Raw genomic sequence first — 57,671 nt, forward strand, 5'->3', positions numbered from 1 at the left:
CGGACTGGCTGTTGACGCGGATCACTGCATCGTAGCTGCGGCCGAGATCGGCTGGGTCGATCGGCAAATAGGGGATTTCCCAGATGGCGTCGGCCTTCTGTGCGGCGAAGCCTTTCTTGATCGCATCCTGGTGCGAGCCGGAGAAGGCGGTGAAGACCAGGTCGCCGACATATGGATGACGCGGATGGACCGGGATCTGATTGCAATCCTCGACGCATTGCCGCACTTCATCGATGTCGGAAAAATCGAGTCCCGGATTGACGCCCTGGGTGTACAAATTCAAGGCCAGTGTCACCAGGTCGACGTTGCCGGTGCGTTCGCCGTTGCCGAACAAACAGCCTTCGACGCGGTCGGCGCCGGCCATCACGGCCAGCTCGGCGGCGGCGACGCCGGTGCCGCGGTCGTTATGCGGATGAACGCTGATGATGGCGGCGTCGCGACGGGCCAGGTTGCGGTGCATCCATTCGATCTGGTCGGCGAACACGTTCGGCGTGCTGCATTCGACCGTGGTCGGCAAATTGAGGATCACTTTGCGGGTTGGCGTGGCTTGCCAGGCATCGACGACGGCGTCGCAGACTTCCTTGGAGAAATCCAATTCAGCCATGCTGAACGTTTCGGGCGAATACTCATAGCGCCATTGGGTTTCCGGACGGGCGTCGGTCAATTCCTTGATCAGGCGGGTGCCGGAGACGGCGATTTCCTTGACTTCATCGCGGCTCTTGTCGAACACGATGCGGCGCCAGGCAGGGGCGATCGGGTTGTACAGGTGGACGATAGCTTGCTTGGCGTTCTGGAGCGAATCGACAGTGCGACGGATCAAGTCTTCGCGCGATTGCGTCAATACGATGATGGTGACGTCGTCAGGAATATGCTTTTCTTCGATCAGCTTGCGCACGAAATCGAAGTCGGTTTGCGAACCGGATGGGAAGCCGACTTCGATTTCCTTGAGGCCGATTTTCACCAGCAATTTGAAGAAGCGCAACTTGCGGTCGGCATCCATCGGTTCGATCAGCGCTTGGTTACCGTCGCGTAAATCGGTACTCATCCAGATCGGCGGCGCGCTGATGACCTGGTTGGGCCAGGTGCGATCGCTCAATGGGATTGGCGGGAAAGGGCGGTACTTGGAAGCAGGGTTATGCAACATCATGATAGAGATCTCCTGAAGCTGTTGAAATGTACAGATGAACAAAAAGGGAAAACGGATTCGGCGGTGGCGCGAAGGTTGCTGGCGGCCACTCGGAAATCAACGCGAGGCCAGTCAACCGGTGGTTAGCGGTAGTAGCAGTAGTGCGGAAACGCGAACAGTCGCAGCAAGCGCGTTGCGGTTGCGGAATGTGACGAAGATGGTGCGGGAAAGCGGCTTGGTGTACATGGAATCCTGCTTTTAAACATCGGGATCCGTTGTCGGAATTCCAGTTTTACTACTGTTGATTTGTCTGGCTGGCAGTGTTGCTGTGAAGCTTTGCCAAGGTGCCCCGTCAGAACGGGGCCAGGATCATAGTGCGCGTAGTAGCGATAGCGCTAGTAGCGGCACTAGCAGCATCGCTGGCAGGGAGCCAGCAATGTGTAGTAGTGAGCAGGATTGGATGCGTGTGGAAAACATGCACTTAATGTATGGGATACAGTCCGGGCTTGTCAAGCACGAGTAACGGCATTGGCCAAAATAGTTGTAAATCGATGCAAATTGGCCGCAATCGTTATCTTGCGCCAAACAGACCGATCAGGCCGATGACAATCAGGTACAAGGCGATGATGTAGTTCAACAGCCGCGGAATAGCCAGGATCAGCACGCCGGCGATCAGTGAAACAATAGGGGTCAGGTGCAGGTAGGTCAACATGTGCGCTCCTTTGCTTGCTGTAGGGAATCTTGTACATCCAGTATCAATGATACGTCGTCGGATGTGTTGTGCGCTGTAGGACAAGTCCGTTTCCCATTGTAGGAGATGGGCGGATCGTGGGACTTGAGGGAAGAAAAAAACGGCTTGGCTACCAACCGCAGCAGGAGGAGATACTGCAACGGTGCTGGCTAATGCCGACAAGGACACACTATCCGACGGGCTTCAGAACTGGAAATACTGCGGTCAGCGTCAGCAACGGGCAGGTCGTTGGCGATGATCATTTCCAGGTCGTAAGCGAGGCGGATACACTCCCTTCCCGGGGAATTCAAATGCGGCTCTGGGAGTGCCCAAAGCGCGCCATAAAGGATGACTCGTGTTGCCGCTTAAAGCGTCAGCTAAATCGCGCGCGGACCGGCAAGCAGTCGCGTGATAAAGGCTGAACGCTCAGGTTTCGGCTTGGGCAGTGCCTGTTCGATCATCACGGTCCATTGATCGGACAACTGCTGGCAAGTGGCGCGCAACACCGGCGCCAATCCTGGCCAGTCCGACAGCGTGCGCAGATGGCGTTCGATGGTCGTGGCCGACTGTACGCAGGCGCCGCTTGCTAGGTGGTGACGATTGTATTGGGAGATCAGGTGCAACACCGCCGAGATCAATAGCTCAGGCGGGGTCTGGTATTCCTCTGCGCCGCCCGGAACCGGGGCTGCCGCGTGGTGCGAACCGTCCATCAGATGCTCCTTGCTCGATTGATTTAAATAGTAATGATTCTCATTTAAATTATTGATCATCGAGAACGCGAATGCAAGCACTTTGCGATTTTTTTACACAATGGCCAATCGGGGATGGCAGACCATCAGGTATTCGATGCCTTCCTGGCGCGCTTCCCTGAAGCCCAGTTTTTCATACAAGCGCCGCGCCGGATTGCCTTCCAATACCTTCAGTGCCGTCGGTAAACGGTCACGGCTGGCCTGCGCCAGTATGTGTTCGAGGATTTGCCGGCCCAATCCTTGCCCTTGGCACTCCGGCACGATCTGGATTTGCACGATGTACCACTGCGCTTCTTCCTTGCAGGCTTTCAACAGGCCGATCTTGCGGCCTTTGAGGGAAACGATCTGCGCGTGTTCAAAGCGATATCGAATACGCGCCAATTGAGAGGCTTCGTCAATTGCCGCGCCTGCCCGTACCAGGTGCGGGGTCATGGTGGCATCGCGCAGCGCCAGCAGGAATGGCAGGTCCTCCTCGGTAGCTGGCGTGAATGCGAGTGCGTTTGGCGCCATGCATTTCCCTTCCGATATCTATTTGTTCACCAGCCGTGGCGAAAGCGACAGCGTCAGCACAGCGCCGAGCAATAGCGACGCCGCCAGCACGAACATGCCGCTGTTGGTGCTGTGCGTCTGGTCCTTGAGCCAGCCGACCAGATAGGGACTGACGAAGCCGGCCAGGTTGCCCAACGAGTTGATCAACGCAATCCCAGCCGCCGCCGCCGCGCCGCCGAGAAACGCGGTTGGCAAGCTCCAGAACAGCGGAAGTACGGTAATGATGCCGATCGTAGCCAGTGTCAGGGCCGACATCGCCAGCAGCGTGTTGTGGTCATAGACGGTGCTCATGACCAGGCCGATGCTGCCCAGCAGCGCCGGGATCGCTACATGCCAGCGCCGTTCGCGCCGTTTGTCGGCGCTGTGGCCGATCAGGATCATGGCGATAGCCGCGGAGGCGTAAGGGATAGCGGTCAGCAGACCGATGTTGAAGGTGTCGGTGACGCCGGTGGTCTTGATAATGGTCGGTAGCCAGAAACTGACGCCGTACAATCCCATGACAAAGCAGAAATAGATCAGCGCCATCAGCCATACTTTGGGATTGGCAAACATCTGGCCGAGCGAAACTTCCTGCTTCTGGCTGGTTTCAGCCTGTACCTGCGTTTCCAGCAACACCTTTTCTTCTTCACTCAACCATTTGGCGCCGCGGATCCGGTCCTGCAAATAAAAGATCACCACCACACCGAGTATCAGCGAAGGGATAGCTTCCAGCACGAACATCCATTGCCAGCCCGCCAGTCCGTGGACGCCCGGCATGGCTTTCATGATCCAGCCCGACAGCGGGCCGCCGATGACGCCTGATAGCGGCACGCCGGTCATGAACAGGGCAGTCATCTTGCCGCGCCGATGGGCAGGGTACCAATAAGTCAGGTAGAGGATCACGCCAGGGAAGAAGCCGGCTTCGGCGACGCCGAGCAGGAAACGCATCACATAGAATGTGGTCGGGCTGTCGACGAAAATCATCGCGCCCGAGATGATGCCCCAGGTGATCATGATGCGTGCGATCCAGAGACGAGCGCCGACCCGGTGCAGGATCATGTTGCTGGGAATTTCAAAGATAAAGTAACCGATGAAGAAAATCCCGGCGCCGAGGCCGTAGACGGTCTCGCTGAACTTCAGGTCGTTGAGCATCTGCAGCTTGGCGAAGCCGACGTTGACGCGGTCCAGATAGGATGCGACGTAACACAGGAACAGCAGCGGCAGCAGGCGCCAGGTGACTTTGGCGTAGGTCGCGGCTTCGAAGCTGCTGGGTTTGGATGGGATTGAATTATCGGACATGTCTCTCTACCTTTTTGTGTAGTTATAAGAAACGACGGTGGAAATTTCAGCTGCCTTTTAATTGAAAAGCATTGTAGCCGCACACCCATCGGATGGCTACGTCGTTTACACTTGCCGGGCAGGCGCCGGGAAACGCGCCGTTCCACACTCATTGCCGGGGTTATTGCCATATGGAGTTGCGTCAGCTGCGTTATTTCGTCGCCATTGTCGATCATGGTTCGCTGTCGCGCGCAGCAAGGGTCTTGCATATTGCGCAGCCGGCCCTGACCCAGCAGATCAAGCAGCTGGAAGATGAACTCGGCGCACAACTGCTGCACCGGTCGGCGCAGGGCGTGTTGGCTACCGATGCTGGCAAGACCTTTTACGAACATGCGCAAGCCATCCTGAAACAGGTGATTGACGCCAGATCGGCAGTGGCACAATCGACCGACAAGCCAACCGGCACCGTCGCGCTGGGCATCCCGCAAAGCGCTTCCGGCATCCTGGCCTTGCCGTTGCTGACGGCGATGCGTGCCAGGTATCCGGATATATCGCTGCAATTGACGGAAGAACTGACCGGAAACCTGATCGAGCAATTGAAGACCGGTCGTATCAATCTGGCGATCCTGTTCGATGACGGCCAGTTGACGTCGTTTGCCACCACGCCGCTGGTGGAAGAGGAAATGATGTTCATCACGCGCGCCGGATCGCAATATGCGACAGCACGTCGTTCGATCACTTTCGCCCGTGCAGCCAAGGCCAAGCTGATATTGCCGGGTTTGCAGCACGGCGTGCGGCCGCGCATCGAAAGCGTCGCCAGGGCAGCGGGCATCGCGCTCGACAATGTGATCGAAATCAGTTCGGTGACCATCATGAAATCAGCCATCCTGGCAGACATCGGCGCCACCATCCTGCCGGTGGCGCCGTTGCTGCCGGAGATCAAGCGCGGGGAAATGACCGCCTATTCGATCAGCGGAGAAAAGCTGTCGCGCACGCTGACATTGTGCGCTTCGAAGAATATTCCTCTGACCACGGCGGCGGCAGCGGTGGAGCGGCTGGTGCTGGAAGTGACCGACGAGTTATGCCGCAGCGGGCAGTGGCTGCACGCCAAAATTCTGGCGCGGCCTTGAGCGCTCCGAGAGTGCCGGTTTGCCGGGCCGGCACTGTGCTTCCACGTGTTGACTTCAGGTCAGCAATCCTGCCGTCGCCTCATTGATTGCACTGATTGAAAAGGTGTTCCTGACAGGAGATCGCGCCAGGTTGTACCACTTTTTGTAGCCGTCGAAATCCATGGTGACAGCTTTCCTGAACTTCTCTTTGTCGCTGTCATTTTTCGCCACGTGTACTGTCATTGGTTCAGTATCGGTGGCGATCAGCATCAAGCGATTTTTGTCGCTGGTCTCCGCTTTCACCAGGATATCCTGGATGAGTTTTCCCGAAACGGTTTTAATCATCTCGCCATTTTGAAAACTGGTGTACCAGCCGGGTTGATAGGCGATGTAGCCGTTGATGCTCATGGCAAGACCGACTTCCAGCGCGGTATGGTGGTATCCGGAAACGATCGCTGCCAGCGGCAGCAACAAGATGTTCGGATCGAAGGATTTGCCCGTACCATGGAGGAAATTGCTGATAATTTCCGTTGCCCAGATGGTGTCCGAAGTGGTGCCGGAAATCGAGGCGCCTTCAGGCAATCCCAAAACGTGGTCGATGCAACGCACTACGTCGCCTGGCAGCAGAGGGTGGAAGAAGGAATTTCCGGCCTTGATGTTTTGGTCGTCGGGAAATCCCAGTACGTCGGTAATTTCCTTATCGACTCTTTTGCCAGGATTGAAATTCCAAGGCGTCCTTGCCCTGGCTTCGCGGGAGAAAGCCAATTCGCCATACGCAGTGGTCCGGTATGCCGGGCGTGTGCTGCATAAGAAATCCCAGCGTACCGATACATGCTGATTGTTCCCTGTCGGGACGGTTAACTGGATATCCGTTGCATTGATCTGATTTGCGACCGCTTTCAGAAAATGAAAATGGATCTGTTCCGCGACACCGCCAAACAGGCGGATAATTTCACCGATGGTTTTCGAGTCGCGTTTTTTCTTGTCGGCACACAGCGTTGCGATGTGTTGCGTCGCGCTGGCAAACACAAATGCCTTGTCCTTGCTTTCGAGCTGAACGCTGACCTCCGGCGTCCACATCTTCAATGGGCTATCGGCCGAATAGGCGGTGGCAACCGCGTCCCGGATTTCCACCGCACTCTTCAGATTATTGTCTTTTTCCTTGTTCTTGATATGAACGCTTACCTGTTCATTGAGAGAGTTCAGCAGGTTCAATGCGCAGCCGGCGATGTCGTTTGCCGCCGTGCTTAGGACGACGTCGGTGTCGAATAAATCGCACAATTTTTTTGCCATCGCGTATTCGTTGACAGCCTTGTCGAGCTTTAATTTGTTGATGTCCGGGGTGATGAGCTTTTCCATGAGCGACTCCTGTTGTCTGGTGGGGGATTGGTTGCGGCGGGTTACGCCGCATTGAAAGAACAGAGGCCTTGCGGCCTTCCTGTTCCCGATCCACCATACCGAGTCTCATGCCTGGATTTCTGACTGTTTCTGGCTTTGCACATGCAACCGAGCCTGTCACAACAGGCTTGGCGGCGACGCGAGAGTTGTATCGCCATGTCGGTGCAAATGCCTATAACAGATGTTTTCCTGCGGAAAGTAGGCTATCGTTTTTTCTTATATCCCTATCCCGAATCAGTATTTCCTGCGCGACGCGCAACTCACTTAGACTTCATTCACAGCAGGTTTCAGTGTGTTGCAAGGGCCGCCATCATGGCCTCATCGTCTGACAGTCGAAGACCTTATCGGGTATTCACATGGCAGGCGCATTTCAGGTTATCCGCCTGAGGCGATAGAAAAAATGCACATGCGATGATCTACTGCCGGACCATTCTCGAGGAATCTGTGCTGCGGCTCCGCCTTGATCAAGCGGAGCGAGCCGGAATCATTTAGCGAACACCGCCGGGAGGTCCCGGCACCCCATTAATTTGTTGCCATCTGCGATTGCGCAAGCCGATCATGTTCGGCAAATACTTCCTTCGCCGCAAACATGCCGTTCAGCGCTGCCGGAAAGCCGGCGTACAGCGCCATCTGCATGATGGTCTCAGTGATTTCCAGGCGTGACAGGCCAACATTCAGCGCAGCAGCAAGATGCACCTTCAACTGCGGCTGTGCGGTGCCCATTGCGGTCAACGCAGCTACCGTTGCCAGTTCGCGTTGCTGCAGCGTCAAGCCGGGGCGTGAATAGATTTCACCGAAACCGAACTCGATGACGTAACGCCCAAGATCGGGTGAAATGTCGGCCAAGCTGTCGATGACCTTTTCGCCGGCGATGTCGTCGACTTCCTTCAAGCGTTTCAAGCCTTTTTCGTATGTGGTAGTTGTGCTTTGTTCCATGCGATTCTCCGGTTATGCGTTGAGGGTCGCTTTCAGTTTTTCTTCCATGCCGGCGTACAGTGCGACTTTGTCGCGCAGCATCGCCAGCGTGTCCTGAAGTACCAAAAGCTCTGCTTCGAGCGTTTCGGCGTGCTGTTCCAGCAACACCTTGCGCTCAGACACACTGCCAAGTTGCTCTCCCATCCTGCGCAGTTCGGCATAGCGCAACATCTGCTGGATCGACATGCCGGTAGCGCGCAATCTGAGCAAGAATTCAATCCAGCGCAAATCTTCCTGGCGATACAGGCGATGCTGATTACTTTGGCGCGGCACCGGATCGATCAACCCGATCCTTTCGTAGTAACGCAAAGTATGGATGCTCAGTCCGGTGGCTGCGGAAGCTTGTTGAATTGATATGGAAGTGGTCATGGAATCAAGCTTAAAAGTTAGAGTGCGCTCTAGGTCAAGCATTAATTATGCGGTAGAACTCGGGAGAGCTGCTGCGATCCTGAACGGACAAGAAAATGCGCCACAATTGGCGCCGTCCGACGATGGGCGAGGGATTTGGATTTTGGAGAGTGGCCAGCTGGAGCAACTGGCGGGAGAAGTTCAGCGGCCCCTGCGGTACAAGACAGGGGCCGTTGTGGGCGGAGGGATTAGTGATTCAGTGTTTTGACTGTACAGTTTTGCGCCAGGACTGCAACCTTGACAGCAGGAAGGTCAGGACTGCTTCCCAGTCGAATCAACTGGCAACTCACAGCTCCAGCCAACTTGCCTTGAAACTCGGCGAGCCCCATCAATCGGGACTCAGGTACGGATTGATTAAATACGATGTAGGCGGGAAATTCTTGTCCTTTGAAGTCCTTGGTTGTACCAATGATGCCGTTCAGTGTTTGCGGATTGCCAAGGGCCGCAACCATACCGTTGTCGATATTCACCACTGCATTTTTTCTCTCTTCGATGGCGTTTACCCGGAATGAAGTTTGTTGAGCGGCTGCAAGGTTAACGGCGCATGCACTGAAAATGCCGAGGCAGAAAAAGGTCGATTTTTTAAATGTGAGTATCATTTTTAATAGTAGCGGAGTCGCAATAAAGGTGTTGTTAGAAGCGGGCGCAGGCAATCCTGCGATCCAGGTCAGTTGATACTTTCAAGCGGCAACCGGTGAGCAGCGATGTTTTCGGCAATCGCTGCAGACCGGCATGCGTTTTACTGTTTTACTAATTCCACGCGGCGGTTTTTTGCACGTCCTTCTTCGTTTCCATTGTCTGCAATCGGGTTGTCCGCGCCCATGCCTTTTGCACTGAGGCGAGCTTTGTCTATCCCTTTCGTGACAAGAGTCGCTACGACCACATCGGCGCGTTGTTGCGAGAGCGCCTTGTTGTGTTGCGCATCGCCGCTGTTGTCGGTATGCCCCTCGACTGACAATTTAAGGGCGGGGTCCTTATTCAACAATTTCCCGATTTCGTCTACTGCCGCCATGCCGTCCTGCTTGATCAAGGCCTTGTCGGTATCGAAGTTGATGTACAGCGCAATATGTCCCTTGGTGTTGAGTTCGCTTTGCATCGCGTCGGCTGTCACGAAGGCGACTTGCTGCTTCATCGCCTGTTCTTCGATAGTGGAAATTTGCGTTGAAGTGGAGCTAGTTGTGACCGCAATCCAGATATTTTTCTCTGGTGTGCGAATCAGGTAAGCGTCGTACGCATCGACGTAATCCTTGAGGTGCAATTTATTGACGATGAGGTCGCCAAGATCGCCGCCATTCGCCTTGACGAAAGCAGGATCGCCTGGCAGCACGGTATTCACTTTTACGCCGCCGAGTGCCTTGATTGCCGCTTCATAGTTGCGTTGCGAAGCGAGCTGCGTCAGCTGCGCATCCGCATCCCGGAAGCGGCGATTTTCGATACGTCCTTCCACCGCGTGCAATTCATTTCCAGCGACTACGTAGGCGCGATCGAAAGCCGATTTGTCGCTGAACCGATCGCCATCTGCCAGGCCTTGTGGCCAATCGAGATAAGGAAAGGGCGGTAGCGGAATAGTCGAAACCGGGACGCTATTCAGGTCAAATCCTGTCTTTGGATTTGGAGGGTTATTTGCGGACTCCGCATTTGCCGGTTTGCTAGGCGCAACGGCGGCTGCAACTGCAACATCGGGTTGTGGTACGTCACTTTTTCGCTTGCACCCAAATAATGGAATGGCGATGCAAAGGGCAACGGTAAACGCTAGCTTTGAATTGGATGACATGTTCAGGCTTGGGTATGGGAAATGGGTTTAAGAAGAGGTGTTGCAAAATTTCCACGCGGGAATAAATTTTTTTGATTAGAAAAGTTGTCAGATTTCTTGAGGATTTACTTCAATGTATAGAGCGAAATATAGCGGATTTTGAGCCATCAACTCGTAAAAAAGTTTCCGCACAACATGTTATTTTCTGTATTCAAATGTAAACAAATGTAATGACGCGGTAAAAATTGGTTGCTAAAATGCATTTGTTGTCGATGGGTAACTTTATTGTAATTCAAAATTCGAGGAAATCATGCAACAAATTAAATTGCAATCGCGTCAATTGGGCCAGGGTATGACGGAGTACATCATCATCGTTGCGCTGATCGCTATCGCGGCTATCGGCGTGTATCAAGCGTTTGGTGGCGTGGTACGTGGTCAGACCGCTGCTGCTGCACAAACGCTGGCCGGCGGTTCCGCAGCCGGTGTTCGTAGCAACGTTACAACAACGGGCACCACTGCTCAAAATGAAGGCACCAAGACAAAAGACTTGAAGTCTTTTGAGCAATAACAGCATGAAGCAAAGCCGATGCGACCTGTGGTTAGGGTCGCATCGGCTTGTCTGGACTCACCTTTCCATTAATTGAAAAAAAGGCATTGAATCATGCGCGTCAGGACTTTTTTGCAAAGCGGGCAGACGCTGGTGCTGTTTCTTGGCTTTGCTGCAGCCCTGGTCGGCGCGCTCCTGATCGCCTTTAATTCGGGCCAAACAACTAACGCCAAAATGCGCGCGATGAATGCCGCCGATGCCGCCGCTTACAGTGGCGCAGTCTGGCAGGCACGTACCTTGAATTTTCAGGCCTACACGAATCGGGCCATGGTCGCCAATGAAGTGGCGATTGCACAATCTGTCAGCCTCCGTTCTTGGGTTTCTTACGTCGATAGTTTTGTGAATAACGGCCCAATGGCTTTGCTAAAAATTGTGCCTTACCTGGGAGAAGCGCTGATCGAAGTTGGCAGCGTGATTAAGGAAGTCGACCAGGCCGTACAAAGCGCGTTGCCTATCGCCGAAATTGCCTTGCGCGGCATTAACCAGCTCTATTATCCGGCGCAAGAAATTATGAATTTGTCTGGGACCGTGGTCGCGCAGGATCTGGCGAAAAATGTGGCGCAACAGAACGGCGCGCAATTGAGTAACGCGGCGGTAGAGCTTTTTGCCAAAAATGAATTGGCATGGATTGGATTCACAGATTCCTATATCGGCACCAGAGGCGGGAAAGTCGGTAGCGACAGGCGTACCAGATTGCGTGAAGTGACATTGTTGTCGCGGGACGGGTTTACCTATTCACGCAACTGGAGTATTGGCGTTCCTTTTGTCTTTAAGTTTCGCAAGCAGGGCGGCACAGATCTGATTGACTTCGATGCATGGAAGGGGCTCGATTCGTCGCAAGTCCAAACTGGATGGACGCCTAAAGGCTGGCTCGCGACTGTCCCGACCGGGTGGGGCGGCGCTCAAGCATATAACCCGAATAAGGTTAGCAAAGCTATTTCGCAAACAGGTGATTGGAATTCGATCGACGGGCGGCTCGCCCAAGGTCTTGCTAATGGTCAGAACGCAAAAAATATTGAAACGCCTTTTCCAAATTATCGGGACATCAAAAATCCCACAGTGAAAGACGCCGATCTACACCTGCCGTTCGTGGTTGAAGTGGTGATCAACAGGGCGCAAATCAAAACTTCCGATGACCCCAACATTCAGGGCAAGGCCATTCTTCACGATGGCACGATTGTTGATCCTGCCCCCAATTTTGCCAGCGGAAATGCCGGGGTTTTTGCGCTTTCTTCCGCCTGCGTGCGTTTCTCTCGTCCATACGGCAGCGATCGTGCCGGAGGTATCGAATATCCAAGTTTGTTCAACCCATACTGGCGCGCCTCGCTGGCGACCAACAGCGCGATATCGCGCGGGATTGTCGACGCTGTCAAAGGCCTGGCGCCAGTTGCAGCAATTATTGATGGGAGCGGTTCATGCAATTGAAGGCGATGAGGGAAATGCTTAATTCAAAGTTGATTCTAATGATGTCGATGGCGGGTCTGGTTTTGGCAGGGTGCGGACAAAGTGCGTCGTCGGCCGGAGAACCGACTGCCGCCGCCGGGAATACTTACGAACTGGTTCAACTGGTGCGCCCGGAGCCAGCGGATGGCCCGTTTCAGGTAGTCAAAGAGACTGCCTACAAGATGTGCTCGATGATGGCGGAGTTGAAACACCTGCCGGTGAAACCTTTTCCCAATCCACCGGCCGGTTATGCGACCGAGCGCATTACCGTCGTCACGGACGGCAAGTCTTTTGTGAGGAAGAGCGAATCCCTTTACTCGACGGATACCTCTACCATCACTCCTGAAAACGGTTGCGAATACAAGATTTCTCCGAGCAAAGCCTATAGCGTCACGCTTCTGCACGGCGGCAAGCAAATCGATATCTCCGCTGCTGATGATGGCAAGGCGACGGTCGATACAACCGATGCCGGCACGTACACCGCATCTTCGACATCGGGGAAAGCATCAGACTTCAGCGAGCAGCGAACGGTAAATGGTGTCAATTTGCGCTGCTGGCCAAAATCGCATCCCATGCTGGCTAACGGCTTGCTGCTCGATATGTGCATCTATGAAAAAGATGGCGTCCTGGTGGAGTCCAACCAGCAACCCATTACGCTTTACTCCAAGGCTCGCCCGGCTGGCAAGGATCCGCGCTTTCCGTATGTGGTGATCACCGAGCCGGTGTCATTGCGTCAAGTGACGGATGGCGCTGCGAAACGCTTCCAGGCAGAAAGCTACAGCCAATGAAAACATCGCGCTATCGGCGCCAATGCGGCCAGGCGATGGTTGAGCTGATCGTCGTATCGGGCGTGATGGTCGCCTTGTTCCTGGGCATTTGGTACCTGGGGAAATTCCACGATATCCAGGCGGCGACGATCCAGGCCGCACGTTATGCAGCTTGGGAGCGCACGGTGCATCCTGCAGGCTACGCAGACAGCCAGATAGAGCAACAGACGCGGGCGCGTATCTTCAGCTGGAATCGCGATGCGTTTCGGTCGACAGATGGCATTGCCAGCAACGCTGCCTGGAATACACAAACTTCGATGTGGCTTGATCACAGGAATCAGGACGCGTTGATTGCCAAACCTAGCGACGTTACGGTTGGTACTACTTCGGGCCCTTTGCCGGGCAGCGCAGCGGGGACAGTGGATAGCGTGTTGAACGGTCTCACTGGAGCAATCGGCGCCCTGACAGGCGGCGAGAAATTGAATACCGGCGGATTTTACAAGAGCCAGGTTAGCGTCAAGATCGCCAACGTTGGATCACTGCCTGAGCCTCTGGATAACTTGAATTTGACATTGACGGAGTCAAATGCCTTGGTCACTGATAGCTGGGATGCCGATAGCCCACGCCAGGCGGCAATGCGCACTCGCAGTTTTGCACCGACCGCCATTTTTGAAAAGATTCAACCGATCCTTACTCCGTTGGAATGGGCATTGTCCATTATCGAACCCAGCTTCAAGAATTTCAAGCCGGGCGAAATTTGTCCGGACATTGTGCCCGCCGACAGGTTGGGAACGGGTGCGCGGAATATCCCAATGTACCAGTCCGCTTCCGGATGCTATTGAACATAACGAGATCATGAAAAAGCATGTACTTGGCCTTGCCTTGTCGCTGGTTTCAATGCTGGCTTGTTCCTGTGCTTATGCCGGGTGGCTCGATTCGCCGGACAACCTGCAATTGCAAAATGTTGGCCCGGAGATGCGGCTAAACGGAATTCCGATGGATATCCGTTACTTCGTAACTGATCAACCGGCCGATCAATTGCTCAAGCAATTTCAGGACGCCTGGGAACGAAGCAGTTATCGCACAAGCGTGAAGAAGAACAAGTTAGGGGATTGGACCGTGCTGAATCAGAGCTTCGGCGATGAACACCGCAGTGTGCAGATACGCGAAGCCGGGCCTGGAAAGATTGAGGGATTTGTTGCATTGACATCGCCGAAAAGAATGCGTGAACCCGTCTTGCAGTTGCGCCTGCCTACCGGCTTGCAATCGATGTCGGTGGTTGAGTCTTCCGATTCGGACCGGAGTTCACAACAGGTCACCGCCGTTTCCAGGCGATCTGTTGATGCGACTGCCAGCTCACTGGAAACGGCCTTGCGTGCCAATGGCTGGAAAGTGCAGGAGCGTCGCAAAACGGCGGCCGGAACGAGATTGGCGGCGGACAAGGGAACGCGCGACTTTGACGCGGTGCTCACCCCGGACGATGGCGGTGGTGCGGTCGTCATGATGAACACCGTGACGATGTCATCGCGATGACCGCAGCGACTCTGATGAAATCCTATTTCCGTGATCTGGAAAATCCGTTTTGTGGCGTTGTCGCTGCATTGTTTTTATTGGGTGAAAAATGAAACGTCACGCATATCACCGAGCGTATGCGCAAAGCGGACAGGCGCTGATGGAGTATGTCGTGATTGTGACAATGGTCGCGATCGTCATGTTCATTCCGATCCCATCGGTGGTCGGTGTGCCCGAATTTGTCGGGAAGACGCCGGCAGAGGTTTTAGCTTTTGCATTTAGAAATTTTTTTCGCGGTTTCAGTTTTCTGACTTCCGTCCTCTAATTTTTTTACTTAAAAGAAGTCGCTTCCTTGAAGATATCAAAAAACACTCTGCTACTCGGCGGTGCTGTTGCTCTCGGAATATTATGTTTCGTTGGTGCTCAGTACTATTTACGAAACTATCTTGCGCAGGCAGAAAAAAAACTGGCAGGTCAGTATGAAACCAAACAAGTGATTGTTGCTGCTGTCGACATCGCTCCTGGCAGCGTGCTGTCGACGGACAATCTGGCCGTACGCAAGATCCCAGTGCGTTATCTATCCAGCAATGTGCTGCAACCGGACGATCTGGAGACGGTCAGTGGCCAGCGCGTGGTTACCGGATTGAAGCCGGGAGATCCGATTGACCGGGGTGTGCTGGAGCGTTCAGACAGGCCGCCACTATCGACTACTGTTGCCAAAGGCGAGCGTGCCATTACCTTCCCGGTGGACGAGATCAGTTCGATCTCCGGCTTGCTGGTGCCGGGTGACATCATCGACTTGATCTTTACTGGTAAAGGTCTGACTGAAAACTCCTATCTGCCACGTACTTCTTCTGCGGGCGGCGGCGGAGCTGCTGCTTCGGGTACCGAATCGGGACCTAAAGAATTGACGCATGTCAGGCCACTGCTGCAGGCCGTGCCGGTTCTTGCGACAGGAAAAATGACGAAAAAGCGCATTGTGAAAACCGAGGACGGCAAGGAGCGCGAGGAGAACCAGGATTTCACGACCGTGACATTGAAGGTTTCACCCGATCAGGCGGAGAAAGTCCTGATTGCACAAAAGCTCGGTAGTCTCACTGCCGTCTTGCGTAACACGGAAGATACCGCTTCATTCGCTTCCACTCCGCTGGATGAAGTGACGTTTAAAAAGGTGGCGGATGCACCGGTTGCCGGTCGTGGAAATTTCATTGAAATCATCACCGGCGGAACCGGCAACGGTTTGCAGAAGACCCAGGCAGACGCATTCGGGCAAAGCTTGCTCTCGGCGATCACAGCCAAAGGAGGCGCCAATGCAAGCAGCTCTGGCGGATACGACGTCAAGAGTCGGCTTGGTATCGCCTCGTCTTCCGACAAGACCGATACAAAATCCAACAAAATATTCCCTAGATAAGAACGAAAGACAGACGTGATTAGATTTCTTGTATGTTTTTTATGCGCGCTTGCGCCTGTATTTGCCAACGCCAAAGCGGCGTTGCCGACGGATCTTGAAATGTTTGCGGGGGAGGCCCGGGTATTTCCAGTGGAAGTGACGCGCATTGCGATTGGCAATGGCAGTGTCATTTCCGTGACGACCATGGACAACAAGCAGTTGTTGGTGATCGCTGAGAAAGAAGGATCGTCCACTTTGCATCTTTGGCTGAAGGACGGCACTGAACAAGTGAGCACGTTCAACGTGATCGATTCCAGCATGAAAAAGAAACTGGAGGACATCAATAAGCTGTTGGTGAATGTCGACAATGTCACGGCGCGGATTGCCGGCAACAAGATTGTCCTCGAAGGTGACATGGTCAGTGACGCCAACCAGGACCGGGTCAAGGCGATCGCCGACATGTACAAAGATGTCGTGAATTTTGTCGGCAAGGTCGGTTGGGAAAAGATGGTTTATCTCGAGTTCAAGGTGCTGGAATTGACTAACAAAGGCTCCAGTTCGCTTGGTATCAGCTGGGATTCTACGATCAATGGCCCTGCGGCCGGTGTCATTGCGGATCCGGTAGGCAATTCCTTGTATCGCTATATTCCGGACAAGGCATCGTCAGGAGTTGATATGTCGAGCAATTTCCCGTTGAAAGTGTGGCCGCCGAAGGGGTTTGTCACGTTGGCGTCGGTGATTACATCGAAGATCAACCTGCTTGTTCAGGATGGAGAGGCGACAATGCTGGCGGCGCCGAATCTGACTACGCGCAGCGGCAGCACCGCAAAATTCATTGCCGGCGGCGAAATACCTCTACCGGTCCAAGGCGCATTCGGCCAGACCACGGTTGAATTTAAGGAGTACGGCATCATCGCCGAAGTTACTCCTGTGGCAGATAGCTCAGGCGTTATTTATGCCAAGGTCGATGTCGAGGTGAGTAGCATCGATCGATCCGTGACGATTCAGAACATCCCTGGCCTGCTAAAAAGGAAAACGACCGCCGAATTCAATGCGCGTGACGGCGAGACGGTGGTGTTGAACGGTTTGTATTCGTACCAGATTTCCAAGGATTCTCAAAAATTGCCTGTGCTTGGCGACGTACCGTTACTGGGCGGTCTGTTCCGCAACAAGAACGATGACAAGCAGACCCGAGAAGTGGCAATCATCATCACTCCGCGGATCATCCGACCTACATCGACGCTGGCGCGTGGACCGAAAGATGTGAATGCGGAGAACCTTTATCAGTTCGATAAAAAACTGCGTGACAACGCGCCGATGCCGAACTTGCCCGCCAAATTAACCGTGACCGAATAACGATATGCTGGTTATTGAATCCAAAAGCCCGGACGGGCGTCTGCTTGATCATATTCTCAGTACTCCCGTTGTATTGGGCGGACAAGGAGACTCGCCGATTCCGCTGCCCCCTGCAGCAGGGCGGCGTGCTGCAAAAATAGTTTTTGACGGCGACGGCCCGGTCAGCGTGATCGATATGGGGTGTGCATCAGGCGTGTTTGTCAATGGCGAACGGATTGTTCGCTACGGCCCGTTGCGGGTCGATGATTCGATCAGCATCTGCGGGCAGGTTTTGCGCATCAAGTCGCTGGGCGCTCCCAAGCATCTGGACAGTCTTCAGCCGAAATCTCCGCATAGCCTGGAATCTCCTGTGGTGGCACTAGGTGCTGATTTTAATGCTACTTCGGTTGCCGTTGAGGTCAAGCCGATTCGCCCTGCGGCGGTAAGCCAACCGACGGCCGCATTTGGCGCGGTTGATCCTGTACGTGATGTGGAACCGGTTAAAACGGCCAAGACGCAGGCCGCAGAAGAGGATCGCAGCCGTCAGTTGGCGCTGTCGAAGCAGGCTGGATTACTGCATTCGGAGTTGATTCAGACGCTGGATTTGCGGCGTCAGGACGTCACGCGCATGGCGGATCTGGAATTGCGGACTTTGGCTAACAAGCTGATCTGGGAGTTGATGGACAAGGTCGGCCTGCCGGCCGGGATAGACAGGAAAGAGCTTGCCGAATTCGTCCTGAACGAAGCGGTCGGGCTGGGAGTGCTTGAAAGCTTGCTAGCTGATGATTCCGTCACTGAAATCATGGTCAACAGCGCACAAGATATTTTTATCGAACGATCAGGCCAAACGCGTCGCTCGGATATCGCATTCAGTAGCGAAAAAGCACTGATGGGTGTGATTGAGCGGATTGTGTCGCCAATCGGACGGCGTGTCGATGAGTCTTCGCCTTTGTGCGATGCCCGTCTGAAAGACGGCTCGCGGGTCAATATCGTGATTCCGCCGATTGCTCTGAAGGGGCCTTCGATCTCAATACGTAAATTTGCGAAACGCCGGTTGCAGATTGAGGATTTGGTCAAGTACGACTCGGTGGATGCGACCATGGTCGAATTCCTGAAAATTTGCGTCGAACAAAAGAAAAATATCGTCATTTCGGGTGGTACCGGTTCAGGCAAGACTACCTTGCTGAACGTCATTTCAAACCTGATCCCGCCATTCGAACGGATTGTGACGATTGAAGATGCCGCCGAACTCAAGCTGTATCACGACAACCTGGTTACGCTGGAGGCACGCCCAGCCAACGTCGAGGGACGCGGGCAGGTCTCGATCCGCGAACTGGTGAAGAACGCCTTGCGGATGCGGCCGGACCGCATCATCGTCGGCGAGTGCCGCGGCGGTGAGGCACTGGACATGCTGCAGGCGATGAATACCGGTCATGATGGCTCGTTGACCACCGGACATGCAAACTCCCCGCGCGACATGTTGTCACGTCTGGAGGTGATGGTGCTGATGGCCGGGATGGATCTGCCGATTACGGCGATCCGTGAGCAGATGGCTTCGGCGGTGCAGATCATTGTCCAGCAGACCCGTTTCGCATGTGGTACCCGTAAAGTCACCAGCATCACCGAAGTTACCGGCATGGAGCGCGGCATGATCCAGATGCAGGAAATTTTCCGCTTCCAGCGTCTCGGCTTCAACGAAAACGGCAAGGTGCGTGGCTATTTCACGCCCTGCGGCTACGTACCGACTTTCTACGAAGAGTTGCGATCATATGGTGTCGATCCGGATTTCTCTATTTTCGAAGAGCGCCAGATGCCGGGTTCTGATGCGCGCCAATCAGCGGGCCATACGATAAATGGATAACTGGCTGCTTCCTGTCGTCATCGGGTTGGGGTTTGCCCTGACCGCCGCGATGCTGTTGATTGGCGTATCGTCCGCCGGACGCCAGATGGCCGAAAGCTATCGTGACAACGTGCTCGATTCCACCAGCGCCCAGCTGTCCGAGATGTTCATTTTTCTGGACAGTAGTCGGCTGCTGAAGATCAGCGCCGGCGCCACGATCATTGTGCCGCTGGTGGTGTTTTTATTGACCGGCAATCCATTGATTGCGCTCGGTGCCGCCGCGGCCTGTCTGTTCGGACCGACTCTTGCGCATAACCGGCTCAAGAAAAAGAGGCACAAAAAACTGGTTCGGCAATTGCCCGACAGCCTTGACGCGCTAGTCGGCGCATTACGCTCTGGCATGAGCCTGACCCAGGCGCTGGGCTTGCTCGCGGAGCAATTGCCAAAGCCGTCCAGCCAGGAGTTCGGTCTGGTGGTGCGTAAGTTGCGCATGGGGGTAGGGCTGGATGATGTCTTGAATGAATTGGAAGTGCGTGCCGAATCGCAGGAATACACGATGTTCACCACCAGCATGCGGATTGCGCGCGAAGTCGGGGGCAATTTGACGGAGTCGCTGGAGCGGCTGGCCGACACAATGCGGAAAAAGCTGGCAATGGAAGACAAGATTGATGCGTTGACTTCGCAGGGCAAGTTGCAGGGCATCATCGTTGGTTGCCTGCCGCTGTTCCTGATGTGGGTGTTGACGCAGATGGAGCCGGAGGCGATGCATCCGTTGTTTCATACCTGGTTGGGATACGGCGTGCTGTTTGTTATTTTCCTGTTGGAGCTGGTTGGTTTTGTTCTGATCCGGAAAATTGTTCGAATCGATGTTTAGACTGAGGTCGCCATGATTGCACTTCTGTTGCCTGCGCTGTTTGCGATTTCCATCGTGGTGCTGTGCATTGTCACCTATCGTGTGGTGTCGGCCGTGCCAAGCGAGGATCGAACCTATGCCGATAAACCGCCGGGATTGCTGCGCAAGGTGTGGATCCTGGTCGAGATTGTCTCGCACTATGTGGGGCCTTACCTGTCGGTTGAGTATCGGGAAAAAACCATTCGTCGCCTGCGCAAGGCCGAGCTCGACTATGCGCTGAGTCCCCAGCAATGGGTTTCCTCGAAAATCGTCTATGCCATTCTGGTTGGCTTGTTCGTCACCCTGATGGGATTGTGGATGGGCGTACACAGCGTCGTCTGGACTGCCATTGGCGGATTTTGCGGATTCGTTTACCTGGAGCTGTGGATGCGGGATCGCATCAAGGTAATTGAAATCCAGGTGTTGAAGAATCTGCCGAACTTCCTCGACATGCTGACGCTCGCCATTGAATCTGGTTGCAACCTGACGGTTGGGATCAATATCGCTGTTGAAAAATCTCCTGACAATCCTTTGCAGCGGGCATTTGCCAGATTGTTACGGGAAATTCGCTCCGGGCGTACGCGTATCGATGCACTCCGTGCGTTGGAAGAGCGTCTCGATATTACTTCCGTCACGTCGATGACGACCGCGCTGGTGCAAGCAGAGAAGACCGGCGCCAGCCTGGGTACCGTGTTGCGGGCGCAATCGACCCAGCGCACCAATGAACGTTTCGCACGCGCAGAGAAATTGGCGATGGAAGCGCCGGTAAAGATGCTCGGGCCTTTGATCCTGTGCATATTCCCATGTACTTTCCTGGTGCTTGGCTTTCCAATCGCAATGAAGATGATGAATGCATTCCATTAAACGAGGTGATATTTTGGTAGTGAATCAACGTATTTTGATGCTGGTTGCAGTTGTCGCCAGTTTGTTGTGCAGTGGTTGTGCCACCACTAGCCTGGACGCTGAAACCGAGCCAGGGAAGATGAGCGAAGCGACCATGCAATCCTTGCTGGCGCAGGCGGAGCAAGTCGCCGCCAATGGCAATCTGATTGCTGCCGGAGATATTTATTCAAAGGTAGTGAAAGCCTACCCGAACAATTCGGCAGTCTGGTTTCGTCTGGGAACCACCTATTTGCGTAACGACCAGCCGGACCTGGCAGTCATCGCCTATCGTGAAGCACTCCGTTATGACCCTTCGATGTCCAAGGCTTGGTCCAACCTGGCGATTGCCCATCTGTCGCAATTCCGCAAAGCCGCTACCAGGGCCGTTGCCAGCGATCAGATCAGCGAAGGCAATCGCACCACCTTGAAATCGTTGCTGGCGGATGTGGACCACGCAGTCGAACCAGCCACGGCCCAGTTCGAAGCACCTACCAATGACATGAGATGATCGTATGAAAATGAGACGGCTACTTGATTGGCGTAAGCAGGGCGGCGCTGCTTCAGTGGAGTTCTACGTCGTGTCGTTTTTTGTTTTTATTCCCATGGTCATGGCAGTGTTGCAGCTGGGTTTATTCTTCGTGGCGAAGAATACCGTCAATCTTGCGACGTTTTCTGCGGCTCGTGCCGGTGCGGCTTCCGGCGGTGACAAAGGGGAGATGGCGAATAATTTCGCCAAGGCCGTCGCCCCTTTGTTTGCCGATACGCGCACCGATGTCACCAATGCAAATTACCCCACCGTACTGGGAACCGCCTATGCCAAGGCGCGCCTGTATATGGCAATTCCAGTGATGAATTCAATTGATATATTGAATCCGACGGCAAGTTCATTTAGTGATTTTGGTGTTGTCAAGCCGGGTGGAGGGGGGAAGATTATTCCAACCACCAATATCATGAATGACACCAAGATCGGTAGCGCGTCGGGCCAGACGCGTGCAGAGGCGCTGCTGTTCAAGATTGAAGTCAGATTCTGCTATCAGATGCCTATTCCCATCATTGACAAGATGTTGTCAACGATATTGCTGGGACTGAGCGACGATATACATATACTCCCGTCTTTGGATCCGAAAGATGTTGCTTGCTACAGCGGTGTGGATGGCTCATATGGGATTCCGATCAAATCGCAAGCTGTGATCCGCATGACAGAGCCGCCTGATTCTGGAAAAATTTTTTAGCAACGAGGTTATGGTTCCAACTTTGCATATATCGATAGCGCGCAATCTGTGGACCCGGGCCGTGGGACTATTGAGCCGACGCAGCCTTGCCGACAATGAGGCGCTGCTGATTATTCCTTGCCCCAGTATTCACACCTGGTTCATGCGCTTTTCCATTGACGCTGTATTCCTCGATAAGGCCGGGGTGGTGACGCATGTCGTTGAAAAAATCGGCCCCTGGCGCTTTGTTTATGGGAAGCGTGCTTATTCTTGCCTTGAGCTGAGTGCCGGCACGGCGCGACGGCTGGATTTTCGGGTCGGGCAGCAATTTTCTGCACTGGCTGGATCGTTGAAGGTCGATAAGTTGCAACTTGACCTTTCTTAGGCGGGCAGCCGGGTCCGAGATCGAAAGTGTCGCCAGCCGGCAAGCAGAATTGCCAGCGCCGAGATCAGCAATATCGGCGCATTCCCCGTGCGCATGAACGGTGTTGCACCGTCGCGCAGCCTGACCTCGGCATCGAGCGTTGCCGCCATGTCCTGTGGCAATGCGTCTTGAATCACGCCGTGCTGATCAATGATCGCAGTAACGCCAGTATTTGACGCTTGCATGAACCATCGCCCGGTTTCCAGGGCGCGCATTTGTGCCGCTTGCAGATGTTGTTCGGGAGCGAATGAATGGGCGAACCAGGCAAAATTCGAGATATTTAATAGTATCTCTGCCTCGCCGGCCTTGCGTGCAATGGCGGTGTCAAACAAATCTTCGTAACAGATGCTCAAGCCGATTTTTCCCTTTGGAATGGCCAGCATTTTCTGATTTTCCGAGCCGGCAGCCAATGCGCTGAAGTTGATATTGAGCAGAGGTCCAATCCACTTGGCGCCGTTAGGAAAATACTCGCCGAAGGGCAGCAGATGTTCTTTGTCGTAGCGATAGGCGGGAGCGGCAATACCCGTTTGCGGCTTGACGACAATAACGCTGTTGGTTTCCCGATATTGAGATTCGTTCAAGCCGCGATTCGCGATGACTGTGCCGACAACAATCGCGGTGGCGCGCGCATCGGCGATCATTTGAAAGGCAGTCCTGACATTGTCGGGCATGCTGTTCCACTCAATTGGGAACGCGGTTTCTGGCAAGACCGTCAGGTCTGCGGTGCTGTTGGCGGCAAAATTGACGTAGGTTGCTACTGAATTTTTTAGTCCCGTGATTGAGAATTTTTCCATCTGGGGAAGGTTTCCCTGCAGCAGCCGTACTGTCATGCTGCGCCCACTGTCCCTGTTCCACTCAACTGCCGACAGCAATCGGCCGCTGCCCACGATGGCCAGCAGGCACAACAACGGCATTGCGATACTGCGCAATTGCCATTTTCCTGGCTTGCATCTCAACAGACATTGGGCGAGCAGTGCGGCTGCGAATGCGCTGATAAAGCTTAGACCGTAGACACCGACGACAGGTGCGAATCCGGTGAGAGGGCCAGTGGTCTGGGTATAGCCGGTTGTTAGCCAGGGAAAGCCGCCGAACAGATTGCCGCGCAACCATTCCGAACAGGTCCATATGCCAGCGCCGGCGCTGGCGATTAACATCGGTTTTCCGCGTCCGTTGACTAATCCTTGCTGCAGCAAAGCGATAACGGCGGCGGCGCATGCCGGGAATATGCTCAGGTAAAGCAGCAAGCAGAGCAGCAGTGCTGCGGATAGCAAGGGACCGGCATCGGAGAATGCATACAGGCCGGTATAGATCCACCAAAGGCCAACGCTGAACCAGCCCAGGCCAAAACAGAGCCCCAGCAGCATGCCAAGCCGCGGACGACAATCGTGCAGCAACGCAAAGAAGCCGGCCAGGCAATACGGAGCGAACCACCACGCATAGGTCGGCGCGAAGGACAGCGTCAAAGAAATACCGAATATGGCCGCCAGGCCGCATTTAAACAGGGTATGGAGCTGCCAGGATAGTACTTTTTTCCGGATTTTTGGGTGGGCTTGCAAGGTCTGTATGTGCTTTTATGACGGCGGCGGAATAGATGATCCGGCAACTGGCCAGGAGTAAGAAATGGCAATGCTCGATACAGTCTGGATGGTACCCTAAGGCAACATCATAGGGTGTAGATGGTGCTGAGTTTATGTTGAAAATTTTCATTGCAGATGAAGCGATGAATGGCCAGCGGAAGTCCTGGTGATGAACTTTTGGTTTGCTTATCAATTCAGTCAGCTGCAATTGAGCCAACGCAAGTCTGCAGCTACCGATTAAAATTAGCGCTAACTTATTGAAACTTAAAATAAAAGCAAGATCGACCGATGAGAAATAAGGTCGGGCCTGCGATGGCTTTCAGGATTGGTGAAGTAAAAATGCATATTCTTCTGGTGGAAGACGATTCGGTCCTGGCAGACGGGATTTTGCGCATTTTCCGCGGCCATGGGATGGTGGTCGACGTGGTACAGAACGGCAATGAGGCCGATGCACTGTTGCAGCGTACGGAAATTTCCGTGGTGGTGCTGGATATCGGCCTGCCTGGCATCGACGGTTTCGAGGTGATCCGGCGCCTGCGCGCACGCGGCAGCCAGGTGCCGGTGCTGTTGCTGACAGCGCGCGATTCGGTGCAGGATCGGGTGTATGGCCTGGAGCTGGGGGCCGACGATTATCTGGTCAAGCCGTTCGCTACACAGGAGCTGGTGGCGCGGGTGCGGGCGCTGCTGCGCCGTAGTGCGCCGCAGCCGCTGGAGATGCATCTCGGTGGACTGTCGCTGAATACGTCTTCACGCCGCGCAAAGATCAATGGCAAGGTTATCGACCTTTCGGTGCGCGAGTGGGCAGTGCTGGAATATTTGTTGCAGCAAGCTTCGCGGGTGGTGTCGCGCCAGCAGATCATCGATGCCATCCTGCCATGGGGGGCGGAACTGACGTTGAACGCGGTGGAAGTCTATATATCCCGAATCCGCCTGAAGATTGCTGATGCCGGGATCGAGATCCGCACTATCCGCGGCTTTGGCTACATGCTGGAAAAAGTCGATTCATGAGCATGCCGAGTATCCGCATCAGCTTGCTGAAGTGGCTGATCGTGCCGCTGCTGATCGTCAATCTGATTGGCGCCGGCCTGACTTATTGGATGGCCTGGATACCGGCTCAGATTGCGTTCGACCAAAGCCTGGCGGACGCGGGTTGGGCGATGATCCCGCGCTTGCATGAAGCCGGCGGAGAAGTCGAGATCGATCTGACGAAGCAAGCCGAGCAGGTCTTGCGGGTCGATCATTTCGACGCCATTTTCCTGGTGGTGCGCGACCGGCAAGGAAAATTGCTGGCTGGCGATGGCGATTTTCCGGCATTGCCCCAACGCGAAGAGCTGAACGACCCGACGCCGTACGACGGCGTCATGCGCGGCGAACCGGTGCGCATCGTGGCCTTGAAAACCATGATTGGCAACCAGCCGGTTTTTATCGGCGTGGCCGAAACCCTGCGCAAGCGCATGCATATCCGTTCGGTGATTTTCCTGGCGTTGGCGTTACTGGAAGGCGTGCTGGCGATGGTCCTGATTGCCGCGATCTGGCTGGCGGTGAGCAAGGGTTTACTGCCGTTGAAGAAAATGAAAGGCGATTTGAATGCGCGCAGTCGCGACGACCTGTCGGCACTGAATGAACAGGATGTGCCGTTGGAATTGCGGCCTGTGGTCAAGGCTATCAACGGCTTGCTGGACAAGGTGCAGCTGGACGCCAAGGCGCAACAGAGTTTTCTCGCCAATGTCGCGCATCAGTTGCGTACACCATTGGCGGGGTTTCGCACACAGCTGGAATGGCTGTTGCAAAAGCACGCCGATGAACCGGAAAGTGCACATTCGATCACCCTGATGGCGTCGTCGACCGAGAGGATGATTCGCCAAACCAACCAGTTGCTCACGCTGGCACGGGCCGAACCGGCCAAATTCGAGAAAGAACGCTTGCGCGTGGTGGAACTCAACAAGTTGATCGAGGAATCGGTCCAGCATTTTGTGGAAGAGGCGCACAAGAAGAATATCGATCTCGGTTTCAATTTGCAGCCGACGCGGGTGATGGGCGATCATTTTCTGTTGCGCGACTTGATCGATAATCTGATCGACAATGCAATTCGTTATACCCCGCACAACGGCACGGTGACTGTCAGTTCGCTGCACGGCAAGGACGGCGGCATATTCTCGGTAGAAGATTCCGGCCCCGGGATCGCGCCTTCCGAGCAAGAGCTGATCTTCGACCGTTTCCACCGGCTCGACGACAGCGTCGCCGGCAACGGCCTGGGACTGTCGATTGTGCGCGACATCACCAAGGATCACGGAGCCAGGATCAGCGTCGAATCCGCGGCATCCGGCGGCACGATTTTCTCGGTATATTTTCCGTTTCCTATCCTGGGCGCTCCCTCAAAATTGCCGCCTTGAGCTACCTGGTCGGCACACTGCATTCTTTTTCGCGGACCTGATAAGATAGCCCGACATGTCGTCTGATGCATCCAGGCAGCGATAGTGCTGTCGATTTTCTAACAGGAAGATCTGCTCATGAACTTGTCTAGCCGTCCCGCAGTGCTGGAATTGATCGGCAATACGCCGTTGATTGAAGTGACGCGTCTCGATACCGGTCCTTGCCAGTTGTTTCTCAAGCTCGAATCGCAAAACCCTGGAGGTTCGATCAAGGATCGCATCGGTTTGTCGATGATCGATGCGGCCGAAAAAGAAGGGCTGTTGCAACCCGGCGGCGTGGTGATCGAAGCAACCGCCGGCAATACCGGCCTCGGCCTGGCATTGGTGGCTTGTGCCAAAGGTTATCGGGTGATCCTGGTGGTGCCGGATAAAATGTCGACGGAAAAAATCCAGCACCTGAAAGCATTAGGTGCAGAAGTTCACATGACGCGTTCCGATGTCGGCAAAGGTCATCCGGAGTATTACCAGGACTACGCGGCCAGGTTGGCGCGCGAAATGCCGGGCGCCTTTTATGCTGATCAATTCAATAATCCGAACAATCCGCTGGCCCATGAGCGCAGCACCGGCCCTGAAATCTGGGAGCAGTGCCAGCATCGGCTTGACGCCATCGTCTGCGGCGTCGGCTCGGCCGGCACGTTGACCGGGTTGACCCGTTTTTTCCGCAAGGTGCAGCCGCAGCTGGAATTCGTCCTGGCCGATCCGAAGGGCTCGATCCTGGCCGAATATGTCAAGAGCGGCCAGCTGGATACGCCGCCCGGCTCTTGGGCGGTGGAGGGCATCGGCGAAGATTTTATTCCATCGATCGCCGATCTCTCCGGCGTCAAGCATGCTTACACGATCAGCGATGAAGAAAGCTTTCGCAGCGCGCGCGAACTGGTGCGCGCCGAAGGCATTCTCGGCGGCTCGTCGACCGGCACCTTGCTGGCAGCGGCGTTGCGCTATTGCCGCGAACAGACGACGCCGAAGCGGGTGGTGAGCATCGTCTGCGACACTGGAACGCGTTATCTGTCGAAGGTCTATAACGATAACTGGATGATCGACCAGGGCTTGTTGAAGCGCGAATTGTTTGGCGATTTGCGCGATATCATCGGCCGCCGCTTTGCTGAGGGCAGCGTCATCAGCGTAGCCCCGAACGATACCTTGATGACTGCTTTCAACCGCATGCGCAGCGCCGAGATTTCACAACTGCCGGTGATAGAAGGGCAACTTGTGAGCGGCATTATCGACGAATCCGATTTGCTGCTGAAGGTTGCCGCCGACACCGCCCATTTCTCCGAGCCAGTCAGCAACACCATGACGCGTGCGATCGAAAAACTGGCGCCCGATGCCGGTATCGATGCATTGCGCAACACGCTCGACCGTGGCCTGGTTGCCATCGTCGCAGACAGCCAGCAATTTTATGGCTTGATTACCCGTTTCGATTTACTTAACCATTTGCGCAGGAGTCTGTCATGAGTAAAAATAACGATATTGAACCGGAAAGCAACCTGCATTTCGCCACGCGCGTGATCCACGCCGGACAATCACCCGATCCAAGCACCGGCGCCATCATGCCGCCGATCTATGCCACCTCGACTTTCGTGCAGCAAAGCCCCGGCGTGCACAAAGGCCTCGATTATGGCCGTTCGCACAATCCGACACGCTGGGCGCTGGAACGTTGCGTGGCCGATCTGGAAGAGGGATCGCAAGGGTTTGCGTTTGCCTCCGGCATGGCTGCTGCGGCGACGGTGCTCGAACTGCTCGATAGCGGCGCCCACGTGGTCGCCGGCGACGATCTGTATGGCGGCACCTACCGCCTGTTTGAACGTGTGCGCCGGCGCAGCGCCGGGCTGTCGTTCAGCTTCGTCAACCTGACCAATCCCGACAACCTGCTGGCGGCCCTGCGGCCGGACACCAAGATGGTCTGGGTCGAAACGCCGACCAACCCGATGCTCAAGTTGGCCGACCTGGCGGCGATCGCCAAGATATGCCGTGAGCGCGGCATCATCGCGGTGGCCGACAATACGTTCGCCAGCCCGATGGTGCAGCGACCGCTCAGTTTCGGCTTCGACGTGGTGGTGCATTCGACTACCAAGTATTTGAACGGCCATTCCGACATCATCGGCGGCATCGCCGTGGTTGGACGTGAAGCGCGCCAGGCGGAGTGGCGTGAGCGGCTGGCGTTCCTGCAGAATTCTGTCGGCGCAATCGCCGGGCCGTTCGACAGTTTCCTGGCTCTGCGCGGCGTCAAGACACTGGCGTTGCGGGTGGAACGGCATTGTGAAAATGCGATGGAACTGGCCGGCTGGCTGGAGAGTTTGCCGGAGGTGGCGCGGGTTCATTACCCAGGCCTGCGTTCGCATCCGCAGCACGAACTGGCGCAACGGCAGATGCAAGGTTACGGCGGCATCATCTCGGTTGACCTGAAGACCGATCTTGCAGGCGCCAGGCGCTTCCTTGAACATTGCGAAATTTTTGCGCTAGCCGAAAGCCTCGGCGGTGTCGAAAGCCTGATCGAACATCCTGCCATCATGACCCACGCAACCATTCCGGCCGAACACCGGGCAACACTTGGCATCAGCGATTCATTGGTGCGGTTGTCAGTCGGGGTTGAAAATATCGCTGATCTGAAAAGCGATTTGCGCCGTGCGCTGGCAGCGATCAACGCATGAATGATGGCGCCGTAAATTGGGAAGAGCGTATCGCCGCGTTGTGGCGGCAGATCGATGCAATGGAGGCCGCGCAGTTCGTTGCGGCGATCGATGCGCTGGCGGCGGAACGGCCGGCCGCTGACGCTGCCGCCTTGTTCGAGCGCGCCTGCGCTCGAGACAGCGTCGGTTTCGAGTCTGGCGCGGAAGGTTTCTATCGGGCTGCGCTGGCCGCCGGACAGTTGGATCCGTATCGCCAGGCGCGCGCCTCGATACAGCTTGGCAGCACATTGCGGATCCTGGGGCAATTGGATGAAAGCGAGCGTCTCCTTGCCGTTCAGCTTGATCGCTACGCGCAAACGGGGTACGGCAAGGCGTTGTACGACGAAACCCGGGCTATCCTGGCGCTCACCTATCTGGCGCAGGGGCGAGCCGTCGAAGCGGCTTGCCTGGCACTGGAAACACTGGCGCCGCATTTGTCGCGGTATCAGAGGTCGGTGGCGGGAAACGCCTTGGAAATCCGCAACGCTGCGCTCATCGATGCGCAGCGTAGACCTCTTCCTTAGTCACGGTCATTGCAGCGGCAAAGGGATTTTTCGTTTGTGAGGCAGAGCCCCATCCAATTGCAACGGCAACCGGATGGGTTTTTTTTGTTTCTAGTGCTTATTGATAATTGGCCACCAGCGTAGCGCCAGTGATCGCATGAACTGCTTTTAACAGCAGATAGTAGGTGCCTGCCGCAGGCGCGCCGATTGTGATGTTTTCTGTATTGCCGAAGTTGTCGGATCTCGCATCCCACCAAAGAGTGGTTGGCGTTTCGCCCAGCTTGACGAAGATGTCGCCATCGCCAGTGCCGCCTGACAACCGGAAGCTGAGGTTGCTAGCGCCGGCTGGAACGACGAAGCTATAGACGTTGCTGGCGCCTTCGGACATTGTAAGGTTGTTGATGGCAACACCTTTGACTAGGCTACTCCCGCCGCCACCACCGTTGGTACTGCAAATGACGCCGACCACGCTAAATGCTGCGGTGACATCGGCAACCTTGTAACCACGGTTGGCCGCAGCCTTTTCGACGCCGCAAGCGCCATCGTTGAAGGTGCTGTTGGCGGTCCAGTACAGGCGATTGGCGTCGACCATTACCTCAAAGGCCTTGCGCGTGCTCCAGCCAGCTGTGGTGGCGAGCAGGTAGAACGCCTTGTTGTAGATGCCGCTGCTGTAATGGACATCCAGGTTGTTGGTGTAATTCCGTACGTGATCGATGGAAACGCCATCCTGCGGGGGATTGTTCATGTAGCGCAACGATCCGTTTCCTTTCATGACATCGGCGCCAAACAGGAAATTGTTGCTGCCCTTCATGTACACTTTCACGGCCTCGCCGGCCATGTCGGAAAAAGCCTCGTTCATGCCACCCGACATGCCGCTATAGACCAGACCGGAATTCTGCTCGGTGAAGCCATGGCTGGCCTCATGGCCAACCATGTCGAGGGTGACCCAAGGATAGGAATAGCTGCCGCCGTCGCCGAATTGCATCGATTGTCCATCCCAATATGCATTTTGCACATTGAGCCCGTAATGTACTTTCATAAATAACGTTTGATTGATCGGGCGCAAATTGAACCAGTCACGGTACATGTTGAAGACGACATTGCCGAAGTAATGCGCGTCGTTGAGCGGCGAGAAGGCGCCATTGACCAACTTGTAGGTATTGCGCGGGCAAGCGAAGCGAAACGGTGCATCACCGCTAACAGCGTTTCTTAGATCGACTGTAATCACGTTGGGCGTCACCATGGTGCAATTGTCGTCGACGATCAGCGGTCCGTATTGCACGCCGTATTCATACTGCCCGGTTTTTGCGTTGCCGCCGGGGCCTTGCGCATCGCGGTGCGCCATGCCTTCCCATTGCTTGAGTACAGCGCCGGTATTGGCATCGATCATGTAAAACGGACGGCTCGGTTTGGTGGCGCTGGTGTTGATGAATGACACCAGGTAGGTCAGTTGCGCGACATTGTTGCGTCCGAGCTGGACATACAGCTTGGCCTGCTCGTTCTCTGTAGCGGTAGCGCCGGCAAGTGACTTGGCTTGTCGCAGTACGTCGGCTTCTGAATAGACTGGTTTGGCGCTCGCCAGATCCTGTTCGATATTGCTGATCAATGCACCGGACATGGACGGTTGCGCCTGCGTGACCGTACGATGTTCGACAATGCTTTCATTCCACACAGGCACTCCCTGGAAATACTGCTGGTAACGTGTTACCACCTTGCCGTTGGCATATTTCTGGCTACGTACGGGTTTCATGTCGTCGCTGCCTAAGCCGACAAAATCCTGGGCGGTGGGCGCTGCATTGAGTTTCGCACTGCCGATTTGCGGCTTGTAATTTTCGAGGTTGATGCGGTCTGCTGCGATGGCGCTTGAACTCGCCGCGCATGCTGTCGTGACGAGCAAAGCCAGAAGGGAAGTGCCGCTGACAGGGGGTAATGCAAATTTCATGATATCTCGCTATAAAAACTATCTAAATAAATACGGAAATAAACCAAATGCCTCAAACAAAAAAGACCGGGTTCTTAGAGCGTCGACCATGCGCATCGCAAGGTCCGGTAGCGCGTCATGACGACGAATGCCAGACCCGCAACGCGGCGGGTAGCTGCTATTTTTAAGAAGACGAGATGCGTTTCATTTGTGAAAAAATGTGGAGATTGGAAAATGAAACGCGTGCGACACGCCGGACTTTTATTGCGCTGAGGCAATCCGTAGTTTTAACCGTTTTGACGAGAAGAAATTTTTAATCTGGCGTATTTAAGAAATGCCTTGCGGCAAAAAATGGCTGTCCGTATTTGGAGCGTTTTGAGGAGGGACGGGTGATTGTTTTCTTGCTGACCAGGTAAGTGTAAGAGGCAATAAAACTCGGATGGAGTGCTGTTTTACAAACGATCGTCTCGACACGTTGATATGAGCTTGCCACTGTATCCATGTCGCTACGAATGATCGTCTCCCATCAATTCTTCAAGCAATTGATGGGAGTCTTTCCCGCTCGTTTACTGATAGTTTGCCACTAGCGATGCACCGCTCACTGCGCGATACGCATTCAGCAACAGGTAATAGGTTCCTGCTGCTGGCGCGCCTATTGTTACGCTTTCCGCATTGGTGCTGCCGTCGGATTTACCGTCATATGATGTGGTGGTGGGCGTTGCGCCCAATTTGACATAGATGTCGCCATCGCCGCTGCCGCCGGACAATTGGAAGCTGAGATTCCTGGCGCCGGCTGGAACGGTGATGTTGTAGACATTGCTGCCGCCGCTAGCCAGCGTGATGCCGTTGATCGGCACGCCCTTGACCAGCACATTGCCGGCGCTGGTGCTGCAGCTGACACCGACGCCATTGAATGCGGCTGTGACATCGGCGACCTTGTAGCCGCGGTTGGCGGCAGCTTTCTCGACACCGCAAGCGCCTTGGTTGAAGGTGCTGTTGGCAGTCCAGTACAGATGGTTGGCATCGGCCATCACTTCAAATGCTTTGCGGGTGCTCCAGCCGGATGTGGTCGCCAACAGGTAGAACGCCTTGTTGTAGACGCCGCTGCTGTAATGCACATCCAGGCTGCTGGAATAATTCCGGGCGTTGTCGATTGAACGGCCATCCTGGGTTGGATTGGCCATGTAACGCAGTGCTCCGCTACCCTTGAAGATATCGGTGCCGACCAGGAAATCGTTCTTGCCCTTCATGTAATTTTCCGCCGCTTCGCCGGCCATGTCGGAAAAGGCTTCGTTCATCCCGCCTGACATGCCGCTATACACCAGGCCTGAATTCTGTTCGGTGAAACCGTGGCTGATTTCATGGCCCGATACGTCCAATGCGACCAGCGGATAGAACGTGGTCGCGCCATCGCCAAAGTTCATCGCGCTGCCGTCCCAGAAAGCGTTTTCATAGTTATTGCCGTAGTGGACTTTCATGTACAGGGTTTGACTGATCGGGCGCAGGTTGAGCCATTCCTTGTACATGTTGAAGACAACGTTGCCGAAATAGTGGGCGTCGTTCAGCGGCGAGAAGGCGCCGTTGACCGCTTTGTAGGTGTTGCGCGGGCAGGTGAAATGAAACGGCGTGCTGCCGCTGCTGCCGTTTTGCAGATCGACGGTCACCACGTTGGTCGTGACCATGTTGCAGTTGCTGTCGACAACCAAGGGGCCGTATTTGCCGCCGGGCTGGTATTCATACTGCCCGGTCTTGGCATTGCCGCCCGGTCCGCTGGCGTCGTAATGTGTGATGCCTTCCCATTTTTTCAGGACGGCGCCGGTGTTGGCGTCAATGATGAAATACGGACGGCTGGGTTTCGCTGCGCTCTTGTCGACGAACGACACCACATAGATCAGCTGCGCCACATTGTTGTTGCCAAGCTGGATGTACAACTTGGCTTGTTCGTTCTCGGTAACCGCCGCGCGCGCAATCGATTTGGCTTGTTGCAGCACGTCTGCGGCTGTATAGACCGGCTTGGCGTTAGGCAGGTCGTTGTCGATATTGCGGATCAGGCTGCCGGACATGGCTGGTTGCGCCTGGGCCGCAGTACGTTGTTCGACGATGGCCTGATCCCACAGTGGCACGCCCTGGAAGTATTGCTGATAACGGGTGACGACCTTGCCGTTGGCATAGCTCTGGCTGCGCAGTGGTTTCAGTTCATCGCTGCTCAGCCCAAGAAAGGTTTGCGCCGTTACCGGCCCGGCTTGTTTTGCGAGGGAAGACTGCGGGACGTAGCTTTCAAGGTCAACTCGATCGGCCGCGATAGCGCCTGAGCTTGCGAGCAGCAGTAGTAAAAATAAAGGGGCTTCGACGTGGCGTAATGCTGGTTTCATGGAATCACACTCTCTTTCAAAGGATGCGTGGATATTTCATAAGATTGACCAGGTACTTTGCGGAGAAACACGACCGACCGACCCGGAGCGTCCACGGCACTTGGTCAAACGATCGATTGCAACGAAACGTTCGAACTGTTGTCACTGATTCAGTGAGTACAAAGCGCTGTTGACGATTGAGGTGGCGACGATGAATTTCACAAATTTAAATACGCAATTAAAGTTACGTATTGTTACAAAGTGAAATGCCATGCGGCAACATACAAGAAATTTTGTTGTCGAAATAGCTGGTATTTCTTACAGGGAATTTTGCTGTGGGGATTGGCCGGCAGATGCCGAAGCGGCGCGCCGACACGGGTATCCCACGCGACATTGCTGCGGCGTGGCTGGATAATGGCAAGAAACGCTAAGGAAAGCGCAGTTTTGCCGACGTATAATTATGAAATTACAAGACTTTTCGTTGACGGGGGAAAAAATGACAATTAAATCTGTGCTTGCCATCCTTGCTTGCGGTGCGTTCACCGTCTGCGCCGCAGATCCTTATGACAACGGCTATGCACCATACCAGCCTGCAGCACCTGGCTACTACGGTAATCCTCCGGCCCCCGCTTATGGCGGCTACGGTGGCTACGGCAATGCGCCGTCCTACGATGATCGTTATGGCGGCGACAATTGGACGCCACCCGGCAGCTATCGTGATTCCTGTCGCGACATTGTGGTACGGCGCGGCATGCTGGAAGCGACTTGCGGGAGCAATAATGGCGGCAGAAGAACGGCAATTCCATTGTCCTCATGCCGCAGCGGCAGTTTTGAAAACATCAACGGCAACCTGCAATGCATGGGCGGCGGTGGGCGCGACTACGGCCAGTCCAGCCGGGACGTGCCGCGCGGAAGTTACCTGCAATCCTGTTCGGAAATTCGCGTCAGGCGCGATGTACTCGAAGCCAACTGCGGCGCACCCGGTAATCGCCGAGTGCAATCGTCAGCGTCGTTGTCTTCCTGCAGAAGCGGTAGTTTCAGCAATATAAACGGCTATCTGCAATGCGACAGGTAATCGCATTGAGTGTAATCAAAGTAGATCCACACTCAGCAAATTCACATAACAACTCTCACGCGTAGTGCTGACAAAATCGACCAGGTACGGTTGTTGCGACATCTCCGGCAGGCAGGCAGCGTATAAGCGTCCGGTCAGGCCGCCGGCGGTGATGCGTTTGGCCAGCACGTAGTCACGGGTCAGGTAATTTTGTGCGGCCCAGATTGGCAGGGTGGCGATGCCGCGGCGACTGGCTACCAGTTGCAGCATCGCTACCGTCAGTTCGGTGGTGCGGCGCGCAGTCTGGATGCCGGCCGGTTTCAAGACTTGGCGGACTACGTCGAGCATGTCGTCCGGCACCGGATAGGTAATCAGGGTGTCGCCGGCAAAATCTTCTGCTACCAGGTATTCCTTGCCTGCTAACGGATGATCATGGGCTACCAGCGCGACAATTTCAAAACTGAATAGGGCGTGATAGTCGACCTTTTCGTCGGGATCGACTTCGGCCACGATTGCCACATCAGCGCGATGTTCATACAGCAGGCCGACTGGATCGGCCTGGAAGCCTGAGACGATATCCAGCTCCACCTCCGGCCAGCGTTTGCGGAAGATGTCCATCGCCGGCATCAGCCAGTCGAAACAGGTATGACACTCCACCGCAATCCGTAATTGCCCCGCCACACCCTGCGCCATGCGCACCAGATCGCGTTCGCTTTCCGCCACTTGCGGCAATACCGCGTCGGCCAGTTTCAGCAGGCGTTCGCCGGCTGGCGTGAAGCGCACCGGTACCGATTTCCGTTCGAACAATGTCGTGCCATGGTGATCTTCCAGTTGCTTGATCTGATGCGACAGCGCTGACTGGGTGACGTTGAGCAGCGTTGCCGCACGCAACAGGTTGCCGGCTTCGCGCAGCGCGCGCAGGGTTTTCAGGTGGCGTAGTTCGAGTATGGATTGCATGGATGTTGTCGAAACAATCAACAAAATTGTTGTATGAGTAAAATTCAAGTTGAATCTGAATATTTATCGTTTGAATCATAATCCAAGCGGGCCCAACATGCGAGACATCGAATTTGTTTTTTATGGAGATAGAGATGGCCTTGGCACACGTATTAGGGTTCCCGCGCATTGGCGCCCACCGCGAACTGAAGTTTGCCCAGGAGGCGTTCTGGAAAGGCGCGTCCGATGAGGCGGCATTGCGCGCTACCGGCGCCACGCTGCGCGCCCGCCACTGGCAGGCGCAGGCCGATGCCGGCCTGGATTACGTCACCGTCGGCGATTTCGCCTGGTACGACCAGGTATTGGGCACGTTGGCATTGCTGGGCGCGATTCCAGGTCGCTTCGGCTTCGATTCGAAACGTCTGACCTTGGCCGATTACTTCACATTGGCGCGCGGCAGCAAGCAGCACTTCGCGATGGAAATGACCAAATGGTTCGACACCAATTATCACTATCTGGTGCCGGAGTGGACCGCCGACGTGCAATTCGATGGCGGCGTCGATTGGCTGCTGGATGAAATCAGCGAAGCGCGCGCTCTCGGCCATAAGGTCAAAGTGGCGCTGGTTGGTCCGCTGACACTGCTGTACCAGGGCAAGATCAAATCCGGGATTGCGCACAAGCTGGATTTGCTACCGAAGGTTGTGGCCGGCTACCAGCAATTGCTGAAGCGCCTGCAAATCGCCGGCATCGAGTCGGTGCAGATCGACGAGCCGATCCTGGCGCTGGAATTGGATGATGCCTGGCGCGACGCTTTCGTTCCGACTTATACGCAGTTGAGCGGCTCGGCGCCGGCCTTGCTGCTGACTACCTATTTCGGCGAAGTCAGCGACCATGCGGCGCTGTTGCGCTCGCTGCCGGTGGCCGGCATCCACCTGGATCTGGTGCGCGGCGCCGACCAGTTGGTGCAGTTTGCCGCCGATTGGCCACAAGACAAGGTATTGTCGCTGGGCGTGGTCGACGGCCGTAACTTGTGGCGTACCGACCTGGATCAGGTCCTGACCAAACTCAAACCTCTGCAAGCACAATTGGGCGATCGCTTGTGGGTCGGCTCCAGCTGCTCGCTGTTGCACGTTCCTGTTGATCTGGCCAACGAGCCCAAGCTGGACGACGAGTTGAAGAGTTGGCTGGCGTTCGCCACCCAAAAGCTGGCGGAAATCGTCGCAATCAAACAAGCCTTGAATGGCAATGCGACACAAGTCGAAGCGCAATTCGTGGCGTCGCGCGCGGCGCAGGCCAGCCGTCGCAGCTCGACGCGCATCCACAATCCATTGGTGCAAAAACGTTTGGCTGCAGTGACTGCCGCCGATGCCGAGCGCTCGGCCGGTTTCGAAGCACGTATCGCCAAACAGCAGGCCAAATGGCAGTTGCCGGCTTTCCCGACCACCACTATCGGCTCTTTCCCGCAGACCGCGGAAATCCGCCAGGCGCGCGCCGCCTACAAGCGTGGTGAAATCGGCCACCTGGATTACCTCGACAAAATGCGCGAAGAAATCCGCGTGGTCGTGGAAAAACAGGAGCAACTCGGCCTCGACGTGCTGGTGCACGGCGAGCCGGAGCGCAACGACATGGTCGAATATTTCGGCGAACAGTTGTGGGGTTACGCCTTCACCGCCAACGGCTGGGTACAAAGTTACGGCTCGCGTTGCGTCAAACCGCCAATCATCTACGGCGACGTGTATCGTCCAGAAGCGATGACAGTCGGCTGGAGCCAGTTCGCCCAGACCCTGACAACGAAGCCGATGAAGGGCATGCTGACCGGCCCGGTGACGATGCTGCAATGGTCGTTCGTACGCGACGATCAGCCGCGCGAAACCACCGCGCTGCAAATTGCGTTGGCATTGCGCGACGAAGTCTGCGACCTGGAAAAAGCCGATATCGGCATGATCCAGATCGACGAACCGGCGTTCCGCGAAGGCTTGCCGCTAAAGGCGCGCGACTGGCCGCATTACCTTGATTGGGCAGTGCGTGCCTTCAAGATCAGCGCCGCCGGCGTCGGCGATGAAACACAGATCCACACCCACATGTGCTATTCGGAGTTCAACGACATCCTGCCGTGGATTGCTGCGATGGATGCTGACGTCATCACCATTGAGACCTCACGTTCGGACATGGAGCTGCTGGACGGTTTCGGCCAATTCGCCTACCCGAACGATATCGGCCCAGGCGTCTACGACATCCACTCGCCGCGCGTACCGCAGGTCGACGAGATGGAGCGTCTGCTGCGCAAGGCGCGCGGTGTGATCCCGGATGCGCGTTTGTGGGTCAATCCGGATTGCGGCTTGAAGACACGCGCCTGGCCAGAGACTTATGAGGCGCTGGAGAACATGGTGCTGGCGGCAAAACGCCTGCGTCAGACAGTGGAGCAAGAGCGCAAAGCAGCTTGATTTTTAAGTGAGGTGGGCAGAAACCTGCTCGCCTTACTGAACTTCAGATGAAATGAAAGAGGGGGCGGGTAAATTATTTACTCGCCCCCTCTTGCCGTTAACCGATTACCAATGAAGCGACGGTAACACCTTGCTGCTTCAGGAAATTTCCTTGGCGCTAACGATGGATTTCGATACCAGGCCATACTCGATCGCTTCTGCTGCGGACATCCAGAAATCGCGGTCGATATCGGTCGTCACTTTTTCCAGTTTCTGTCCGGTTTCCTTGGCGATCAAGGCGCCGATGCGTTCGCGCACGCGGATGATTTCGCGCGCCTGGATCGCGATGTCCGAAGCCTGGCCGCCGACGCCGCCGCTTGGCTGATGGATCAGGAAGCGGGTGTTTTGCAGGCAGAAGCGCCGTTCCTTAGGGACCGACAAGAAAACATTGACTGCGGCGCTGCCGACCCAGCCGCTACCGATCATGTTGACCGGCGCATCGATGAAGCGGATGACGTCATGGATCACATCGCCGGATTCGACGTGGCCGCCTGGCGAACAGACCAGGAAATTGATCGGCGCCTTGGATTCGCCGGAGAGGGCGATCAATTGACGTACGATATCGCGCGCCACGGTGTCGTTGATCTGGCCGAACAGTAGCACGGTACGGGACTTGAACGCTTTCTCTTCCAGGAAGACGTCGCGCTGGGATGCATTGGTTTCCACTTTTTCTTCCATGATGTGCCTCTAAGGTGTTGGGGAATTCATTAATTGCAAAAGAGCCAGTGTAAACCAAAAAGCCCTCGCAAATTGAAATCGCGAGGGCTTCGTTTGTGATGGCTGTTTGACAGCCATCAGGGCAATTCTAACAATCAGAACGCAGGAACCACTGCGCCCTTGTATTTCTCTTCAATGAATTTCTTCACTTCCGGCGAGTTCAAGGCGATCGCCAGTTTCTTTATTGCCGCGCTGTCCTTGTTGTCTGGACGTGCTACCAGCAGGTTGGCGTATGGCGAGTTGGCATCTTCAATGAACAGCGAATCCTTGACCGGATTGAGTTTGGCTTCGATCGCATAATTGGTATTGATCAGGGCCAGGTCGACCTGGTTCAGCACGCGCGGCAGGGTTGCTGCTTCCAGTTCCTTGAATTTCAGATGCTTCGGGTTTTCGATGATGTCTTTTTGCGTCGCCGAGATATTGGTCGGATCCTTCAGCTTCAACAGACCTTGGCGCGACAGCAGCAGCAATGCACGGCCCGAATTCGATGGGTCGTTCGGGATGGCGACGGTGGCGCCATCAGGCAGGTCGGCCACTTTCTTGTACTTTGTCGAATAACCGGCGAACGGCTCGACGTGGACCTTGGTGATCACAACTTCGATATCGTTCTTGTGGTTCTTCTTGAACTCGTTCAGGTATGGCAGGTGCAGGAAAAAATTGCCGTCGACACGCTTTTCGTTGGTTTGGACGGCCGGCTGGATGTAGTCGGTGAATACCTTGACCTGCAGATCGACGCCTTCCTTGGCCAGGATCGGTTTGACGAATTCGAGGATTTCAGCGTGCGGCACAGGCGTGGCGGCGATCACCAGCTTGTCGACGGCTTGCGCCGGTGCGGCAGCGATCAGGCTGAAAGTAGAAAATGCGGCTGCTGCCAGTCCGAGTGAAAGTGAAAATTTGCGTGACATATAAACTCCCTGTTTAGATTTTAAGAACACAAGCTGCAAGAATTATTTACGCGTGAAATGCTGCACCAGCCGGTCGCCGGAGAACTGCAGCGCTTGCACCAGCACCACCAGTACGGCAACGGTGGTGACCATCACTTCGGTCTGGAAACGTTGATAACCGAAACGAATTGCCAGGTCGCCCAGTCCGCCGCCGCCGATCACGCCGGACATCGCCGCATATGACATCAGCGCAATGGCCGTCACGGTAGTCGCAGCGATCAGGCCGGGCAGCGCTTCCGGCAGCAGCGCGCCGAAAATGATCTGGCGTTTGCTGGCGCCCATGGCCTGGCAGGCTTCCACTACGCCGCGGTCGATTTCACGCAAGACGTTCTCCACCAGGCGCGCGAAGAATGGCGCGGTGCCGAGCACCAGCGGCGGAATTGCGCCCAGCACGCCGAGCGAGGTACCGACCAGCAGCACCGTGACCGGGATCATCACGATCAGCAAAATCAGGAATGGCACTGAGCGCAGTACGTTGACGATCAGCGACAGCACGCGGTAGATGCCGCGCTGTTCCAGCAACTGGCGCTTACCGGTGATGAACAGCAGGATCCCGAGCGGCAGGCCGAGCAGGATCGTGAACAGCAGGGAAAAGCCGGTCATGGCCAGGGTTTCCCAGGTGGCTTGCCAGATGTCGCTCCAGTCGATGAGAGAGAAGTCCATTATGCGAGCACCTCATGGCGGATATTGTGTTGATCGAGCGTCGTGAAGACTTGAGCGACATCGGCCGGCTCGCCACGCAACTCAACAAGCAGCTGACCATACGGCGTGTCCTTGATACGCGCGATAGTGCCTTGCAGGATGGTGATCAGGGCCGGCGTGGCAGCGGCGATGCTGCTCAGGATCGGCTGGTAAGTGATGTCGCCGACGTAGGTCAGACGCACAAGTTTTCCGCGCAACTGATCGATACCCGCCGTGCTGGACGACAATAGTGCAGTCTCCGCCGAAAACGGCGTGCTTTCGGCGACCATGCTTTGTGTCACCGCGTGTTGCGGATGCAGGAATACTTCAGCCACCTCGCCGGTTTCGACGATGCGGCCAGCTTCGATCACCGCGACGCGGTCGCAGATGTTGCGGATCACTTGCATCTCATGCGTGATCAGCACAATCGTCAAGCCGAGCTTGCGGTTGATGTCGAGCAGCAGGCGCAGGATGGCTTGCGTGGTTTCAGGATCGAGGGCCGAAGTGGCTTCGTCGCACAGCAGCAGGTGCGGCGTGTTGGCCAGCGCGCGGGCGATGCCGACGCGCTGTTTCTGGCCGCCGGACAATTGAGATGGGTATTTGTCGCGATGCTCGCTCAGGCCGACCAGGTCGAGCAATTCGGTGACGCGGGCGTGGCGTTGCTGTTGTGTGTACTTGCCGGTGATCTTCAGCGGCCAATCAATATTGGCGGCCACAGTTTTGGCGTTGAGCAGGTTGAAGTGCTGGAAGATCATGCCGATCCGCTGGCGCAGCCGGTGCAGGCCGTTATTGTCGAGCGCGGTGATGTCTTCGCCTTCGATCGATATGCTGCCGCTGGATGGCCGTTCCAACATGTTGAGGGTACGGATCAACGTACTCTTGCCGGCGCCGGAGCGGCCGATGATGCCGAATATTTCGCCTTTTTTGATATGCAGATTGATGTCGCTCAATGCGGCGACCGGAGTGTCGGCGCTCTTGGCATTGCGTTCCAGCGGGTAGGTTTTATGCAGGTGCTCGATGCGAATCACGGATGTACTTCGTTTTAACTGTCAGGCATGCAAGTCTAACAGTGCCTCTATATACACCAAAGTTATATATAGTTATTTGCATATAACAATCCTGACGTTTTAGCTATACCGCTGATGATCGATTCGTGATCTGTTGCGCGCAGGGGCCATGCATTAAATGATGTTTTATGGCATAGTGGCCGCACTATGAAAGCACTCAAAAGCGCGCTCGCCAAATCAGTTCTTGCTGACCCAAGAGCTAAGGTGCAGTTGCGTACCTACCTGGCCAACAAGAATTCTCGGCCATCGCTTTCGTCAGTCGCCATGAGCGGCGCGGTAATCAATCTGGATTCCGCGCAAGAAGGCAGTGTGTTGTACCAGCTTAAAGTCGTTCCTAAAGCCGCCTGAGCGGAACGATGAACGTAGCGCTACCTGCCTTAATCGTTTTCCTGCTACTTCTCCCCGGATTTATTGCCCGTTCGCGATTCAAGCGAGCGGAGCGCGCGTCCCTGGATTTTTCTCCGTTTGGCCAGATTGTCACTGAGGCGGTGTTGTGGAGTTGCGTTTTTCATCTTTTGTGGCTGATCGCATCAGGCGTGCTGTTCGGAAGGGCGTTGCAGCCGGCGGTGCTGTTGAAGATATTGTCGGCAGATCCGGCTAGCCAGTCGCGGGCGGTGGATGCGATTGCCACTCAGTTTTTCTGGATATGCGCGTATTTCCTGAGCCTGTACGCCGGCGCGCTGATCGCGCCGACAGCATTCCGCATGTTGATAACCCGCTTCCGGCTTGACCGTTTCAATGCCGGCTGGTTTGCTCCGTTATTCCGCTTTCATCAGGCGCCGTGGTATTACCTGCTGACGGGCGCCGACTTCGATGAAGACAACCAGCCTGACTTTATCTCGGTGTCCGCCATCGTCAATGTGGCCGGGCAGGCGGTTCTGTTCATCGGCATCCTCGACGATTTTTTCGTCGATGCCGATGGCGGCCTGGATCGGCTGATCCTGCAACAGGTCATGCGGCGGCCGTTGCTCGCCGATCAGCGGTATGACCCGGCGGACGACGATCCGACGCGCTTCTACGGCGTCGAGGGCGATTATTTCGTGCTGCGTTACAGCGAAGCCATCACTTTGAATATTGAGTACATCAAGCTGGCGAAGGTGGAAACTGATGAGGCAGTTGATGAGCCGGGCGACGGCGCGCAGGCAATCGATGCGGCCGCCGAGATCGCCGGCTAGAGATTGAACAGGCTCTAATCAGACGCTTGTCGCAATCAGCGAACGTGGCCGCATGTCGGCCCAGTTTGCCTCGATATAGGCATTGCAGGATACGCGGTCGCTCGCAGCCAGCGCAACTGTCCAGCCCGCTGGAATGTCGATGAAGATCGGCCACAATGAATGCTGACCTTCATCATTGCGCAGCACCAGGAACTGCGCTTGCTTATCGTCAAACGGATGGCTCATCTTCACTCTCCTCAGGGTTTTTCATTTGGCTCAATGCTTCAATTTTCGATGCGCTTGCGCCAGCAGCGGCGGCGCCACCGGTCCGCTGCAGCATCAAGACCGCGTCGGTAATTTCATCGAGTGCGCGATGGCGCGCGAAATCGTCGCGCAGGGCCGCAGCACGTTGGCGATAGCGTGGTTCCCCCAGGACCTTGCGCACTGCATCGCCGATCTGGCGCGCGTTGGGCTGGCCGCTGCCGAGATTGATGCCGGCGCCCGACCAGGCTATGCGCGCAGCAATCTCCGGCTTTTCCTCGGTATTGCCGGAAACCACCAGCGGTATGCCAAGGCTCAACGCATGATTGACTGAACCATAGCCGCCGTTGGTGACCATCGCATGCACCTTGGGCAGCAATTGCGCGTAGGGCAGGAATGGCAGCACCAGCGCATTCGCTGGCGCCGCGGCGGCTAGATCGGCTGGCACCGGGCCGCCGGTGGTGGCGATGACCTGGATATCCTTGGATGCCGCCAGCGCTTTCAGCGTGGGGCCGATCAGCTGTTGTGGATTCTGGTTGGCCAAGGTGCCTTGCGTGACCAGTACGACCGAACGGCCGTCGTGCAGCTCCGGCCACCAGTCTGGCTCCTCAAAGCTGGAGTCGGCCGGCGCCAGCAACGGGCCGACGAAACGTACTGACGGCGGCAGATCGCTGCGCGGATACTCGAAAGAGGCCGCGGTCAGCTGCAGGTACAGGTCGGGCAGGGTGATCATGGCGTCGATGACAAAAGTCGGTAGCGGCGGATGTCCGGAACGCACTAGCACACTGTCGAAGTAACCCTGGACTTCGCCGAACATGGCTTGCTTCAGATTGCTGTTCATGGCCTGGTTGCGCAGGCGTCCTTCCGGCGTTGCGGACGGCGGCAGCGCGGTGCCGAAGAACGCGGTGTCACAACTCGACAGCGGCAATGCCGAGATGCCGATGGCGACAATGGGCGGCCGTGCATGACGCGGGCCGAGCAATAGCGGGATGGTGCCGCAGAACATGGTGTCGACCAGGATGGCGTCGGCCGGGAAAGTCTGCAGGATGGCATTGATCCCGGCCAGTTGCGGCATCATGGCGTCGGCGAAGAAATGCTTGAGGCCGAAGCACAACTGCGCATGGCCGGAGTTCAGGCGGCGTTGTTCGGGAAAATGTTCATCCATGCGCCGGTAATCGAAATCGATGGCGCGCTCGAACGCCACGAAAGTAGCGCCGGCGGCTTCGGCCTGTGCCTGGAACTGGCTCCCTGTATGTACCAGCACCTGATTTCCGAGCTGGCTCAAGTGCTGGGCAATGGCCAGCATCGGCGAGACATGGCCAGGCATGGCAGTGGCGGCAATCAGGTAGCGTGCCATGGCGCGGCTCCGGTTTGTGAGTCAGTAATGAAACGCAAGGTTGTCTCCTAGATGCTGATTTCGAGCGGTGCGCGCGCCTTCTTGATGCCGAGGTTGACGAAATAGCGTTCCAGCAGATTGCTGTCGACCGGACGGATCGCTGCACCCAGTGCTTCCAGTTGCGCATGCGTTGCCGCGCCGCAGACTTTCGGTGGCGTCGCCGACGAGTCGTAGCGATCCAGGATTGCCAGCACTGCGGCCAGGTCGCGGTCCTGTGTCACGGCCAGGCGTTGATGGGCGCGTTGCAGCCAGCTTTCCAGGGCCAGTGGCTCCAGGCTCAGGCCGAGACGCGCGAACACCGGCGGAATATCGCGTACCCGCAATGGCATCTGGCCCATCAGGTGGTATACCTGGCCATGTGCTGCGCGTTGGCCGGCGAGGCCGAGGATGGCGCGGGCGACATCGTCGACCGGGGTCAGGTTGAGCGGCAGGTCCATGTCCGGGATTGCTTCCAGTTCGGCGTACAGATGCGCCACGCGCCAGATCAGGTCAACGGCGTTGCAGATCGCGTGCGTATGGTCGCCGGTCACCGCGCCAAGCCGGTAGATGGTCACTGGCAAACCGCGCGCCTGGGCCTCCCTGGCCAGCGCATCGCCGACCCATTTGCTCTGGCTGTAACCGTCCAACAAGCCATTCCAGGATGCCAGCGGCGAACGTTCAGTCACCAGCCCGTCGCTGGTGCCAGGATCGATTACCGCCAGCGTGGAAATATAGTGCAGGCTCTTCGGCCGTCCTTGCGCGCTCCAGTCAAGCAGGGTTACCACACTGTCGACATTGGCTGCCTTCAGGCTGGCGTACGGATGCAGGAAATCGACCTGCGCCGCGCAATGGTAGATGGCGTCGCAATCATCGCGGATCATCTGCGCCGCGTCCTGGCTGAGGCCAAGTTGCGGCGCGCCGAGGTCGCCAGCCACTACTTCAATCCGGTGGTCGTCCCAGATCGATCCTAGCTGGCGTTCGGCCAGCGTACGTTGCAGGCGAACGCGGGCTGCTTGCGCATTGTCGGCGCGCACGTGGCAGATCACGCTAGCGCCGGTGTCGCGCAGCAGCGTGGCCAGCAGATGGCTGCCGACGAAGCCGCTGGCGCCGGTCAGGAACACCCGCTTGGGTTGCAGCGAAGGTTGCTGGCCAGCGCTGCGGATGTGTGTCGGCAGGTGCAGTTCGCGCGCCAGGTCGAGGGCGGCAACAGCGCCGCCTGAGTTATCGATCAAGGCGGCCAGGGCCGAGATGGTCGGATGTGTGTAGATGCCGGCGTGTGGGAAATCAGCGCGGATCTGTTCGCGGATACGCATGCCAAGCTGGATTGCCAGCAGTGAATGGCCGCCTAGTTCGAAGAAGTTGTCGTGGATGCCGACCTGTTCCAGATGCAGGGTTTCTGCCCAGAGCTGTGCGAGTATCTTTTCAGTGGTCGTGCGCGGCGCGGCATAGGGTGTGGCGGCTTGCCGTTCCGGCGCCGGCAGCGCCTTGCGGTCCAGTTTTCCGCTTGGGCTCAACGGCAAGGCGGGCAGGTTGACGAAAGCCGATGGCACCATGTAATCAGGCAGGATGTGCGCAGCGTGTTCGCGTAGTTCTGCCGGCTGCGGATCGTTGCCGGAAGTGGCGACCAGATACGCCACCAGCCGTTTTTCACCCGGCACGTCTTCGCGCACCACAACTGCTGCCTGCGCGACCTGCGGATGCTGCAGCAGCGCCGATTCGATCTCGCCCGGTTCGATGCGGAAGCCGCGAATCTTCACTTGCTGGTCGGCGCGGCCAAGGAAATCCAGGCTGCCGTCGGCGCGCCAGCGGGCCAGGTCGCCGCTGCGGTACATGCGGCTGCCAGGTGTGCCGTAGGGATTGGCGACGAAGCGTTCGGCGCTCAGCACCGGGCGATTCAGGTAGCCGCGCGCCAGACCAGCGCCGGCGATATACAGCTCGCCGGTCACGCCGGCAGGCACCGGTTGCAGGTTGTGGTCCAGCACGTACATCCGGGTATTCCAGACCGGCCGCCCGATTGAAGGCAGTTCGTCGCCGCTCATGGGTGAACTCAAGCTGGCGCAGATGGTAATTTCAGTCGGGCCGTAGGCGTTGATCATGTAACGTCCTTGCGACCACTGCGCCGCCAGCGCCGGCGGGCAGACATCGCCGCCGACCACCAGCGTGTGCAACTGCCTGAACTCGCCAGCCGGCAAGGTCGCCAGGGCTGCCGGCGGGATCAGCGCGTGGCTGACTGCGTGGCGCGTCAGTACATCTGCGAGCTCTTCGCCGAGCGGTTGCTGTGCGGTTGGCACCACCAACGCGGCGCCGGCCGCGAAGGCCATCATCTGATCCATGATCGAAGCATCGAAGCCGCAGGAGGAAAATTGCAGCACCCGTGAATGACCGTCAATCGCAAGCTGTTCGATCATGGCGGTGGCCAGGCTGGCGATGCCGGCATGGGTAACCACCACGCCTTTCGGCATGCCGGTAGAGCCAGAGGTGTAGATGATATAAGCCGCATCCTCGGCATGAAGCGCGGGGTTACAGCCCTGATTGGCGAGATTGTTTTCTGACTGTATTGCCAGCGCAGCTACCGTGATATCGGCGTCCAGCGCCAACCGGTGGGGAATATCGATCAATTGCGGCAGTAGCGCCATGTTGGTGATCACGCAAGCCGGCGCGGCTTCATAGAAGACGAATGGGCTGCGTGCCGCCAGGTAGTTCGGATCGATCGGCAGGTAGGCGGCGCCAGCCTTGACGATGGCCAGATGTGCCAGCACCAGGTCGAGCGAACGCGGCAATACGGTAGCGACGATTGCGCCTGGGCCGACGCCTTGGCCGCTCAGCAGATGCGCCAGGCGATTGGCACGCGTGTTCAACTCAGCATAACTTACCGTGCCGTCGTCGAGCACTATCGCGATCGCATCGGGGCGCGCGGATGCCTGCGCTTCCACCATGGTGGCGAAGCTGTGCAGCGGCAGGTCGCGCGTGCTGCCGCTCCATTCGACCAGCAGGCGGTGCCGTTCAGCTGTGCTCAGGATGTCGATGGCCGCGATGGGTTGATCCGGTGCGGCGCAGGCCTCTTCCAGCAAGTGCAGCAAGCGTGCTGCGATGCTGTCGATCGTGTCACGCTCGAACAGATCGGTGCTGTACTGGATGCCGCCGCTGATTCCACCCGGCAGGCCGTCAGCGTTGCGTTGTTCGCTCAAAATGAACGACAGATCGAATTTGGCGGTGTCGATGGCGACCGGCTGCGGTGTGACCGACAGGCCGGGCATGCTGAACGCCAGCCGGCTGCTGTTCTGGAACCCGAGCATTACCTGGAATAGCGGATGGCTGGCGCGCGAGCGATCCGGTCGCAACATGTCGACCAGGCGGTCGAACGGCATTTCCTGGTTCGCATAAGCAGCCAGGTTGGCCGTCCGCACGCGCTCGATCAGATCGCGCAGGCTGGGCTGGCCCGAGGTGTCGGTGCGCAGTACGAGTGTGTTGACGAAGCAGCCGATCAGTTCATCCAATGCATGATCGCTGCGGCCCGCCACGGGGCTGCCGATGGCGATGTCGTGGCCGGCGCCGAGGCGGCTTAACAGGCCGGCGAGGGCGGCCTGCAGCACCATGAAGACGCTCGCTTGGCCGTCGCGCGCGAGTTGTAGCAAACGCTCGTGCAGTTGTGCGCCGATCTGCAGCGGCACCACGTCGCCGCGATGACTTGGTGTCGAAGGGCGCGGATGATCAGTCGGTAGAGCCAGCTGTTCCGGTAGGTCGCGTAATGCCTCGCGCCAGAAATCGCGCTGGCGGCCGATCAGGCTGTCTGGATTGTCTTCGCTACCAAGCAGTTCTTGCTGCCACAGCGCATAGTCGGCATATTGCAGCGGCAGCGGCGCCCAGCCGGGCGAAATGCCACGGCAGCGGGCGGCGTAAGCGACGCTGAGGTCGCGCCCCAGCGGCAGCAGCGATGCGCCGTCGCCGGCGATATGGTGGGTCAGCAACAGCAGCACATGCTCATCGGCGTCCAGGCGGAACAGATAGACGCGCAATGGCGGCGTATTGCTGAGTTCAAAGCCATAGCCGGCCGCGGCGCGCAGCATGGCAGGCAATGTTTCCTCGGTGGTGTCGACTTCAATGAATGGCGGGTGCGCGGCGGCATCGTGCGTGGCGTCGAGAATTTGTTGATAAGGCACACCGGCGTGATTCGGATAGATTGTGCGCAGGCTTTCGTGGCGTTGCGCCAGATCGCCCAGGGCGGCTTGTAGTGCGTGGCGATTCAGACTGCCAGCCAGGCGCAAGGCGAGCGGCATATTGTAGGCAGGGTTTGAACCTTCCAGCTGATTCATCAGCCATAGCCGGCGCTGGGCAAACGACAGCGGAATCCGCTGCGGCCGAGGCATCGGCGACAGGCTTGCGCGTGCTACCGATTCCTGATCCAGCCGCTCCGCCAGGCCGGCGATGGTGGATACCTGGAACAGCGTATCCAATGGCAGGTCGATCATGAATTGCTGGCGGATCATCGAGATCAGTTGCACGATAAGCAGCGAATGTCCGCCCAGTTCGAAGAAGTTGTCGTGGATGCCGACGCGGTCCAGATGCAGGGTATCGGCCCAGAGCTGGGCGAGTATCTTTTCAGTAGGCGTGCGCGGCGCGGCATAGGGCGTGGCGGCCTGCCGTTCCGGCGCCGGCAGCGCCTTGCGGTCCAGTTTTCCGCTTGGGCTCAACGGCAGGGCGGCCAGGTTGACGAAAGCCGACGGCACCATGTAGTCAGGCAGGATGTGTGCAGCGTGTTCGCGTAGCTCTGCCGGCTGCGGATCGTTGCCGGGAGTGGCAACCAGATATGCGACCAGTCGCTTTTCGCCCGGCACATCTTCGCGTACCACGACTGCGGCCTGCGCTACCTGCGGATGTTGCAGCAGCGCCGATTCGATTTCACCCGGTTCGATGCGGAAGCCGCGAATCTTCACTTGCTGGTCGGCGCGGCCAAGGAAATCCAGGCTGCCGTCGGCGCGCCAGCGGGCCAGGTCGCCGCTACGGTACATGCGGCTGCCGGGTACGCCGTAGGGATTGGCGACGAAGCGTTCGGCGCTCAGCACCGGGCGATTCAGGTAGCCGCGCGCCAGACCAGCGCCGGCGATATACAGTTCGCCGGTCACGCCGGCAGGCACCGGTTGCAGGCCGCTGTCGAGTACGTACATCTGGGTGTTCCAGATCGGGAAGCCGATCGGTACGCGTTCGGGATTGCGTTCGTTGGCTGCGGCGGCGAGGCAATCCCAGTAAGTGACGTCGACAGCGGCTTCGGTCGGGCCATACAGATTATGGAGTTCGCAGCCGAGGCGCTGCTGGAATTGCGCCTGCAGCAACGGCGCCAGGGCTTCGCCGCTGCAGATCACGCGTCGCAGCGAACGGCAAGTGGAGGCATTCGGTTCGAGCAAGAACACTTCCAGCATCGATGGCACGAAATGGACGGTCGTGATGCGTTCCGCCGCGATCAGGCCGGCAAGGTAGGCGGCGTCCTTGTGGCCGCCGGGTTTGGCAAGCACTAGCGTGGCGCCATCGATCAGGGGCCAGAAAAATTCCCATACCGAGACGTCGAAACTGGACGGTGTCTTTTGCAACACCCGATCCTCGGCTTGCAAACCGTAAGTCGCCTGCATCCAGCCCAGGCGATTGACGATGGCACGATGCGACACCACCACGCCCTTCGGCTTGCCGGTCGAACCGGAGGTGTAGATCACGTAGGCCGGATGCAGCGGTGTCAACGCCGTGCTGCGCTCATGGTCTTGCAGATTGGTGTCGGCATAGGCGTCGATTGCGGCTGCTGTCTGCGGCAGGTCGAGCAGTAATTGTGGGACGCTGGCAGGCAGCGTCGGCGCCAGGGCGCTGGTGGTGAGCAGGCAGACCGGTTGCGCATCGCCCAGCATGAAGGTGATCCGGTCTTGCGGATAATCGGGGTCGACCGGCAGGTAGGCCGCGCCGGTTTTCAGGATTGCCAGCAGCGCCACCACCAGTTCCAGCGAGCGCGGCACGGCGATTGCGACGACCCGCTCGGGACCGGCGCCCTGCGCACGCAGCAGGCGTGCCAGTCGGTTGGCGCGTTGATTCAAATCGGCGTAGCTCAACGCGTTGCCGTCGAAGCGCAATGCCTCGCCATCCTTGCTCCGTGCTGCCTGTGCTTCGATGAGTGCCGCCAAATTGGTGTCTTCCACCGGATATTGGGTGTCGTTCCAGCCATCCAGCAATTGTTTGCGTTCGGCGCTGTCGAGCAAGTCTATGTGTCCGATGCGTTGCTGCGGCTGGTCAATGATCGCCGCGAATACCCGCAGCAGGCGGCGCTGGTGGCCGGCCAGCACCTCGGCACTGTAGAGCGCTGGATTGGCGTCGAAATCGATTTGCAAGTCCTGGCCGTTGCCGCGCTCGTAGAAAAAGATGCCGAGGTCTTCGGCGGTGCCGTTGGACAGATTGCGCGGCTTGGCGGTGTGGCCGCCAAAACGGAAATCGTAATCGAATGGTTCGATGTTGATCACGGTGGTGAACAGTTGCTGGTTATTGCCCAGGATGTTCAAGTCGTTGCGCAGGTTTTCATAGCGATAGGATTGATGCCGCAAGAGTTGCCGCATCTGCCGTCCGATCTCACGCACCAGTTCATCGACCGGCAGTTCGGCATGCATTGCCAGGCGCACCGGCAGTGCGTTCGCCACCATGGCCGGCACCTGTCGCATGCGTTCGTTGTGACGGGCGGTAACCGGAATGCCGATCACCATATCCTCGGCGCCGGTGGCGCGGTACAGATACGCCGATGTCGCTGCAATCAATATCTGCGGCAAGGTTGCGCCCAGTTCGCGCGCGATGTCATGCAATGCACTGACGCTGGCCGCTGGCAAATGCACGGTCTGGCGCAGCAGGCCGCCAACGTTGACCGAACGCTGGCTGGCCAGGCTCAACGGATCAGGCGTGTCGCTGAAATGCTCCGTCCAGTATTGGCGGTCGCGAGGAAAGCGGCCGGATTCGCGATACGCGGCATCTTCCAGCGCGAGTTGTGCAATCGGCGCGAAGGCGGTGTCTTCTGAAGCTTGTGTGTTGTTGATCAAGGCGCTGTAGACATCGGCCAGGCGGCGCGCAATCAAGCCGCCACCGAAACCGTCCAGCACGATGTGGTGGCAGCGGTGATACCAGATGAAACGGGCAGGGGCGATGCGGATCAAGGCGCACAACCACAGCTGGCCATGCGTGAGATCGACATTGCGGCTGAAATCTGCGCGCATCCAGGCTTCGGCGGCTGCCGCTGGATCGTTCTCGGCACTGAAGTCGAGGTACGGCAGCAACCCGGTGAAGGTGGGCGCAACAATCTGTCGTGGACCATCTTCGGTTTCCACAAAATGCAGGCGCGCGGCTTCGGCCTCGTTGGCCACCGTCTGCAGTGCCGCGAGGAAAGCCGCCGGGTTGATCTTGCCGTCAATGTCGACTGCTTCGGCAAGGTTGAAATTGGTGTCCGGCGACGCGAATTTTGCACCCAGCCACATGGCCAGTTGTCCGGAGGTCAGTGGTATGGCGGTAGGGCGGTCGAGGGTAGGCAAGCGCTTCTCCATATCAAGGGTGAAAACGGCAATGGGCTGGCTGCGCGCGGGACGAATGCATGGCTTACCCTCTGGTGGGGCGGATTGTCGATTGTCACGACGTACTGCCCGTCAAATTGCAGAATCAGCTGCCTGGGTCGACAGTTTTGCTGCGTTGCAATGCGTGCGGCGACGTGTTGATACACATTCAAATATTCCCTATGGGAAATAAATATATCTGTTCGCTTTTTGCTTTGCTAGCTATAAGAAGTGACAGGTGGTGAAAGATGGAGATTGGTGATAAAAGGCCTCACCCGGGCATTCCGTATGCCGGGTTCTATTGGCTTTCTTTTATGGTTGTGATGCGCCGCAGCGTAGGAGCTTGCGCGATTCGCTTATTGCGGCGCATGGGCCGCAGGCGCCATGACGAGGGAGGTTTAAGGCAGTGGAAAGACCAGGCAGGTGGTAGTGCCATGCGCATAGATTTTGCCTTCAACATCGACAATCTCCGCTTCCGCCACGCCGACCCGGCCACCGACCTGGATCACCTTGCCGATGGCGCGCACCGGCCCGGTCTTGTCGGTGAGTGCGCGTATCAGATTGACCTTCAATTCGAGCGTGGTGTAGCCGCTGCCTTTGGGCAGTGTCGATTGCACCGCGCAACCGAGCGCCGAATCGAGCAGGGTGCAGAAATAGCCGCCATGTACGCTGCCGATCGGATTGTAGTGCTGCATGCCAGGTGTCCCCTGAAAAACAATGCGGCCCGGTTCTGCTTCAATCAGCGTGAAATCCAGTGTTTGCGCGATGGGTGGGGGTGGCAATTCGCCGTCAAGAATGCGTTGCAAAAATTCGATGCCGCTGGATTGCTTCAGTTGCTCCAGCGTTGAGACGCCGGGGGCGGCCAATTTAGCGCGGACGGCGGCTTCCTGGGCCAGCCATTGCGCCTGTGTTTCTTCACGAGTTGGCATTCTTTCTCCTGTTTTTATATTACCGGCGAGCCGGGCGGCACCATTATGCCTTGCTGGCACTAACTGGCGCTTGTGAAGGCGGCATTTCAGCATCAGCCGGAATTGCCAAATGTTGCGCCAAACAAACATTGTGCGGATATTTTAACCAGTCACCGTCTTGCATATTTTCCCTATGGCGCAGGGTTTTCGGAACGGGTAACAGTGTTGTTTTTCGCCGATTCTCGACAAATGTAATCAATTGTATCCATGAAATTATCTGTGTACTATTAAGACAACAAAAGAGCACGACCGTGCGTTTATATAAGGAGATGTGGTTATGAAATCGCTACGCCGAATCGCAGTTGCTTCTGTCTTTTTTTGTTGTTTCACAATGGGGCCGGCCCAAGGTGTGTTGCCGAGTTTGTTCGGCACTGCCGCCGCCGCTACCTACGCCCAGACCAAGTATCCGATCGTGCTGGTGCATGGCCTCAGCGGCACGTCCAAGTACTTTGGCGTGATCGACTACTGGTGGCAAATCCCGAGTGACCTGCGCGCCAACGGTGCTACTGTTTATGTCGCCGATGTCGCGGCGTTCAACAGCGATGAACAGCGTGGTGAAGAATTGCTGAAGCAGATCAGCAGCGTACTGGCTGCCACCGGCGCCGCCAAGGTCAACCTGATTGCGCACAGCCAGGGCGGTACGACATCGCGCTACGCCGCCGCAGTCAAGCCGCAATGGATTGCCTCCGTCACCACCATCGGCACGCCGCATGCCGGAACGCCGGTCGCCGATACGGTGGCGATGACGCCGCAGGCCTTGAAGAACCTGCTGGCAGACGGCACCTCGGTGCTGGGATCGCTGCTGAGCCTGTTTGTCGGTAACCCACAACCACAAGATCCGCTGGCCGCACTGAATGGCTTGACCACGGCTGGCGCGGCCGATTTCAACCGGCGTTATCCGAGTGCCGGTGTACCTGCCAGCTGCAGCAGCAAGAGCGGCGCCGCGTCCGAGGTCCGTAACGGCAACACCCAGTTGCTGTATTCGTGGGCTGGCAACCAGGCTGGCACCAACCTGCTGGATGTGACCGATCCGATCATGGTGCTGGGCAGCGTCATCATCAAGACAGCCGGCGGCGGCGATAACGACGGCTTGGTGCCGGTATGCAGCGCACGTTTCGGACGCGAACTAGGCGTCTATGGCTGGAACCATCTGGATGAAGTCAACCAGCTGTTCGGTCTGCGCGGCCTGTTCAGCGCCGATCCGGTGGTAACTATCCGCACCCAGGCCAACCGCCTCAAGACAGCCGGTCTGTAGGAGCCGGCAAATGCGAACCAGATACTGGCTACGACTGGCGCTGATTGTTGTCGGCATCGGTTTGCTTGCATATGCACTGGGCTGGTTCCGCTGGGCGGAACCAGCGGCGCCTGCGGCAACCGCTGCGCAGGCTGGTTCCGCACCTGCCGGGGCAGCAGGTTTCGGCCCCGGTCATTGGAGCGACGTCGCATCGGCAAAGGCAAAGGCAACGGCCGCTGCCGACACCAGTCCACCGGACGGACTGCAAGTCGGCGCGGACCAGCATTTGCGCATCAACCGGGCTTTGCGCGATGTGTTCGACTATTACCTGCTGGGCGGTTTGCCAGGAACCAGGGCAGAACACATGGCGCAATTGCTGGCACACCTGAAGGCCAGCCTGCCGCCGCTCGCGTATGCCGATGCCGAGCGGGTTGCGCGGTCCTACGTGACCTACCTGGCGGCCCACGATGCCTTGCTGGAGCGCCAGGCCATGCCGGTCGTCACAGCCGACAGCAAGATGGCGGCGCCGGACGCTGATCGCATGGCGGCGTGGCTGGCCCAGTTGTCGCGGCTGCGGCAGGATACACTTGGGATCGAGGTGGCAAAGGTCTGGTTTGGCGATGAAGAGGCCGAGTCGCAGCGCATGCTGGCGGCGTTGCGCAGCGGCGCCGGGACCGCGCTCGGCTCCGCTGCCGACGATCCGCGTCAGAAAGGAATCGATCAATTGCGAACGCTGCGCCAGCAAGGCGCCAGCCAGCAGGCGCAGCATGACATGATGGCGCAGCAATTTGGTGCCGCGGCGGCACAGCGTTTCGATCAGTTGGGGCAGGAAGAGCAAGCCTGGCAGGATCGTTACGCGCAATATCGCCAGGCCGCCGACCAGATCCGCCAGCAGGCAGGCACTGCCGAGGCAGATCGTGAGCGACAAATCGACACCCTGCGCGCGCAGACTTTTGCCAGTGATGCCGATCGCATGCGGGCGGCGGGGTTGGACCGGCAGTGATGTGAGTCCGAGGCCGACGCCGACGCTGGCGTCGGCCGTTTTATAATGTGCAACTCGGTTGCAAATGTGTTGCAAGCAATGCCTGTTCGCGATTACACTCGCAGTCTGGATCCAGCATCGGATTCCTGTTCCCAGACTCAACCCAGGCACTCATCGCAATGTACTGTCAATCAACCGGACTACTTCATCTGCCGTCGCGCTTAGCGTGCGGGGCGGATGCGCCTGTTGTCTGGTGTGACGATTGCATCTGCTGCGGCGGGACAGGTGTCGCATGCGGCTGATCATCGACGATCATTTCACTGCTCGGCGCCGCCGCAAGCTGCGCTGGCAGCAGTTGGCGCTGTGGCTGGCGTTAACGATCCTGGTGATCCAGCTGATCGGGATGGCTTTCCATAATCACAGCCTGGCCGAGCAGTCGACCGAATGTATCAGCTGCGATCTGGCCGCTGATTTCCCGGCACCAGTGCCGACTGTGCCGGTACCGGTACTGACACCGGTGCTGGTATTTGCCTACCATGCCGCCATCGAGCTGGTGTATGTCTTTGTGCCGGCCCCGCACAATTACCTGACTCCTCACTCCCAAGCCCCGCCTTCTGCCTCCGCCGTTTGACGTTTAATTTGACGTTTATTTAGCGTTTTATCTTTCATGTCGACCTGGGACAGCCTAGAGGCTGTCTGTTTCCCATCCCTGATTGCGCCTGCGGATACCGCCGCGCGGCCAGGGAAGGGCGGTTGTGTTGTTGGTCCTATCGGAGTTTGAGAATGAAAACACGCTTGTTGCGGCTGAGCGCCTTGATTGCGCTCGCCTACGGCTTCGGCATCCCTGCTGCCTACGCGCAGTCTGCCCCAAAAGAAATCAGCGGCGCCATCCATGATGCGCAAGGCCAGCCATTGCAGGACGCTGTAGTTGCCTTGAAAGACGCCACCGGCAATGCCGTCGGCAGCACCAAAAGCGATCAGCAAGGCCATTTCGCTTTCAGTAATATCGCGCCCGGCAGCTATGCCATCAGCGTAGACAAGGCAGCCTTCCAATCGGAAAGCGGCACGATAACGGTTGCCGACGAAGCCGGTGCGACCGCCAACATCACGATGAAGCCCACTGCCACCGGGAGCGTCTCCGCAAGCGAGGCGGTCGTGGTGAGGGCTGATCGCCTGGATCGCGCCCGCAACGGCATCCAGGTCGAAACCGGCAGCAGCATCTATCGGATCGGGCCTAAGGAAATCGCCGCCATGCCACAAGGCGAAGACACCGCATTCAACGAAGTGCTGCTGCGTGCGCCGGGCGTTGCGCAAGATTCTTTCGGCCAGTTGCATGTGCGCGGCGACCACGCCAACCTGCAATACCGGCTGAACGGCATCATCCTGCCCGAGAGCATTTCCGGTTTCGGCCAGACGCTCGATACCCGCTTTGTTGAAAACGTTAGCGTGCTCACCGGTGCGCTGCCGGCGCAATATGGTTATCGCACTGCCGGCGTGGTGGATATCCATACCAAGACTGGTGAGCAGGTCGACGGCGGCGATATCGGCGTACAGATCGGCAGCAACAACACACGCCAGATCAGCGGTGATGTCAGCGGCAGCACCGACCGCTTCAGCTATTACATCAACGGCTCGTTCGAAGCCAACAACCTCGGTATCGAAAATCCGGTCGGCACATCGACTGCATTGCATGACCGGACTTTGCAAAACAAGGGCTTCGGCTATTTTTCCTACATGCTCGATGCAGATACCCGCGTCAGCCTGATCCTGGGAAATTCCGAAAGCCGCTTTCAGATACCGAACAGCCCGGGCCAGACGCCAGGCTTCCAGCTTGACGGCGTGAACAATTACCCGTCGGCCGATATCAACGAACGGCAGACTGAAACCAATCGCTACGGCATCCTCGCCTTGCAAGGCAAGCTCGGCAACGATATTGATTACCAGGTGGCAGCGTTCAGCCGTTATTCGAAAGTGTTGTTCGAGCCGGACCAGGTCGGCGATCTGTTGTATACCGGCGTCGCCTCGCGCGTGTTGCGCACTGGCCTGGCAAATGGTTTGCAGGCCGACGGCAGCTATCGCCTGAATGCGAATCACACTTTGCGCGCAGGTATCAACTACACGCAAGAGCATCTGAAGAACGGCGACGATTCCCTGACTTTCCCGGCCGACGACAGTGGCGCGCAGTTGTCGACGCAACCGATCTCGCTTTCCGACAGCAGCCAGAAAACCACCAGCCAGGCCGGTATCTATCTGCAGGATGAATGGAAATTGAGCGACAAGGTGACCCTCAACTACGGCGCCCGCGCCGATTGGGTCAATGCCTATGTGACCGCCAGCCAGTTCAGTCCGCGCATCGGCGTGGTCTATCAAATGACGCCGCAGACCACTTTCCATGCCGGTTACGCCAAGTACTTCACGCCGCCCGCCAGCGAACTGATCGGCT

At 57.0% G+C, this 57,671-nt stretch carries 50 protein-coding genes and 1 pseudogene (2 of these 51 cut by a window edge); 28 read left to right on the forward strand and 23 right to left on the reverse strand.

Annotated features, from left to right (window positions below; translation table 11 throughout):
• From leuA to ACIPF8_RS00295, 5 genes are all read right to left on the reverse strand, one after another.
• A protein-coding gene (gene leuA, locus ACIPF8_RS00275) for a 2-isopropylmalate synthase (protein ID WP_400416357.1) crosses the window boundary here: on the reverse strand, positions 1-1,147 show its 5' portion. 560 nt of this gene lie to the left of the window's left edge; the window shows 1,147 of its 1,707 coding nt (coding positions 1-1,147); the start codon lies at positions 1,145-1,147; its stop codon lies off the left edge, out of view.
• Between the two features lie 550 nt (positions 1,148-1,697).
• Entirely contained in the window at positions 1,698-1,838 is a 141-nt protein-coding gene (locus ACIPF8_RS00280; protein WP_400416360.1) for a DUF3096 domain-containing protein, read from the reverse strand.
• 395 nt (positions 1,839-2,233) lie between these two features.
• Positions 2,234-2,566, reverse strand: a complete 333-nt coding sequence (locus tag ACIPF8_RS00285; protein ID WP_400416362.1) for a hypothetical protein — start codon at positions 2,564-2,566, stop codon at positions 2,234-2,236.
• A gap of 93 nt (positions 2,567-2,659) precedes the next feature.
• Complete coding sequence (locus ACIPF8_RS00290; protein ID WP_400416364.1) at positions 2,660-3,115, reverse strand: GNAT family N-acetyltransferase; 456 nt, start codon at positions 3,113-3,115, stop codon at positions 2,660-2,662.
• A gap of 18 nt (positions 3,116-3,133) precedes the next feature.
• Positions 3,134-4,432, reverse strand: coding sequence for an MFS transporter (locus ACIPF8_RS00295; protein ID WP_400416366.1), 1,299 nt, complete (start codon positions 4,430-4,432; stop codon positions 3,134-3,136).
• A 170-nt stretch (positions 4,433-4,602) separates the two neighbouring features.
• Between ACIPF8_RS00295 and ACIPF8_RS00300 the strand changes: the two genes are divergently transcribed.
• Positions 4,603-5,541 carry a LysR substrate-binding domain-containing protein gene (locus ACIPF8_RS00300; protein ID WP_400416369.1) on the forward strand — a complete coding sequence of 313 codons (939 nt, stop codon included), beginning with the start codon at positions 4,603-4,605 and terminating at the stop codon, positions 5,539-5,541.
• 54 nt (positions 5,542-5,595) lie between these two features.
• On the opposite strand, the gene ACIPF8_RS00305 is transcribed toward ACIPF8_RS00300, so the two are convergent.
• The 5 genes from ACIPF8_RS00305 to ACIPF8_RS00325 all read right to left on the reverse strand — a co-directional run bounded on the left by ACIPF8_RS00305 (position 5,596) and on the right by ACIPF8_RS00325 (position 10,075).
• Positions 5,596-6,879, reverse strand: a complete 1,284-nt coding sequence (locus tag ACIPF8_RS00305) for a hypothetical protein (RefSeq protein ID WP_400416371.1) — start codon at positions 6,877-6,879, stop codon at positions 5,596-5,598.
• A 561-nt stretch (positions 6,880-7,440) separates the two neighbouring features.
• On the reverse strand, positions 7,441-7,854 hold the full coding sequence (locus ACIPF8_RS00310; protein WP_400416373.1) for a carboxymuconolactone decarboxylase family protein: 414 nt from the start codon (positions 7,852-7,854) through the stop codon (positions 7,441-7,443).
• Positions 7,855-7,866: 12 nt separating this feature from the next.
• Entirely contained in the window at positions 7,867-8,262 is a 396-nt protein-coding gene (locus ACIPF8_RS00315; RefSeq protein WP_400416375.1) for a MerR family transcriptional regulator, read from the reverse strand.
• 227 nt (positions 8,263-8,489) lie between these two features.
• Positions 8,490-8,954 carry a hypothetical protein gene (locus ACIPF8_RS00320; RefSeq protein WP_400416377.1) on the reverse strand — a complete coding sequence of 155 codons (465 nt, stop codon included), beginning with the start codon at positions 8,952-8,954 and terminating at the stop codon, positions 8,490-8,492.
• A gap of 86 nt (positions 8,955-9,040) precedes the next feature.
• Positions 9,041-10,075, reverse strand: coding sequence for an OmpA family protein (locus ACIPF8_RS00325; RefSeq protein ID WP_400416380.1), 1,035 nt, complete (start codon positions 10,073-10,075; stop codon positions 9,041-9,043).
• A gap of 289 nt (positions 10,076-10,364) precedes the next feature.
• Between ACIPF8_RS00325 and ACIPF8_RS00330 the strand changes: the two genes are divergently transcribed.
• From ACIPF8_RS00330 to ACIPF8_RS00395, 14 genes are all read left to right on the forward strand, one after another.
• The gene (locus ACIPF8_RS00330; protein ID WP_400416383.1) at positions 10,365-10,622 is read left to right on the forward strand and encodes a hypothetical protein; all 258 of its coding nucleotides are present in this window, start codon (positions 10,365-10,367) and stop codon (positions 10,620-10,622) included.
• Positions 10,623-10,715: 93 nt separating this feature from the next.
• Positions 10,716-12,086: a pilus assembly protein TadG-related protein gene (locus ACIPF8_RS00335; RefSeq protein ID WP_400416386.1), complete on the forward strand. Its 1,371-nt coding sequence runs from the start codon at positions 10,716-10,718 to the stop codon at positions 12,084-12,086.
• Entirely contained in the window at positions 12,077-12,892 is an 816-nt protein-coding gene (locus tag ACIPF8_RS00340; RefSeq protein ID WP_400416389.1) for a hypothetical protein, read from the forward strand. The genes ACIPF8_RS00335 and ACIPF8_RS00340 overlap by 10 nt, the downstream gene beginning before the upstream one ends.
• Positions 12,889-13,713, forward strand: coding sequence for a TadE/TadG family type IV pilus assembly protein (locus ACIPF8_RS00345; protein WP_400416392.1), 825 nt, complete (start codon positions 12,889-12,891; stop codon positions 13,711-13,713). The genes ACIPF8_RS00340 and ACIPF8_RS00345 overlap by 4 nt, the downstream gene beginning before the upstream one ends.
• A 13-nt stretch (positions 13,714-13,726) precedes the next feature.
• On the forward strand, positions 13,727-14,404 hold the full coding sequence (locus ACIPF8_RS00350) for a hypothetical protein (protein ID WP_400416395.1): 678 nt from the start codon (positions 13,727-13,729) through the stop codon (positions 14,402-14,404).
• An 88-nt stretch (positions 14,405-14,492) separates the two neighbouring features.
• A complete protein-coding gene (locus ACIPF8_RS00355; protein ID WP_400416398.1) occupies positions 14,493-14,708 on the forward strand; it encodes a hypothetical protein in 216 nt (71 codons plus the stop codon).
• Positions 14,709-14,735: 27 nt separating this feature from the next.
• Positions 14,736-15,794 carry a Flp pilus assembly protein CpaB gene (gene cpaB / locus ACIPF8_RS00360; RefSeq protein ID WP_400416401.1) on the forward strand — a complete coding sequence of 353 codons (1,059 nt, stop codon included), beginning with the start codon at positions 14,736-14,738 and terminating at the stop codon, positions 15,792-15,794.
• 99 nt (positions 15,795-15,893) lie between these two features.
• Entirely contained in the window at positions 15,894-17,129 is a 1,236-nt protein-coding gene (locus ACIPF8_RS00365; protein ID WP_400416403.1) for a type II and III secretion system protein family protein, read from the forward strand.
• Between the two features lie 4 nt (positions 17,130-17,133).
• The gene (locus ACIPF8_RS00370; RefSeq protein WP_400416406.1) at positions 17,134-18,969 is read left to right on the forward strand and encodes an ATPase, T2SS/T4P/T4SS family; all 1,836 of its coding nucleotides are present in this window, start codon (positions 17,134-17,136) and stop codon (positions 18,967-18,969) included.
• On the forward strand, positions 18,962-19,822 hold the full coding sequence (locus ACIPF8_RS00375; RefSeq protein WP_400416409.1) for a type II secretion system F family protein: 861 nt from the start codon (positions 18,962-18,964) through the stop codon (positions 19,820-19,822). Before ACIPF8_RS00370 ends, ACIPF8_RS00375 begins: the two co-directional genes overlap by 8 nt.
• A gap of 12 nt (positions 19,823-19,834) precedes the next feature.
• Complete coding sequence (locus ACIPF8_RS00380; RefSeq protein ID WP_400416411.1) at positions 19,835-20,704, forward strand: type II secretion system F family protein; 870 nt, start codon at positions 19,835-19,837, stop codon at positions 20,702-20,704.
• A gap of 19 nt (positions 20,705-20,723) precedes the next feature.
• Positions 20,724-21,230, forward strand: a complete 507-nt coding sequence (locus ACIPF8_RS00385) for a tetratricopeptide repeat protein (protein ID WP_400416414.1) — start codon at positions 20,724-20,726, stop codon at positions 21,228-21,230.
• Between the two features lie 4 nt (positions 21,231-21,234).
• Positions 21,235-21,954, forward strand: coding sequence for a TadE family protein (locus tag ACIPF8_RS00390; protein WP_400416416.1), 720 nt, complete (start codon positions 21,235-21,237; stop codon positions 21,952-21,954).
• A gap of 10 nt (positions 21,955-21,964) precedes the next feature.
• A complete protein-coding gene (locus tag ACIPF8_RS00395) occupies positions 21,965-22,318 on the forward strand; it encodes a DUF192 domain-containing protein (protein ID WP_400416417.1) in 354 nt (117 codons plus the stop codon).
• A gap of 125 nt (positions 22,319-22,443) precedes the next feature.
• Here ACIPF8_RS00395 and lnt read toward each other — a convergent pair.
• Positions 22,444-23,913, reverse strand: a pseudogene (gene lnt / locus ACIPF8_RS00400) (apolipoprotein N-acyltransferase); the annotation flags it as partial.
• Between the two features lie 360 nt (positions 23,914-24,273).
• Here lnt and ACIPF8_RS00405 point away from each other — a divergent pair.
• The 5 genes from ACIPF8_RS00405 to ACIPF8_RS00425 all read left to right on the forward strand — a co-directional run bounded on the left by ACIPF8_RS00405 (position 24,274) and on the right by ACIPF8_RS00425 (position 29,559).
• The gene (locus ACIPF8_RS00405; RefSeq protein WP_400416420.1) at positions 24,274-24,942 is read left to right on the forward strand and encodes a response regulator transcription factor; all 669 of its coding nucleotides are present in this window, start codon (positions 24,274-24,276) and stop codon (positions 24,940-24,942) included.
• Complete coding sequence (locus tag ACIPF8_RS00410; protein ID WP_400416423.1) at positions 24,939-26,327, forward strand: sensor histidine kinase; 1,389 nt, start codon at positions 24,939-24,941, stop codon at positions 26,325-26,327. The genes ACIPF8_RS00405 and ACIPF8_RS00410 overlap by 4 nt, the downstream gene beginning before the upstream one ends.
• A 117-nt stretch (positions 26,328-26,444) precedes the next feature.
• Positions 26,445-27,821, forward strand: a complete 1,377-nt coding sequence (locus ACIPF8_RS00415; RefSeq protein WP_400416425.1) for a pyridoxal-phosphate dependent enzyme — start codon at positions 26,445-26,447, stop codon at positions 27,819-27,821.
• Entirely contained in the window at positions 27,818-29,017 is a 1,200-nt protein-coding gene (locus ACIPF8_RS00420) for a trans-sulfuration enzyme family protein (protein ID WP_400416427.1), read from the forward strand. The genes ACIPF8_RS00415 and ACIPF8_RS00420 overlap by 4 nt, the downstream gene beginning before the upstream one ends.
• Entirely contained in the window at positions 29,014-29,559 is a 546-nt protein-coding gene (locus tag ACIPF8_RS00425) for a tetratricopeptide repeat protein (protein ID WP_400416429.1), read from the forward strand. The genes ACIPF8_RS00420 and ACIPF8_RS00425 overlap by 4 nt, the downstream gene beginning before the upstream one ends.
• Positions 29,560-29,656: 97 nt before the next feature.
• Here the strand turns inward: ACIPF8_RS00425 and ACIPF8_RS00430 are convergent, their stop codons facing one another.
• Together ACIPF8_RS00430 and ACIPF8_RS00435 are read right to left on the reverse strand one after the other, a co-directional pair.
• Positions 29,657-31,480: a M4 family metallopeptidase gene (locus ACIPF8_RS00430; RefSeq protein WP_400416432.1), complete on the reverse strand. Its 1,824-nt coding sequence runs from the start codon at positions 31,478-31,480 to the stop codon at positions 29,657-29,659.
• Between the two features lie 545 nt (positions 31,481-32,025).
• Positions 32,026-33,831: a M4 family metallopeptidase gene (locus ACIPF8_RS00435; RefSeq protein WP_400416434.1), complete on the reverse strand. Its 1,806-nt coding sequence runs from the start codon at positions 33,829-33,831 to the stop codon at positions 32,026-32,028.
• A 475-nt stretch (positions 33,832-34,306) separates the two neighbouring features.
• On the opposite strand from ACIPF8_RS00435, the gene ACIPF8_RS00440 reads away from it, so the two are divergent.
• Positions 34,307-34,885, forward strand: coding sequence for a hypothetical protein (locus ACIPF8_RS00440; RefSeq protein WP_400416436.1), 579 nt, complete (start codon positions 34,307-34,309; stop codon positions 34,883-34,885).
• 15 nt (positions 34,886-34,900) lie between these two features.
• On the opposite strand, the gene ACIPF8_RS00445 is transcribed toward ACIPF8_RS00440, so the two are convergent.
• Positions 34,901-35,821, reverse strand: a complete 921-nt coding sequence (locus ACIPF8_RS00445) for a LysR family transcriptional regulator (protein ID WP_400416438.1) — start codon at positions 35,819-35,821, stop codon at positions 34,901-34,903.
• 134 nt (positions 35,822-35,955) lie between these two features.
• Here ACIPF8_RS00445 and metE point away from each other — a divergent pair, with 134 nt between their 5' ends.
• Complete coding sequence (metE, locus tag ACIPF8_RS00450) at positions 35,956-38,244, forward strand: 5-methyltetrahydropteroyltriglutamate--homocysteine S-methyltransferase (protein ID WP_400416441.1); 2,289 nt, start codon at positions 35,956-35,958, stop codon at positions 38,242-38,244.
• Between the two features lie 138 nt (positions 38,245-38,382).
• Here the strand turns inward: metE and ACIPF8_RS00455 are convergent, their stop codons facing one another.
• From ACIPF8_RS00455 to ACIPF8_RS00470, 4 genes are all read right to left on the reverse strand, one after another.
• On the reverse strand, positions 38,383-38,961 hold the full coding sequence (locus ACIPF8_RS00455) for an ATP-dependent Clp protease proteolytic subunit (protein ID WP_400416443.1): 579 nt from the start codon (positions 38,959-38,961) through the stop codon (positions 38,383-38,385).
• 134 nt (positions 38,962-39,095) lie between these two features.
• Positions 39,096-39,905, reverse strand: coding sequence for a MetQ/NlpA family ABC transporter substrate-binding protein (locus ACIPF8_RS00460; protein ID WP_400416445.1), 810 nt, complete (start codon positions 39,903-39,905; stop codon positions 39,096-39,098).
• Positions 39,906-39,947: 42 nt separating this feature from the next.
• A complete protein-coding gene (locus ACIPF8_RS00465; RefSeq protein WP_400416447.1) occupies positions 39,948-40,607 on the reverse strand; it encodes a methionine ABC transporter permease in 660 nt (219 codons plus the stop codon).
• Positions 40,607-41,653: a methionine ABC transporter ATP-binding protein gene (locus ACIPF8_RS00470; protein ID WP_400416449.1), complete on the reverse strand. Its 1,047-nt coding sequence runs from the start codon at positions 41,651-41,653 to the stop codon at positions 40,607-40,609. The genes ACIPF8_RS00465 and ACIPF8_RS00470 overlap by 1 nt, the downstream gene beginning before the upstream one ends.
• A gap of 186 nt (positions 41,654-41,839) precedes the next feature.
• Here ACIPF8_RS00470 and ACIPF8_RS00475 point away from each other — a divergent pair, with 186 nt between their 5' ends.
• Positions 41,840-42,040 carry a hypothetical protein gene (locus tag ACIPF8_RS00475; RefSeq protein ID WP_400416450.1) on the forward strand — a complete coding sequence of 67 codons (201 nt, stop codon included), beginning with the start codon at positions 41,840-41,842 and terminating at the stop codon, positions 42,038-42,040.
• Between the two features lie 8 nt (positions 42,041-42,048).
• Entirely contained in the window at positions 42,049-42,867 is an 819-nt protein-coding gene (locus ACIPF8_RS00480) for a hypothetical protein (protein ID WP_400416452.1), read from the forward strand.
• 18 nt (positions 42,868-42,885) lie between these two features.
• Here the strand turns inward: ACIPF8_RS00480 and ACIPF8_RS00485 are convergent, their stop codons facing one another.
• The 5 genes from ACIPF8_RS00485 to ACIPF8_RS00505 all read right to left on the reverse strand — a co-directional run bounded on the left by ACIPF8_RS00485 (position 42,886) and on the right by ACIPF8_RS00505 (position 53,211).
• A complete protein-coding gene (locus ACIPF8_RS00485) occupies positions 42,886-43,092 on the reverse strand; it encodes an MbtH family protein (RefSeq protein ID WP_400416455.1) in 207 nt (68 codons plus the stop codon).
• On the reverse strand, positions 43,076-44,464 hold the full coding sequence (locus ACIPF8_RS00490; RefSeq protein WP_400416458.1) for a glycosyltransferase: 1,389 nt from the start codon (positions 44,462-44,464) through the stop codon (positions 43,076-43,078). Before ACIPF8_RS00490 ends, ACIPF8_RS00485 begins: the two co-directional genes overlap by 17 nt.
• A gap of 47 nt (positions 44,465-44,511) precedes the next feature.
• Positions 44,512-52,026: an amino acid adenylation domain-containing protein gene (locus tag ACIPF8_RS00495; protein WP_400416459.1), complete on the reverse strand. Its 7,515-nt coding sequence runs from the start codon at positions 52,024-52,026 to the stop codon at positions 44,512-44,514.
• Between the two features lie 416 nt (positions 52,027-52,442).
• Complete coding sequence (locus ACIPF8_RS00500) at positions 52,443-52,973, reverse strand: PaaI family thioesterase (RefSeq protein WP_400416461.1); 531 nt, start codon at positions 52,971-52,973, stop codon at positions 52,443-52,445.
• Positions 52,974-53,016: 43 nt separating this feature from the next.
• Complete coding sequence (locus tag ACIPF8_RS00505) at positions 53,017-53,211, reverse strand: hypothetical protein (RefSeq protein WP_400416463.1); 195 nt, start codon at positions 53,209-53,211, stop codon at positions 53,017-53,019.
• 132 nt (positions 53,212-53,343) lie between these two features.
• Between ACIPF8_RS00505 and ACIPF8_RS00510 the strand changes: the two genes are divergently transcribed.
• The 4 genes from ACIPF8_RS00510 to ACIPF8_RS00525 form a co-directional block, all read left to right on the forward strand.
• Positions 53,344-54,267, forward strand: a complete 924-nt coding sequence (locus ACIPF8_RS00510) for a lipase family alpha/beta hydrolase (protein WP_400416464.1) — start codon at positions 53,344-53,346, stop codon at positions 54,265-54,267.
• Positions 54,268-54,277: 10 nt separating this feature from the next.
• Positions 54,278-55,249: a lipase secretion chaperone gene (locus ACIPF8_RS00515; RefSeq protein WP_400416465.1), complete on the forward strand. Its 972-nt coding sequence runs from the start codon at positions 54,278-54,280 to the stop codon at positions 55,247-55,249.
• A gap of 271 nt (positions 55,250-55,520) precedes the next feature.
• Entirely contained in the window at positions 55,521-55,859 is a 339-nt protein-coding gene (locus ACIPF8_RS00520; protein WP_400416467.1) for a hypothetical protein, read from the forward strand.
• Positions 55,860-56,011: 152 nt separating this feature from the next.
• Positions 56,012-57,671, forward strand: partial view of a TonB-dependent receptor gene (locus tag ACIPF8_RS00525; protein WP_400416468.1) — the 5' portion only. The gene runs 710 nt beyond the window's last position; 1,660 of the gene's 2,370 nt are visible here — the first part of the coding sequence; it begins with the start codon at positions 56,012-56,014; the stop codon falls past the right edge of the window.

The sequence above is a fragment of the Collimonas sp. NPDC087041 genome (assembly GCF_044745265.1).
Lineage (GTDB): Bacteria > Pseudomonadota > Gammaproteobacteria > Burkholderiales > Burkholderiaceae_D > Collimonas.

Bases quoted from the DNA above. Each gene is read 5' to 3' on its own strand.
- ACIPF8_RS00440 (WP_400416436.1), top strand. From the start codon at position 34,307: ATGACAATTAAATCTGTGCTTGCCATCCTTGCTTGCGGTGCGTTCACC.
- ACIPF8_RS00345 (WP_400416392.1), top strand. From the start codon at position 12,889: ATGAAAACATCGCGCTATCGGCGCCAATGCGGCCAGGCGATGGTTGAG.
- ACIPF8_RS00315 (WP_400416375.1), bottom strand. From the start codon at position 8,262: ATGACCACTTCCATATCAATTCAACAAGCTTCCGCAGCCACCGGACTG.
- ACIPF8_RS00330 (WP_400416383.1), top strand. From the start codon at position 10,365: ATGCAACAAATTAAATTGCAATCGCGTCAATTGGGCCAGGGTATGACG.
- ACIPF8_RS00430 (WP_400416432.1), bottom strand. From the start codon at position 31,480: ATGAAATTTGCATTACCCCCTGTCAGCGGCACTTCCCTTCTGGCTTTG.
- ACIPF8_RS00290 (WP_400416364.1), bottom strand. From the start codon at position 3,115: ATGGCGCCAAACGCACTCGCATTCACGCCAGCTACCGAGGAGGACCTG.
- ACIPF8_RS00415 (WP_400416425.1), top strand. From the start codon at position 26,445: ATGAACTTGTCTAGCCGTCCCGCAGTGCTGGAATTGATCGGCAATACG.
- ACIPF8_RS00355 (WP_400416398.1), top strand. From the start codon at position 14,493: ATGAAACGTCACGCATATCACCGAGCGTATGCGCAAAGCGGACAGGCG.
- ACIPF8_RS00395 (WP_400416417.1), top strand. From the start codon at position 21,965: ATGGTTCCAACTTTGCATATATCGATAGCGCGCAATCTGTGGACCCGG.
- ACIPF8_RS00305 (WP_400416371.1), bottom strand. From the start codon at position 6,879: ATGGAAAAGCTCATCACCCCGGACATCAACAAATTAAAGCTCGACAAG.
- ACIPF8_RS00500 (WP_400416461.1), bottom strand. From the start codon at position 52,973: ATGCCAACTCGTGAAGAAACACAGGCGCAATGGCTGGCCCAGGAAGCC.
- ACIPF8_RS00455 (WP_400416443.1), bottom strand. From the start codon at position 38,961: ATGGAAGAAAAAGTGGAAACCAATGCATCCCAGCGCGACGTCTTCCTG.
- ACIPF8_RS00425 (WP_400416429.1), top strand. From the start codon at position 29,014: ATGAATGATGGCGCCGTAAATTGGGAAGAGCGTATCGCCGCGTTGTGG.
- ACIPF8_RS00370 (WP_400416406.1), top strand. From the start codon at position 17,134: ATGCTGGTTATTGAATCCAAAAGCCCGGACGGGCGTCTGCTTGATCAT.
- ACIPF8_RS00390 (WP_400416416.1), top strand. From the start codon at position 21,235: ATGAAAATGAGACGGCTACTTGATTGGCGTAAGCAGGGCGGCGCTGCT.
- ACIPF8_RS00340 (WP_400416389.1), top strand. From the start codon at position 12,077: ATGCAATTGAAGGCGATGAGGGAAATGCTTAATTCAAAGTTGATTCTA.
- ACIPF8_RS00490 (WP_400416458.1), bottom strand. From the start codon at position 44,464: ATGGCACGCTACCTGATTGCCGCCACTGCCATGCCTGGCCATGTCTCG.
- ACIPF8_RS00410 (WP_400416423.1), top strand. From the start codon at position 24,939: ATGAGCATGCCGAGTATCCGCATCAGCTTGCTGAAGTGGCTGATCGTG.
- ACIPF8_RS00510 (WP_400416464.1), top strand. From the start codon at position 53,344: ATGGGGCCGGCCCAAGGTGTGTTGCCGAGTTTGTTCGGCACTGCCGCC.
- ACIPF8_RS00295 (WP_400416366.1), bottom strand. From the start codon at position 4,432: ATGTCCGATAATTCAATCCCATCCAAACCCAGCAGCTTCGAAGCCGCG.
- ACIPF8_RS00420 (WP_400416427.1), top strand. From the start codon at position 27,818: ATGAGTAAAAATAACGATATTGAACCGGAAAGCAACCTGCATTTCGCC.
- ACIPF8_RS00300 (WP_400416369.1), top strand. From the start codon at position 4,603: ATGGAGTTGCGTCAGCTGCGTTATTTCGTCGCCATTGTCGATCATGGT.
- ACIPF8_RS00460 (WP_400416445.1), bottom strand. From the start codon at position 39,905: ATGTCACGCAAATTTTCACTTTCACTCGGACTGGCAGCAGCCGCATTT.
- ACIPF8_RS00285 (WP_400416362.1), bottom strand. From the start codon at position 2,566: ATGGACGGTTCGCACCACGCGGCAGCCCCGGTTCCGGGCGGCGCAGAG.
- ACIPF8_RS00280 (WP_400416360.1), bottom strand. From the start codon at position 1,838: ATGTTGACCTACCTGCACCTGACCCCTATTGTTTCACTGATCGCCGGC.
- ACIPF8_RS00325 (WP_400416380.1), bottom strand. From the start codon at position 10,075: ATGTCATCCAATTCAAAGCTAGCGTTTACCGTTGCCCTTTGCATCGCC.
- ACIPF8_RS00480 (WP_400416452.1), top strand. From the start codon at position 42,049: ATGAACGTAGCGCTACCTGCCTTAATCGTTTTCCTGCTACTTCTCCCC.
- ACIPF8_RS00445 (WP_400416438.1), bottom strand. From the start codon at position 35,821: ATGCAATCCATACTCGAACTACGCCACCTGAAAACCCTGCGCGCGCTG.
- ACIPF8_RS00515 (WP_400416465.1), top strand. From the start codon at position 54,278: ATGCGAACCAGATACTGGCTACGACTGGCGCTGATTGTTGTCGGCATC.
- ACIPF8_RS00350 (WP_400416395.1), top strand. From the start codon at position 13,727: ATGAAAAAGCATGTACTTGGCCTTGCCTTGTCGCTGGTTTCAATGCTG.
- ACIPF8_RS00465 (WP_400416447.1), bottom strand. From the start codon at position 40,607: ATGGACTTCTCTCTCATCGACTGGAGCGACATCTGGCAAGCCACCTGG.
- ACIPF8_RS00485 (WP_400416455.1), bottom strand. From the start codon at position 43,092: ATGAGCCATCCGTTTGACGATAAGCAAGCGCAGTTCCTGGTGCTGCGC.
- ACIPF8_RS00375 (WP_400416409.1), top strand. From the start codon at position 18,962: ATGGATAACTGGCTGCTTCCTGTCGTCATCGGGTTGGGGTTTGCCCTG.
- ACIPF8_RS00405 (WP_400416420.1), top strand. From the start codon at position 24,274: ATGCATATTCTTCTGGTGGAAGACGATTCGGTCCTGGCAGACGGGATT.
- ACIPF8_RS00310 (WP_400416373.1), bottom strand. From the start codon at position 7,854: ATGGAACAAAGCACAACTACCACATACGAAAAAGGCTTGAAACGCTTG.
- ACIPF8_RS00365 (WP_400416403.1), top strand. From the start codon at position 15,894: ATGTTTGCGGGGGAGGCCCGGGTATTTCCAGTGGAAGTGACGCGCATT.
- ACIPF8_RS00380 (WP_400416411.1), top strand. From the start codon at position 19,835: ATGATTGCACTTCTGTTGCCTGCGCTGTTTGCGATTTCCATCGTGGTG.
- ACIPF8_RS00475 (WP_400416450.1), top strand. From the start codon at position 41,840: ATGAAAGCACTCAAAAGCGCGCTCGCCAAATCAGTTCTTGCTGACCCA.
- ACIPF8_RS00435 (WP_400416434.1), bottom strand. From the start codon at position 33,831: ATGAAACCAGCATTACGCCACGTCGAAGCCCCTTTATTTTTACTACTG.
- ACIPF8_RS00520 (WP_400416467.1), top strand. From the start codon at position 55,521: ATGCGGCTGATCATCGACGATCATTTCACTGCTCGGCGCCGCCGCAAG.
- metE (WP_400416441.1), top strand. From the start codon at position 35,956: ATGGCCTTGGCACACGTATTAGGGTTCCCGCGCATTGGCGCCCACCGC.
- ACIPF8_RS00335 (WP_400416386.1), top strand. From the start codon at position 10,716: ATGCGCGTCAGGACTTTTTTGCAAAGCGGGCAGACGCTGGTGCTGTTT.